Raw genomic sequence first — 57,671 nt, forward strand, 5'->3', positions numbered from 1 at the left:
GCCCCAGCCATCCTGGTCCAGGCCGACCAAGTAATCCGGCGACACCGTATCCGCCACTTCTTCCGCCAGTACAGGCAATCCCGGCGCCGGGTAATCGACTTCGAACAGGGCCTGCGGGAATCCGTAGAAATCGTGGATCGTGCGCGGGTTGGGCATCGCGGTGACTGCAAGGCCGTTGACATGCCAGTGCGCCGACACCGCCAGGATCGCCCGTGGTCGCGGCACCGACGCCCCGAACGCGCGCCAGGCGTCGGTAAAGCGGTTGCGTTCCAGCGCGTTCATCGGGCTGCCGTGGCCGAGGAAGGCGGCGGGCATCAGGGGCATGGCGGACATGGCGGGTACTCGCGAGCGGAGAAGTCCCTTTTACTCTGGGGTCGACGCGGCCGATATGCGACCGCGGCGGGTGGAACGGTACGGTGCAGCCCGCCTACGCCACCCTGCTGCACCGCAGGAGCGGCTTCAGCCGCGATCTTTGGACAACGCCGCGCGCGGCGGGTCGCGGCTGAAGCCGCTCCTACGGAAGGTGGTCGATACCACGCCTCACCGCGCCGGCAGCACCCGCGGGTTGCGCAGCACCAGCGCCGACACCAGCGAGACCAGCACGCCGACCGGGAAGATCTCGGCGAAGGTCATCGGCAGGCGGAACATCGGGTTCGCGTACTGGACCTTGAACGCCTCCATCTCCGCGGTGAGCTTCGCCAGCGCCGCCGCATCCACCCCCTTGGCTTTCTGCGCCGCGATCAGCGATTCGCCATAGCTGCCGGCGAAGTCGTCGACAATGGTGGCCTGCACCAATTCCCACGCCGCCACATAGAACAGCGCGGCGATGAACGAGATCGCCAGCCCCATCCCGAACGCCGGCCAGAACCGGATCACCCCGCCGCCGGCCAGATCGCGGTGATGCTTGATCCCCACGAACACGGCACTGAACGCCACCAGCATCGTGGCGTAGCCGATCGCCATGCCCAGCCAGCCGTGCGGCATCTCGCCGCCCGTGGCCGCGAAACTCACGATCATCGACAGCCCGACCACCAGCCCCGCAATCACCCCGTACTTCACGATGTCACGCCACATGTCGCCACCTCCGTTGATTGCACCAGCCCGGATTTCGGGCCAACGCGGGCGGTTCGTCCATCGCCCGGAAGGGTGATTTCGCCGGAATCACCCGCCGCGACGATCTCTAAGGCACCAATCCCAGCTCGCGCGCCTTGCGCAACGCATCGGTGCGCCGCCGGGCCTCCAGCTTCTCGAACAAGCGCGCCACGTGGGTCTTCACCGTGTTCGGCGACACATGCAGCCGCAATGCGATCTCCTTGTTGGAATGCCCCGCGGCGATCTCGCGCAGGACCTCCAGCTCGCGCGGACTGATGCCCAGCGCCTCGGCGGCGCGCGGGTTGCCTTCGATGCCGGTTTCGACCGGCGACGCGCGACGCGAAAGCAACCGCATCCCGAGCCACAGCCCCAAGGCCAGGAAGCCGGTCGCCAGCAAACCGTCGTAGATCGCGGACGGTGAACTGCGCACCAGGCGCTGGTAGTCCAGCCACTGCAAGGCAAACGTGCCCGCCGCAAGCAGGGCGGCGTACAGCGCGATGTGGGTCCAGGGAATGGCGGGGCGACTGCGGGGCATTGGCAGATGCTAACCCCGCAGGATCTTCTCCATCGCCCGGCCCTTGGCCAACTCGTCGACGAGCTTGTCCAACTGGCGAATCTTGCGCATCAACGGATGCTCGACTTCCTCCACCCGCACCCCGCAGACCACGCCGGTGACCAGCACTGCGTTCGGGTTGAACTTGGGCGCCTTGGCGAAGAAGGTTTCCAGATCGGCATCGGCCTCGTTCCGCTTGCGCAGCCCTGCCGGCGTGTAGCCGGTCAGCCAGCGGATGACCTGGTCGAGTTCCGCCTGCGTGCGGCCCTTGGCTTCCACCTTCTTGAGATACATCGGATAGAGCTTGGGCCATTGGATGGCGAACACTTTTTCGAGCTTCATCGCAACCTCACAGCTTTGAGAAGCGGATCGCTCAGTCCAGCGCCCGCACGTACAGCGCCTTGCCGCCGGTCGCCGCAGTCCCACGCTCTTCCACCTTGAAGTGGCGCGGATGCTGGCGCAGCAGGTCGCTGAGCTTTTTCTGCCCATACAACCGCGGGTCGAAATCGGGCCGGACCTTGTTGAGGTAACTGCCCATCGTGCCCAAGTGCGCCCAGCCCTCGTCGTCGGAGGCTTCCTCGATGGCCTGGCGGATCAGCTCCAGCGGCAACGGCAGCGGACCGGCGGGCTTCGGTGCAGGCACCGGCGGCGCTTGTACAACCTCGGGCTTGCCCTGCCCCTGCGCCGTCTTGGCGGCGGCTTTCTTCGCCGTTTTTTGCGCCGGCTTCGCGGGTGTCGATGCGGCTTCGTCGGCGCGCAACACTTCGGTGTAGACAAACTTGTCGCAGGCCTGCACGAAGGCATCCGGGGTCTTGCGCTCGCCGAAGCCGTAGACCGTCAGCCCCTCCTCGCGCAGCCGCTGTGCCAGGCGGGTGAAATCGCTGTCGCTGGTGACCAGGCACATGCCGTCGAAGCGGCCGGTGTACATCAGGTCCATCGCATCGATGATCAGCGAACTGTCGGTGGCGTTCTTGCCCACCGTGTAGGCGAACTGCTGCACCGGGCTGATCGAATGCTTGAGCAGCACCTTCTTCCACTGCCCCAGCTGCTGCGAGGTGAAGTCGCCATAGATGCGCTTCACGCTGGCCAGCCCGTACTTGGCCACCTCCGCCAGCAAGCCCTCGATCACCGAGGCCTGCGCGTTGTCCGCATCGATGAGCACCGCGAGGCGGCGCTGACCATCCTCATGCGATGGCTTGGGGCGGATGGTCATGGCGGGCTCCGAAGGCGTGGTGGCGTCAGGACTGATTGAACCACGGTCGCCCGCGAAGCCCGAGACCCTGATGCACGGCGCCCAGGGGTCGCTATCGGTGCAGTAATGGCGCGGCGAGGGCCTGCAAGGCCAGACGCAGCTGCGCATCGGGCGGCAAGTCAACCGGCAGCATCGTGACGTCTGCTTCGTCGACGGGCGCTTCCAGCGTGGCGAACTGGCTGTCCAGCAGCGACACCGGCATGTAATGGCCACGGCGCTGGCGCATGCGTTCGGCGATCAGCGGCGCTTCGCCCTGCAGGAACAGGAAGCGCAATGGCACGCCCGCCGCGCGCAATGCATCGCGATGCTGGCGGCGCAATCCGGAGAAGGCCAGGGTCACGCGCGCGCCGTCGGCCACGCCGCGTTGCAGCGCGTCGGCGATGCGCGCCACCCACGGCTGGCGCAGCGCGTCGGTCAGGGGCTGGCCGCTGGCCATCAACGCCCGGGCCTCGACGCTGTGGAAATCGTCGGCGTCGAGGAAGCTTGCGCCCCATGCGTCGGCCAGCGCGCTCGCCAGCGTGGTCTTGCCGCTGCCGGACACGCCCATCACCACGGCGACGCGCACGTCGCTCATGCCGGCCCCGCTTCGATCGGCAGCTCCACCCGCACCTGGTATCGACGCCCGGCCTCGACGCCGCTGAAGGCATCGCCTTCCAGCCATCGTGCATCGACCGAGACTCGCGTACCGGTGAGGCCGGCGATACGCTCGATCTCCACGTCGAACTCGGCGCCGCGGAACCGCCGCCATGCCCGCGCGCGCGGCCAATGCGACGGCAGTTGCGGGGCGATGCGCAATACGTCCCCATCGCCGCGCAGGCCGAACAGTTCTTCCACCAGGCAGCGATACAACCACGTCGCGGTGCCGGTATTGAACAGCTGGCTGGAGCGGCCGGCGGTGCGCGGGTGCAGCCGCCACGCGCCGCGATAGTAGTTGGGGACGAACACCGGCAACTGTCCGCGCTGCAGGCAATCCTCGATGTCGGGGCCGGGGAGCATCGCGCGCAGCACGCACCAGGCGCGATCCGCTTCGCCCACCTTGTAGAGGCTGTGCAGGTAGAAGGCCGCGGCGTGGTTGTAGACAGCGCCGTTCTCGGCCGATCCGGGGAATTTCTGGGCCAGCCGGCCGATGTCTTCGCGCATGCCCGTGTACGGCGGGTCGAGCATGGCCACGCCGTGCGGCGACACCAGCCGTGCGTCGATCGCCGCCAACAGCCGGGCGCGCCGCGGCGGGTCTGCCGCGCCGCTGAGCATGGCCCAGCTTTGCGGGTTGAGGTAGATGCTGCCTTCGGCGTCGGCGCGCACGCCGAACACCACGCCGTCGTCGGTGATGCCGCGGCCGTACCAGTCGCCGTCCCACAGGTGCGCGTTGACCGCGCTGTTGAGCGCGTCGGCGCCGGCCTCGAAGCGCATGGCCTGTGCGGCACGCCCGCGGCGCGTGCAGACCGCGGCCCACAGGCGCAGTGCATGCGCGCTGGCCAGCGACAGCCAGCCCGACACACCGCGGCCCTTCCAGCCAACCATGTTCATCGGATCGCACCAGTCGCCCTGGGCGATGTAACTCAGCCCGCGTGCGTCGCGCGCCTGCAGCAGCCAGTCCATCGCTGCGTCGATCCGTTCCGCGACGCTGCCCGCGCTGCCCTCGCGGTCCGTCACCAACACATCGAGGAGGGCGTCGTCGCCGGTTTCGTCCAGATAGGCCTGCAGGCACACCGGCAGCCAGACGCAATGGTCGGCGTGCGGCACCTGGTTGATGTATTTCAGCTCCGCGCCTTCGACCAGCAGGATACCGTCGGGCATCGCACCGCTGGGCTCCTGCTGCGACAACGCATGCAGGAACGCGGCGCGCGCGGTGTGCGGCCGCAGGTAGGCCATGCCCATGTGGTCCTGCAGGTAATTGCGGGTCTGCGGATCGGTACTCAGGCGGTTGCTGTCGCCGTGGTAGTACACCTGTCGCGGCAGCCAGTGGTTGGCGAAATCGTCCAGCCACGGATCGGGCGTTTCGATGCGCAGGCAGCCGCGACCCTCGTCCAGGTAACCCGCACACGCGTCCCCTGCCGCGGAAAATCCTTCCGCTGAAAGATGCCGCGCACGCAGTGTCGCAATCTCGCTATCGTCGCGGGCCGGGCCGAAAACGAAGCGGTAGGTTTCCTCGTCTTCCGCTGCCAAGGCGAGCCGATACTGCAGCACCGCGGTCGGTGTCTCGTACAGCGCATCACCGCCCGCGAGCCGCTCGCGCGCAACGATGGCGGCCGGCGCGTGCAATCCGCTCTCGCCTTCGAACCCGGCCTGGTTCGCTTCCCAGGCATCGGGCTGACGCTCGTGCAGCAGTACGGTCCGGTCCTTGAAGTCGCGCTGGCGGAAATGGTCGGCCACCTTCTGGTACGGGGTGACGCTGTCGCAGACGATCCCGCCCAGGTCCGCGCGATAGCCACCGGACTGGTTCATCCATGACATGTAGCCGACCGGGAAGTACGGGTACAGGCTGATCCGGCGCGCACGACCGGAGCGGTTGCGCACGCGCACGCTCCAGAGTTCGGCCACGTCCTCCAGCGGCAAGCGCACCGACATCTCCAGCTCGATACCGTCGCACTGCACCGTCCACGACACGTCGCCCAAGCCGACCGAAAACGCGAACACATCCGGCATGCGATTCACCGGCGCGTGCGGTGCGGAAAACAGCAGGCCGCTGTCTTCATCCTTGACGTAGCAGAAGCGGCCGGGGTGGTGCGCGTAGTACGGCTGCTCCGGCTGCATGAAGCTCTTGGCTTCCAATGTCGGGGCATGCGCGTACCTGGCCGGCTCGGGCTGCATGAACTGCGCGGTGGCGTAGCCGCGGCAGTTCAGCTGCAGCAGCATCCGCCGGTTCCAAAGGAAGGTGGAGGCCTGCGGCATCGCCGTGGGACTGGCCAGCACGAAACGTCGCCCCTGTTCCTGGAAGCCGTATGCAAAGCCATCGGGAAAAGCCGCATCGAACCCGCGACTCATGTCGCCTCCGCCCGCCGCGCCATCAGGTCCGCCTGGACCCGCGCCAGCGCCGCGTCATCCAGCGGATAGGCGCGCATCACCCAGACCGCCAGCAGCGCCACCACGCCGGGGATCACCGTCAGCAGCAGCACGATGCCCAGGCGCGACGCGTCGGACTGGGCCTGGTTGGCGACATACCCCATCGCCGCCAGCGTCCACGCGATCCCCGCCGCGGCCACCGCGCCGCCCAGCTTCTGCGAGAACGCCGCGGCGGCGAACGTCATCGCGGTCGCGCGCCGCCCGGTTTTCCATTCGGTGTAGTCGGCGCAGTCGGCATACATGGAGAACGCCAGCGGCGACTTCGGCCCGAGCAGTAATCCGGCCAACGTGTTGAGCGCGAACATCACCCAGATCTGTTCCTTCGGCACGAAGTACATCGCACAGCTGAGCACGCCGACGCCACCCATCAGCCACATCATCAGCCGGCGCTTGTCCACCAGGCGGGCCAGCAGCGGCGTCAGCGCGGCGCCGATGGCCAGCGCCACTGAATAACTGCCGAGGAACAAGCCGGTCAGCTCCGGCCGCTCCACGTAGTACTTGAGGTAGTACACCAGCGAGCCGCTGCGCATCACGATCGTCACCATGATCACCAGCGCCAGCACGAACAGCACCATCCAGGGCTTGTTGCCCAGCAGGTCGAGCAGGTCCTGGCGTACCGCACTGCGCTGCTGCGGCAGCGGCTGGATCCGTTCGCGGGTGCTGGCGAACACGGTCGCGAAGGTGGCGATCGCCACGACCCCATACAGCGCCATCGTCAGTTGCCAGCCGAGCTGTTCGTCGCCACGGCCGAGCCAGCGCACCAGGTCGAGGGTCAGCCAGTTGACCAGCGTGGTGCCGGCGAAGGCGGCGATGAAACGGAAACTGATCAGGGTGGTGCGTTGCCGGCTGTCGGCGGTCATCACGCCCGACAGCGCCGAATACGGCATGGCCAGCACGGTGTAGGCCAGCATCATCAGGCTGAAGGTGGCGTAGGCCCACAGCAGCCTGCCATCGCCATCCAGATCCGGCACGGTCCAGGTCAGCACGCCGGCAACGGCGAGCGGCAACGCACCGTACAGAAGATAGGGCCGGAAACGGCCCCAGCGCGTGCGGGTACGATCCGCGATCGCGCCCATCAGCGGATCGGTCACCGCATCGAACAATCGGGTTACCAGCATCATCGTGCCGACCGCACCAGCGGCCAGCCCCATCACGTCGGTGTAGAAGATCAGCAGGAAGGCCGAGATGTTGGCCCAGTAGAGGTTGAAGCCGAAGTCGCCGATCCCGTAGCCGATCTTCTCGCGCAGCGGCAGACGCGCGTCGACAACGGTCACGGTCGCGTGCTTGGCGCCGACTTGCGCGGCGTGCTGGTCTTGGGTCATGCCTTCGCCCTGGAAAACCGGCATGCCGGCGCACCTCGCGCGCATGCATCGGTTGCTTGACAGCGATTCAAGCTTGCGGCCATCGCGCCGTGCCGGCAAGCCGGCGGGCAGGGTGCCCGAAGGGCGGGAGAGGGGGGCTTTCCCCCACCCGTCAACTACATCTCCGGCGTACTCGCCTCGATGATCCGCGCCGCCTCATCCGGACGACGCCGACTCTCACGAATCTCCTCCGCCGTTGGCTGTCGATAATTCGGCATCCCAGCCGGACGATCCTTGATCGTCGTCCCCGTGTAGTGATCGACCCTCCAGGCAGAGAACCTTGCAACGTCTCGTGCGGTTCAAGCGCGCCCGCCCCTTGCCGGCTCATTCCATCCTGCACGGATCTGCTGCTCTTGCAGGCTGCTTCGACTGCACGTAAACAGATGCTTGGCCACGAGGATGCTTGACGCGTGATCGTCTACCAATCGACCCGACAGCGCTTCCTCGAAGACAACGACCTTCACGCAATCGAAGAACTCATCGCCAACCAATACTTGGCCAAGACGGGCCGCTATGCGCCCGAAGGCGAATATCGCGCCTGGCGGCAGTCGTTGATGCAAATGGCGGAAGTGCTCGCGGACGACGCGATGCCGACATCGATGGGCGTGGGCGTGGAACTCGGGATACCACAGACCGCCAAGCGCATCGATTTCGTACTCTCCGGCACGGCTGACGACGGCACCGCAAGGGTCGTCATTATCGAACTGAAGCAGTGGTCGAGTTCGCGCGTCTCGGATCACGATGGCCTGATCTACGCGAACCGGGGTGGGCGCGCAGAAATCGAAGGAGCACACCCCTGCTATCAAGCGTGGTCGTACGCGACGTTGCTGGAGGGCTTCAACGAAGCGGTGCACGGCGAGGGCATCAAGCTCAGCCCCTGCGCATACCTGCACAATTACCATCGCGATGGCGTCATCGACGCGCCTTGCTACACGCCTTACGTAGAGAAGGCGCCCTTGTTCCTTCGAGGCCCGAGCGAACGGGCCAAGCTTCGGGACTTCATCAAGCGGCACGTCCGCAAGGGCGATCATGCAGCGGCGCTTTACCGCATCGAGAACGGGCGCATCAGGCCTTCGAAGATGCTGGCGGACAGCCTGGTTGGGATGCTCAAGGGGAACCGTGAATTCGTGTTGATCGACGACCAGAAGGTCGTCTATGAAACCTGCCTCGCGAAGTCGCGCATCGCAACGCCTGAAAAGAAGCAGGTGGTGATCGTGCGTGGCGGACCAGGCACCGGAAAATCCGTCGTCGCCATCAACTTGATCGTGGCATTGACGAAGCAGGGCTTGTTGAGCAAATACATCTCGAAGAATGCCGCCCCGCGGGCGGTGTACGCACAGAAACTGCGTGGCCACAGAAGGAATGTCGAGATATCGGGAATGTTCGGCGGGTCCGGTGCGTTCTTGGACGCCGAAGCCAATGTCTTCGATGCACTCGTGGTGGACGAAGCGCACCGCCTGAACGAGAAGAGCGGTTTGTACGGCAATCTCGGCGAGAACCAGATCAAGGAACTGATCGCCTCGGCGAAATGCACGATCCTGTTCGCCGATGACGACCAGATGGTGACCTTGGCGGACATCGGCCATTCGACTGACCTCGAAAAGTGGGCAAGCCGCATGGGTGCCGATGTCACCCACCTCGAGTTGGCGTCCCAGTTCCGTTGTGCTGGCTCGGATGGCTACCTTGCCTGGCTGGACGATGTCCTTGGGGTCCGCGAGACCGCGAACCCGAGTCTTGATCCAGGCGGTTACGACTTCCGTGTCGTGGATAGCCCTGCCGAGTTGGACCGCCTCATCCGCGAGCGTAACGAGGACAACAAGTCCCGCCTGGTCGCGGGTTATTGCTGGGATTGGAAGAGCAAGCGCAATCCGGATGCTTATGACATCGTGCTTTCTGAATCGGGCTTCCGTAGGCAATGGAATCTGGGAAGCGATGGGAGTCTATGGATCACCGCTCCGAATTCGATCGAACAAGTTGGTTGCATCCATACCTGCCAGGGCCTCGAGCTTGACTATGTCGGCGTGATCATTGGGCCTGACTTCGCGATCACGAATGGCGCATTGACGACGAATCCGTCTGGCCGCTCGAAAATGGATCGTTCCATCCGCGGCTGGAAGACCCTGATGAAGCGCGATCCGGTCGGTACCAGCGAACGACTCGACCGCATCATACGCAACACCTATCGCACCCTGATGACGCGAGGAATGAAGGGTTGTTACGTCTATTGCACGGATCCTGCGGTCGCAGATTTCCTCAGGCAACGGATGAGAACCCTCGATCGATGAGCGGCCTCCGCTAGACTCCGCAAAACCTCGGGGGACGCATGTCCGGCCACAGCCAGTTCGACCTGCTCAAGCAGCGCCGCTTCCTGCCGTACTTCACGGTGCAGGCGCTGGGCGCGTTCAACGACAACGTGTTCCGGCAGGCGATCATCGGCCTGCTTGGGGTGATGGCGGCGGCCGGATTGCTGGACGAGACCACGCGCGGCACTTACACGCAGCTGGCGCCGGCGGTGTTCATCCTGCCGTACTTCCTGTTTTCCTCGATCGCCGGGCAGTTCGCGGAGCGCACCGAGAAATCGAAACTGATCCGCATCACCACCGCGATGGAGATCGCGATCATGTCGCTGGCGGCGGTGGGCTTCCTGCTGCAGAACATGGTGGTGCTGCTGGTCGCGCTGTTCGCCACCGGCGTGCAGTCCACGCTGTTCGGGCCGGTGAAATATTCCATCTTGCCCTCGGTGCTGAAGCCGGAGGAACTGACCGGCGGCAATGGCCTGGTGGAGATGGGCACCAGCATCGCGGTGTTGCTGGGCATGCTGTTCGGCGGGCTGATCTTCACCGTGGCGGGGCCAGAGCACGGGCCGATGGCGGCGGCGATCGCGGTGATCCTGCTGGCGATCGCCGGCAACCTGTTGAGCCGGGCGATCCCAGCAGTACCCGCGCCGGCACCTGACCTGAAGATCCAGTGGAACCCGATCCCGGAATCCATCGCGATCCTCAAGCTCGCGCGCAAGCAACTGGCGGTGCGCAATTCGATCCTGGGCGTGAGCTGGTTCTGGTTCACCGGCACCGTGCTGACCGGCAACCTGCCGGTGTATGCGGAGACCCACCTGGGCGGCACGCCGACCTTGTACGTATTCGCGCTGGCGGTGTTCTCGATCGGCGTGGGCGTGGGCTCGCTGCTGTGCGAAAAACTCTCCGCGCGCACGGTGGAGATCGGCCTGGTGCCGCTGGGCGCGATCGGCATGAGCGCCTGCATCGTGCACCTGGCGCTGGCACCGGCGATCGCGGCGAAGGGCCTGGACGTCAGCGGCTTCATCTCGCAGCCCGGCGCGTGGCGCGTCGTGCTGGACCTGGCCGGGATCGGCCTGTTCTCCGGATTCTTCGTGGTGCCGCTGTTCGCGCTGATCCAGAGCCGCAGCCCGCGCGAGGAACTGTCGCGCGTCATCGCCGGCATGAATATCCAGAACGCGGTGTTCATCGTCGCCGCGGCGTTGGGCGGCGTGGCGCTGCAGCAGTTCCTGGGCTGGAGCATCCCGCAGGTGTTCCTGGCGCTCGGCATCGCCAGCATCCTGGTAGCCGCGTGGATCTTCAGCATCGTCCCCGAGTTCCTGATGCGCTTCCTCAGCTGGCTGCTGGTGCGCGGCCTGTACCGTCTCAAGCTGCATGGCATCGAGAAGAACGTGCCCGACGAAGGCGCAGCGCTGCTGGTCTGCAACCACGTGAGTTTCATGGACGCGCTGGTGCTGGCGGCGAGCATCCCGCGGCCGGTGCGCTTCGTCATGTACTACAAGATCTTCAACATTCCGGTGATGCGCTGGATCTTCAAGACCGCGAAGGCGATCCCGATCGCCGGTGCGCGCGAGAACCCGGAGCTGATGCAGCGCGCGTTCGACGAGGTCGATGCCGTGCTGGCCGAGGGCGAACTGGTCTGCATCTTTCCCGAGGGCGCGCTGACCAAGGACGGCAACATCGCGCCGTTCAAGTCCGGTGTGGAACGTATCCTCCAGCGCGCCGCCGCACGCGGCCAGGTCGTCCAGGTGGTGCCGATGGCCCTGCGCAACATGTGGGGCAGCATGTGGAGCCGCCGCGCCAACGCGAAGAAAGGCAGCGCGCTGGATCGCATGCGGGTGCCGCGGCGCTTGCGTGCGCATGTCGATGTCGTGGCCGGCGAGCCGGTGGATGGCGGCATCGCCACGGCGGAATTGCTGGAGGCGAAGGTGCGCGAATTGCGCGGGGATGCGGCCTAGCTCACCCAGCCCGCCACCACGAACAGCGCGATCACCGCCAGCCACAGCACCAGCACGCGCCAGGCGAGGTTCATTGCGTCGCGCAGTTCCGGCAGTTCGCCGAAGACTTCGGCGAGTGCGGTTGAAGGCGAGATGCCGGACTCGGCGTAGTCGGCGACTTCATCGGCGATCTCGCTGCGCACGCTGGCGCGGGCCGCATTCGGCAGCAGGCGGCTGTCCAGGCCGAAGGCGTTTTCCTCGCGCCATGCCGAGAGCACGCTGTCGAAATTGCCGACCAGCGCCAGCGCCAGGGCGATCAACTGGGTGACCGGCCACTCCAGCAGCGACAACCACAGGCGTGCGCCTTGCAGCGTGTCCTGCGGTAGTGCGTCCGCGTCCTGTTCGGCGGCGAGCACGCTCAGGCGATACAGCAGCGCGCCGAACGGACCCAGCACGCAGAACCAGAACAGCACGCCGAACCAGCGACGCTGCGCATTGCGGAACACGGCCTCGACCAACGATGCACCATCGAGCGATGCGTCGACGCCGGGCGGATACAGGCGTGCCGCGGCAGCGCGGCGCGATGCGGCATCGGGTGCGTCGAGAATCGCGGCGACATCGAGATCGAGATCGCGCGGCCCCCAGCACCAGAACAACACCACGATATCGAACAACAGGCCGACGAAGCCCCATAGCGGCTGGTCCAGCGCAACCTGCAGCAGGCCGGCAACCAGCAACGGCACCACCAGCGCCAGCGCGATGCCCCAGCGACTGCGCCACACGCTGTCTTCAGGGAATTGCGCGTTGAGCCATTGCAGCCAGCTGCGATACCAGCCGAACTGACGCAGGCCATTGGCGATGCCGGGTGCGAGGTGGCCGATGGCCAGCGCGATGATGACGGCGAGCAGCGTGGCGGACATCGCCCGATTCTACTGCGCGTCTATTGCGCGCCGCGCGCATCGTGCTCCGCCAGCCACGCACGGATCACATGACGCGCGATCGAGATCGGCGACGACAAGACGATGCCCTCGCCTTCCGCATCGGCGGTCGCCCAGTCGTTGGCCAGACCGGCGCGGATCTCGTCGGCATCGAACCAGCGTGCGGCTTCGAGTTCCTCGGTGGCGATCGGCGCATCGGGCTCGGCATCGGCGATGAAGCCCAGCATCAGCGAACTCGGGAACGGCCACGGTTGCGATGCGACGTAGCGCGCGGTATGTGCATGCACGCGCACGCCGGTTTCCTCGCGCACTTCACGCACCACGGTCTGCTCCAGGGTCTCGCCCGGCTCGACGAAGCCGGCGACCACCGACCAGCGCCGTGGCGGCCAGCTCGCCTGGCGACCCAGCAGCAAGCGCTCGCCATCGGTGACAGCAACGATCACCGCCTGGTCGGTGCGCGGGTAGTGCTCGCTCTTGCAGGCATCGCACACACCGAGCCAGCCCGCGCGCACGAACCGCAGGGTGCCGCCGCAGGCACTGCAGTGGCAATGCCGCTGGTGCCAGTGCTGCAGCGCCCGTGCTTGCGCGAACAACGTGGCCTGCCAGGCCGGCCAATGCGCGGCGGCGCGGCGCAGGTCGATGCGTTCCGGCGCGGATGCATCGAGTGTTGCCGCGCCGGCGAAGAACCAGGCTTGGCCTTCGCGCAAGCCGAGGAAGGTCATCGTGCCGGGGCCATTGCCGACCGTGGCGGCATCCAGCGCCAACAAGCGACGCTCGGCATCGGCGAAGGCGCGACCATCGGCATCAAGGGCGATGATCCGCGCGTTCGGCCACAACGCATGCAGCGCGTCGGGATCGCCGCGCAGGTGGTCGGCGCGATCAAGCGCGCCATCGACGAAGGAAAATGAAGAAAAGGCAGTCAGAGTCACTTTTCCTGCCCACGGGACCGGCACGCGGAGATCGCGTGGGAAAAATGACTCTGGCCCCCCTTTCTTCTCACACCGTGAAGCTGCTGCCGCAGCCGCAGGTCGTCTTCGCGTTCGGGTTGCGGATCACGAACTGCGCACCGGTCAGCGACTCGGTGTAATCGACGGTGGCGTCCATCAGGTATTGCAGGCTGAGCGGATCGACCAGCAGGGTCACGCCGTCGGTGACGATCGGCAGGTCGTCCTCGTTCTGGCCTTCGTCGAACTCGAAACCGTACTGGAAGCCGGAACAACCGCCGCCCTGGATGTAGACCCGCAGCTTGAGCGCGGCGTTGCCCTCTTCGGCAATCAGTTCGCGCACCTTGGCCGCAGCGGCTGCGGTGAACTGCAACGGCACGGGTGGCGGGGCCAGGTCGGCGATCGTGGGCAAGGCGTGGGTCTGTTCCATCCGCTCAGGATGGGGCGCGATGACGCGCGATTCAACCGTGGGGTTCAGTCGCCGACCGGCTTGGTGGCAGCGGCCGGTGCGGTCGCATCGCTCCAGGTCAGGCTCTGCTCCACCGGCGGCCCCGACGCCGGCACCAGCCGCACGATCAGGCGCACCGGCTTGACCCCGACCGGCAGCACGATGTCGCCCTCGACCTGCTGGAAATACTTGAACGAATAGGCCACGCCCGGCGCGTCCTGCTGCTGGCGCAGTTCGCTCCATGGCAGCTTGCGCATGCGCCCGTCTTCGCTGGCTTCCACCGACAGCTGCAGGCGACCGGTGTTGACCGCGCCGCGGTTCAGGTTCTGGGTCAGGGTGGCGACGAAATGCCAGAGTTGGGGATCGCGCTGCGGCTCGAGCACCAGTTCGTGCAGGCTCAACCCGTGGCGCTGGGCGGTGGCGCCGACGAAGCGTTCGTAGAAGGCGATATCCGCACGCAGGCTGGCGATCTCTTCATCGCGCTCGGCCAGGGTGCCCTGCAGGTCGGCATTGGCCTGCCGGCTGATCTGGTCGGATCGCCCCAAGGTGGCGACCTGCTGTTCGAGCGCCTCGATGCGGTCGCCTTGGTCGCGCAGGCGCTCGCCGGCATTGGCGGGCTGCGGACCGAAGCTGCGCCATGCGCCCCAACCACCGAACGCCACAGCGGCCAGCACCAGCAACAGCAGGGCCATGCGCGGATGGCCGTTATCGCGCTGGTGATGCGGGGCGTGAGGGGTCGACATCCACTCGGTATCGCACCGCCACGGAGCCTGCGTCAAGCCGCAGCGCCGTATAGACTGCGGAGGAAGGCGCCACCGGGCGTCGCATGGATCGCGGGATGGAGCTGGAACAATCGCACCTGTTCGCCATCGGCGTGCTGCTGGCCTGGCTGGCGGGCGTGCGCGTGTACCTGACCGTGTTCGGCGTGGGCCTGGCCGGCATGCTCGGCTGGCTGCAATTGCCGGATGCGCTGCAGGCCACGCAGTCGGCATGGGTGCTGGGGACGGCGGGCTCGTTGGCCGTCGCAGAATTCTTTGCCGACAAGATCCCCGGCGTGGATTCGATCTGGGACCTGCTGCATACCGTGCTGCGGGTGCCGGTGGGGGCGTTCCTGGCGGCCGCGGCGATGTCGCCCGATGGCGAACTCGGGGCCGGCATGCTGGCCACCGGTGCCGGCGTGGCGCTGACCAGCCACGTCATCAAGGCCGGCTCGCGCGCACTGCTCAACACATCGCCCGAACCGGTCAGCAACTGGACTGCGTCGGTGACCGAGGACGCAGCGGTCGTTGGCGGCCTCGCCTTGGCCTTCACGCATCCGTGGCTGGCCTTGGCGCTCGTGGTCGCCATCAGCCTGCTGTTCGCGTTCTCCGTGTGGTGGTTGTGGCGCCGGCTGTTCCGCCGCGCACCGCGCCCGCAGGCCGCTTGAGCACTCGCATGATGGCCTGCAACCACTGTCTTTCACGTCAGAATCGTTCGATGGACGCCGCTTGCAACGGTGTCTCCAGGGGGAATCCATGACCATGTCCGCCGAACCGGCGACCACCGATACCGACAAGACCGATCCCTACCGGGTCGTGATCGTCGAGGATGACCGCAGCCAGGCGCTGTTCGCGGAAGCGATCCTGCGCGGTGCCGGCATGCTGGCCGAGGTCGTCTCGGCTCCCGAACGGCTGATGGCCACGATGGAGCAGTTCGCGCCCGACCTGGTACTGATGGACCTGCACATGCCGGGCACCAGCGGCACCACTCTGACCGTGCAGATCCGCGAACATCCACGCTTCGAACAGATCCCGGTGGTCTTCCTGACCGGCGACCAGGATCCGGAGCGCCAGTTGGAAGTGCTTGAGCTCGGTGCCGACGATTTCATCCTCAAGCCGGTGCGGCCGCGCCATCTCATCGCCGCGGTGCAGAGCCGCGTGCGCCGCTCGCGCGCCGCGCAGACCCGGCAGGTCCCGTCCGAGCCCGAACACCATCCGGTCACCGGCCTGTTCACCCGTCCGGTGTTGATGCAGAAACTCGGCGCCAGCATCCCGTCCACCACCGGCGGTGCGCTGCTGGTCGAGATGGGCAATGCCATTGCCTTGCGCAACCGCTACGGCTACGCCGGCTTCGAATCGCTGATGAACGATGCCGGCCGCCTGCTGGGCACCATCGCCAAGGGCCAGTCCGCCGCGCGCCTGAGCGACAACGCCTTCCTGGTGCTGGCACCCGGCCTGCAAGCCAGCCAGCTCGATGCCTACGCGCGCACCCTGCGCGACGGCATCGGTTACCACGATTTCCATGTCGAGCAGGAACCGCTGCGGCTGCGTTGCGCGATCGGCCACGCCGCGTTGTCGCATGGTTTTGCCGATGCCGGCGCGGTCCTGGCCGCGGCCGAGGACGCGGTGCGCAATGCACGCGAGCAGGTGATCGGCATCGCTGCCTACGTGCCACCGCCGGACCTCGCTCCGCCCACTGGCGGGATCGCCGATGCCCTGCGCGCCTCGCTGTCCGGCGAGGCCGAACTGATCCACCTGGCTTTCCAGCCGGTCGTCGCAGTCGCCGGCGGCGAAGACGCGCAGTTCCAGGTACTGGTGCGGATGCGCGATGCCCAGGGCGTGGAACAGATGGCACGCGATTTCCTGCCAGTGGCGGAAGCGTCCGGGCTGCTGCCCGCGCTGGATCGCTGGGTGATGGAGCGCTCGCTGGTGCTGCTGCAGAAGCGTCGCGCCGAGAGCAAGCCGATGCGCCTGTTCGTCTCGCAGTCGCCGCGCACGCTGGCGCAGGACGCCTACTCCGGCTGGCTGGTGCATGCGCTGGAGCAGGCGAGCGTGGAGGGTACGTCGCTGGTGTTGGATATCCGCCTGGACGACGCGCTGGTGCATTCGATGCTGCTGCGCCAGTTCTGCGAACGGATGGTGCCCGCCGGCGTGCAGTTCTGCCTGAGCCAGTACCGCCACAGTGCCGACGCCGACATGCTCCTGCAGCAATTGCCGCTGGGTTACCTGCGCCTGGCCGCCGATTTCGCCCGTCAGCCACTGCCGCCGGAACTGCGCGACGAGATGCGCGAAGTCATCGACCGCGCCCACCGATTGGGCCTGCAGGTGATCGGCCAGGCGGTGGAAGATCCGCAAGCGGCCGCCGCGCTATGGATGGGCGGCATCGATTTCATCCAGGGCAATCTGGTACAACGGGCTGAGCAGGCCCTCGACTTCGACTTCCAGCACGCAACCTTGTGACTTCCGGCGACGAACGCGGCTTCAACCTCCTCACCGCCCGCTGGCTGGCCTTGGGCGCGGCTGCAGGTGCCACCCTGTCGTTGCTGGCTGCCCAGTTGGGCGTGCAGGGTCCGTGGCAGGGCACCGGCCTGGTGCTGGCGTTCCTGGCCCTGTTCGGCAGCACCGCGATGGCGTTCGCCGAACATCGCCGCGAGCGCCAACTCAACGACCAGACCGATCTCAACCGCCGCGGTGCGGCCGAGATCAGCGCGCTGCAGCTGGAAATCGACCGCCACACCCTGCTCGAGGACGAGCTGACCAAGGCCAAGCAGGCGGCGGAGTCGGCGGTGATGGCCAAGGGCGAATTCCTCGCCACCATGAGCCACGAGATCCGCACGCCGCTCAACGGCATCGTGCCGATGCTGGACCTGTTGTCGCATTCGCGGCTGGCCCCGGACCAGCACGAGCTGCTGCGCACCGCCACCGCCTCAGCGCAGCAACTGCTGCGGATCGTCGACGACATCCTCGATTACTCCAAGCTGGAAGCCGACCGTCTGGATCTGGAAACCACCGGCTTCAACCTGCGCGAACTGATGCAGAGCGTGCTGACCCTGATGGAGCGTACCGCCGAGGCCAAGGGCCTGCGGCTGGTGCTCAACATCGATCCCTCGGTGCGCCTGCCGGTCCGCGGCGACCCGGTCCGGCTACGGCAGATCCTCAGCAACCTGATCAGCAATGCGGTCAAGTTCACCGAGCGCGGCAGCATCACCCTGCATGTCAAGCGCCTGCGCGAAACCGCCGCCCAGCACCAGTTGCGCTTCGAAGTGCAGGACACCGGCATCGGCATCGAGCCCGCCGCCCAGGAGAAGCTGTTCCGCGCCTTCACCCAGGCGGATGCCTCCACCACCCGCCTGTACGGCGGTACCGGCCTGGGCCTGGCGATCTGCCGGCGCATCGTGACCCTGATGGGTGGCCGCATCGGCCTGGAATCCGAAGTCGGTCATGGCTCGACCTTCTGGTTCGAGATCCCGCTGCTCAAGGTGCAGGGCGACATGCCCTCGCAGCCGGAGGAACTGCACGGCGGCCGCGTGTTGCTGATCACCACCGACCAGCGCGTGCGCATGCGCCTGACCCTGCTGCTGCCCAACTGGGGACTGCGGGTGACGGCGGTGGAGAACACCCACGACGCGCTGGAGCGCTTGCGCCAGGCGTCCTCGCAGGGCGAGCCGTGGTCGTATTCGGTGGTGTTGGCCGACCTCGGCAGTATCCGCAGCACCGCTGTGTCGCTGTCACGCAACATGGAGCGCAAGAACCAGTACGGCGACGCGCGCCTGGTCTATCTTCGTGGCGATGACGCCACCTCGCTTGACCTGCCGGTCTCGGCGATCGTGATCCCACGCAATGCCGAAGATGCCGACCTGCGTTCGGTGCTGTCGGCCTCCGGCGTGTCCTGGGCGCGCCACGACCAGCACCCGGCCCCCGCGGTCAAGGTGCCCGCACCAGATCCGGAACGCAAGGCGCGAATCCTGCTGGTCGAGGACAACCCGGTGAACCTGATGGTCGCGCAGCGCCTGCTGCAGGTTCTTGGTGCCGAATGCGACACCGCAGGCAACGGTCAGGTGGCGCTGGAAAAACTGGAAATCGGCGGTTTCGACATGGTGCTCATGGACTGCCAGATGCCGGTGCTGGATGGCTACAGCGCGACCCGTCGCTGGCGCGAGCTGGAACAGCAGCGCAACGCCGACCACCGGGTGCCGATCGTGGCGATGACCGCCAATGCGATGGCCGGCGACCGCCAGAAGTGCCTCGACGCCGGCATGGACGACTACCTGGCCAAGCCGGTCACCCGCAACGACCTGGAGCGCTGCATCGAACGCTGGCGCGGCGTCAGCCTGGCGGTGCCTGCCACCTTGCCGCCGATCGAACAGATCTCCGCCCGCTCTCCGTCGGTGATCAATGCCTCCGTGCTCGACGAATTGCGCGAAGTCCTCGGCGGCGAAGTCGACAAGATCGTTGCGGTCTACCTGGAAGACGCGCCACGCCTGATCGCCCAGCTGGAACGGGCTGCGGTCGGCAACGATCCGATCGCGCTGCGGGTGGCGGCGCACACGCTCAAGTCGTCCAGCGCGAATGTCGGCGCAACCACCCTGTCCGATGCCGCGCGCGATCTGGAACACGGCGCGCGCGACGGCACCCTGAGCCAGCCAGCCACCGCGGTGGCACGCATCGTCGGCGAATTCGCCCAGGTCCGCGCCGCGCTGCAATCGCAGCTCGACAAGGCCTGACGCGCCGCGCAATCAGCTCTTGTCGAGTTGCTGCGCCAGATAGTTGGCTTCGCCAATGCGCTCGATCAGCGACAACTGGGTCTCGATCCAGTCGACGTGCTCTTCCTCGGACACCAGGATGTCGGCGAACAGCTTGCGGCTGCCGTAGTCGTTGACGGTTTCGCAATGCGCAATCGCCTCGCGCAGCAACGGGATCGCCTCGAGTTCCAGGGCCAGATCGGCGCGCAGGACTTCCAGCGGGTTCTCGCCGATGCGCAGGCGGCCCAGCGCCTGGAAGTTCGGCAGGCCGTCGAGGAACAGAATGCGCTCGGACAGCGTGTCCGCGTGCTTCATCTCGTCGATCGACTCGTGGTACTCGTGTTCGGCCAGTTCCTTCAGCCCCCAGTTCTTCAGCATCTTGGCGTGCAGGAAGTACTGGTTGATGGCGGTCAGCTCGTTGTAGAGCGCCTTGTTGAGGAATTCGATGACCTTGGCGTCGCCCTTCATGGCTGCAATCCGTCTGCGTGGAGTGCGCGCAATTTAGCGCTTGCAGGCAGTCGATGACGGAACGCGAATCGTCCGCATCATGCCTCCCGTTGTTGCGGATCGGGTTGCCGCGGATACGGTCTTCTTGGATCCGTTGCTGCCGCACAACGCGCGGCGCAAGATTCGATCAGGCGGCCTGCGCCAGCATCGGCAGCGGCAAGGCGCGACGCGTGCGGTGTTCGTCGAGCAGATCGGTCGCCAGGCCGATGCAGGAGCCGCAGTTGGCACCGGCACCGGTGCGCATGGTCAATTCGGCGACCGAGGCACAGCCGGCATCCGCGGCATCGCGGACCTGCTGTTCGGTGACACCGTTGCAGATGCAGACGTACATCGCACCACTCGCAAGATCGATGACGCGATTTGATCTCAAACGCGAATGATTGTCAATCGTCGGAGCGGCGGGTATTCAGGCCGGGCCGCGGTAACGACAACCGGACGTGCAGGTCTCGTGCACCACGACCTCCGACAGCAAGGGCACCACCGGCTTCAGCCGCTCCCAGATCCACGTGGCCAGGCGCTCGCTGGTGGGTTGGACAGGCCATCGATATCGTTGAGGTAATGATGGTCCAGCTGGTCGTAGAACGGCTGGAACGCGGTCTTCAGCTCGGAAAAATCCATGATCCAGCCGAAGTGCGGGTCCGGCTCGCCGGAAACATGCAGCTCGATGCGGAACGAATGCCCGTGCACGCGCGCGCATTTGTGGCCTTCGGGCACATTGGGCAGCCGGTGCGCGGCCTCGATGGTAAAGACCTTGAAGATGTCCATGCCGGCATCCCACGTGGAAACGAAAAACCCCGCCAGGAGCGGGGTTGCGTGCTGCGCCGATGGTATGGGTGCTCCCGAATACCACCCGGAACATCCTGATTCAAAAGGATTTTTCCGAATTAGAACTTCGAGTTACCGCCAGACCTACCGTCAGCGCAACGAACCTTGACCGCTTGGCGGACGAGTGATTGTCGCATTTCAAACTCTTCGACGCGACGGGCTCGCATTGCCCTCCACACGAGCCGAGCGGCTCACTACTCATCTTGGTCAGCGATCCACTAACGATTCTTTCCGGCGACCGCTCCCCAAAAGCACGCCGAACGTTTCCCGCACGTATGTCTGGATACCAGGATTCCGGCCCTCGCTTGACCCGGCGACGTTGAGCACTTGGATGTGACGCTGTTGTAAGGTCCCCTCGAGGACCTCTGCAGCGCGCGTCGGCGTGTACTGGCTCGTGTCGATCACAAGGCACGGCTTACCCAACCGCTCGCACTGGGCGAAAGTCAGAGCGCTGCCTCCGACAGGCTCCCCAGGACTGAAGATCACCGTCCCATCGCTGTCTTGGATGTTCCGAATGGTTCGCTTGCGATACCCGGCACCAGGCAACGCCTCCACGGGGTACCGCGGGTCGATGGGCCCGTCCTCCGCCTTCCGACCATCCGGACACCAGCCGCCACAAGGAAAGCCTGCTTCGAGCGCAGCATCCAAAGCGCCGCGATCTGCCCCCGTTTGCCCGCCGCTGATGATCCTTTGGAGCGTCATAAGTCCCGAACTGCTTCGTATCCGTGCCGCCCGCGTGTCCGAGCGCGCATCGTGCGGCGTTGACGATCACCAAGCGTCCGCTTTCGGCCGCGGACTCAACGAAAGCGCTGTTCACAGCCAGCGGAGAGAGGCTCGACTGGTCCAATGTACCTTGGCCTGGCTCTGATCAACTGCGCACAAGATGAGCAACGCCAATTAATTCATTCATCCAAGGCTGGTGTAGTCAGCACAGCCGCGAATCCTCCGTACTGGGTACGCATGTTGGTTGTCTGGCCCTGGTAAAGCCTGGCAGCGAACAACAGCGCCCCCGATTCCGCTGCAAAGCAGCGTACGTCTGCCTTGAGCGATGAACCCCCATGCACGATTCGCACCCCGGGTGGTGCGAAGGCCTGAGCTACGTATGGCGTCGAAACCATCGTGTCCCAGACTCTTCGGGTCAGCTTGGAGCCACGGTAGCTTCCGCGGCTGCCAAACCCGGCTGCCGGTTTGAAGAAATATCCATCGCGGTCATCCCACAGCACGTCCCGGTTTTCGGAGGTGACCTCGACAGTGGTCGGAATCACTTGTGCGAGCCGCTGCGCCAACGCGGGGTCAACTCCCCAACTACCCAGCATATGAGCGTCGCCAAGCAGGATCAGGTTGCGCTTGTCTGCGAGTAGGGCGTGCGCCCTGGGGTGCGGAGTGAGCGCGATCGCGCGTGCCAGATAAGCGTGACGCAGTGGCTCAACCACTGGCTCGGCGAGCGCAAAGTCGGTCAGTCGGTTGTAGACGGCGTCGATCCGTCCATCCGCGTCTTCCAGTCCATTCGGCCCGAACATGAGGGCGTTGGGTGCGCGAATAACGCTGTCGACGCCCCGATCCTTGAATGCCGCGGCATAGAGCTCGAACTCCGGATACAGGAATTGTTCCTTGGGGCGATATCCACGATAGCCACGCGTGTCGGCATCCGCCCCAACTGCGTACGGGCATCGTCCAGCCACGCCGCCACCGAGGCGTCACGCGCCCGTGCTCCGCTTGTCCAAGGCGCCCAGGCCGTCGGCGCGCAGGACTGAACGGCATCAACCAAGAGCGTATTGAGCAAGAGCCCGCCCGGATTGGTGTTGATTTCGATCAGCCGCGGGCCGGCAACGGTGAGATGGAAGTCCAGCCCCAGCACCCCACCACTTGAGCCGGGGTCATGCAGGGCAATGCTGGGTGCCCAGCGCAGGACGTGTTCGGCGTACTTCCGATTGCGCGCGATCTCGAACACGGCTTGCGCAACTGCACCCATGAGGTCCAGTGAAGTCCGATGCACAAACAGCGCATAGGGCGAGAACAGGTGCGCATGCAACCCCGGGTCCTGGGTTGTGGCCCCGGGAGCACTGATGCCTAATGATTCACGGACGTGGCCAACGTCCACCAAGGCACACGCGCAAAGCCGGTTCAGTTCCTCGGGATCCTTGGTATTGCAGATGACATCACAGGAGTCCGCTCCTTCCACCATTGGAGTCCCCCGTTGCATTCAAGGGCGAGCCGAGGCCCTGGGTGCTAGAAATGTTAGCGGCGGCGGGCGCGCCGGCAAGACCTTTCGAGCCTGTCCCACTCTAACGCTTCATTCACCAAGCAGGACGGCGCCGTGTCGTACCCTGTCACCATGCCGCGCACTGCCCTACGCCTGCTTTTGGCCTTTTGTCTGATCCTCAATGGGATCGGCAACGCCATGGCCGCAGTGGCAATGCCAGCCATGCTGGATGCGCCCGCGCATGTTGCCATGTCGATGGCTGAAGCTTCTCCGCAGCTCGCCAGCGCGTGCGACCACGCCACAGACAACGGAGCAAGTCGCTCGGCACCGGTAGAGCTCCCCCCATCGGCAACCCAGCACCCTGCCGACTGTGACAGAGACTGCTGCGCGCAAGGCTCATGCACTTGCCCGTGCATGCAGATAGGGCAAGCGGCCCTTCTCGACTTGTCAGTGTTAACCGCAGTGCCGGGCCGCGCCGCAATGGCTACTACCTTGCCCGTCGGCCATGCCACACCTGCGCTGCTCAACTTCATTCGACCTCCCATCGGCTAAGTGACCTCAGGCGCTGCGGCGCCGTTTGCCTTGCATGAGCCTTTTTGCCATGCCGGAGCTGCCTTGTACTCAAGGCCGTCACTGAACCATGTGGAGTAGTCATGTCATTCAAATATCCCGGCGTGTCGCCGGGCATCGCCATGCCGTCGCGGCGGCGCTTCGTCCAGGGCTTGGCCGCGGGAGGTGCTGTCGCCGGCTTGGGCCTATGGCCACAGACGGGCTGGGCACAGCAGTCGCGGAAGATGCCGGTGCTGCGAGGAACCGAGCTCGACCTCAGCGTCGGCGAGACCCTGGTCAACTACACCGGGCAAACCCGCCCTGCCGTGACCATCAACGGCACGCTGCCCGGTCCGCTGCTGCGCTGGAAGGAAGGCACCACGGTTACCTTGCGCGTGCGCAACGACCTGCCGCGCGGATCCATCCATGGCCCGGACACGTCGATCCACTGGCATGGCCTCGTGCTGCCCGCGAACATGGACGGCGTGCCGGGGATGAGCTTCGATGGCATCCGCCCGGACGAGAGCTACCTCTACCGCTTTGACGTCAAACAGGCCGGCACCTACTGGTACCACAGCCACTCCGGTTTCCAGGAACAGGGCGGCATGTACGGGCCGCTCGTGATCGACCCGGCCGGGCCGGACCCCATCGCCAGCGACCGAGATTTCGTGGTGATGCTGTCCGACTGGACCGACATGGATCCGGCGAAGTTGTTCGCGCGGCTCAAGAAGATGGCCAGCCACGACAACGTCTACCAGCGCACCGTCGGCGATTTCATGCGCGATGCCGAGCGCAAGGGCCTTCCTGCCACCGTGGCCGACCGCAAGATGTGGGGGCAGATGCGCATGACCCCCACGGACCTGTCCGACGTCAACGGGCAGACCTACACATACCTGCTCAACGGGACCACATCGCTAGGCAATTGGACCGGCGTGTTCGTCCCCGGTGACAAGGTGCGCCTGCGCTTGATCAATGGCTCGGCGATGACCTATTTCGATGTGCGCATCCCCGGACTGAAACTGACCGTGGTCGCCGCCGACGGCCAGCCGGTGCATCCGGTCACGGTGGATGAGCTTCGGATTGGTGCCGCAGAAACGTACGACGTCATCGTGCAGCCCGGCGGACAGGACGCCTACACCGTCTTCGCCCAGGACAGCGCGCGCACGGGATATGTCAGCGGCACCCTCGCTGTGCGCGAGGGTCTGCGCGCACCGATCCCCCCTCTGGATCCCCGCCCGATCATGAGCATGGCCGACATGGGCCATGGCGACATGCATGCGGGCCACGACATGGATGCGATGGCGTCCTCGCAACCCGCTGCCGCCGCGGCTCCGCATGCGGGTCACGCGATGCCGGGCACTCCGCCGCCGTCATCCCCCTCCGCAGATCCCCACGCAGGCCACGCCATGGCCACAGGCGCAGGCGCAGGCGCGATGGTCGGCATGGACCATGGCGCCGGTGGCATGCAAACGCACCCGGCAAGCGAGACCAACAACCCGCTGGTGGACATGCAGACCATGTCGCCCACGCCGAAGCTGGATGATCCCGGGATCGGCCTGCGCGACAACGGCCGTCGCGTGCTGACCTACGCAGACCTCAGGAGCACCTTCGCAGACCCGGACGGCCGCGAGCCGGGCCGCACGGTTGAGCTGCACCTGACCGGGCACATGGAGAAGTTCGCGTGGTCGTTCGACGGGCTCAAGTTCGCCCAGGCAGAACCACTGCGCATGACCTATGGCGAGCGCCTGCGCATCGTGCTGGTCAACGACACCATGATGAGCCACCCCATCCACCTGCACGGGATGTGGAGCGACGTGGAAGACGCCGACGGCAATTTCCAGGTGCGCAAGCACACCGTGGACATGCCGCCGGGAAGCAAGCGAAGTTATCGCGTGCGCGCCGATGCGCTGGGGCGCTGGGCCTACCACTGCCATCTGTTCTTCCACATGGAATCCGGCATGTTCCGGGAAGTGCGGGTGGAGGAATGAACGCCATGCGCCTGATTCTTCCGATTGGGATTGTCTTCGCGATCGCTGCGCCGTCACCGGCTCGCGCCCAGCACGAGGGGCATGCGATGACGCCCACGAAGCCAGCTGCCACGACCACCGAACAGAAGCCGCCTCCCGCGAAGCCTGCTGAAACACCGAGGCCACCTGCGGCCAAGGCCCCTGCCAAAGCAACGCAACCCGTTCGCAAGACCGCGACGCCGGAGGCAGCGCCTGCCGCAGTGGATCATTCCACGATGGACCATTCGAAAATGGAAGGAATGGATCACTCGAAGATGGAGTCCCCCGTGATGACGGGCATGGACCATTCCAAGATGGAGGACATGGATCACTCGAAGATGGAGGACATGGATCACTCGAAGATGGAGGGCATGGACCACTCGAACATGGAAGGCATGGACCATTCGAAGATAGATCACGCGCCTTCCACGTCCGTCACGCCAATTCCGCTCGTAACCCAAGCCGACCGCGAGGCCGCTTTCCCCGCGGTGCACACGCACCACGAACACGGCACCAGCACCAACAGCTACTGGCTGCTGGACCGTCTGGAGGTTTCCGACGCCGATGACGGCACCGCGCTGGGATGGGAAGCATTGGGCTGGATCGGTGGCGACATCCAGCGTGTCTGGCTGCGCAGCGAGGGCGAGTCCGTCGATGGCCGCATCGAACACGGCGATGTTGAAGTGCTGTATGGCCGCAGCGTGCGGGCGTGGTGGGACGTGTTGGCCGGGGTGCGTCAGGAAGTGGGCGAAGGCCCTTCGCGCACCTGGGCAGCGTTCGGTGTGCAGGGGCTGGCGCCTTACAAGTTCGAGGTGGCGGCCACCGCCTACATCGGCCAGGGCGGTCGCACGGCGCTGCGTGCGGAAGCCGAGTACGACACCTTGCTGACCAACCGCCTGATCCTGCAGTGGCGGGCGGAGGCAAATGCTCATGGCAAGGCAGATCCACTGGCGGGTATTGGCGCCGGTCTCTCGACAGTCGAGTTTGGTGCCCGACTGCGGTTCGAGGTCACACGTCAGTTCGCGCCCTACATCGGCCTCGAGCACGACCGCGCCTTTGGCGACACCGCCGACTTTCGTCGCAACGCGGGGCACGGCGCAGCGGACACCCGCGTGGTGGCCGGCGTGCGCGTGTGGTTCTGACCCGCTCCCACGCTGCCTGCACCTCACACAACTTCATCAAACCCGAGGAACGTCACATGCGCTTCGAGTCCCGATCAATTCCGTTCAACGTGCTGTTGGCTGTCGGCTGCACACTGATGGCGACGTCCTGCCAAGCCGACCCTGGGGGCATCGCTTCGGCGCCCGACCAGAACAAGCCCATCTCCACGCATGCGCCGACGACAAAGAAATTGTCCGCAACGCCCGCGACATCCACGCCCACGGCAGCCTTGGCCGCTGCCGACGTGCTCCCCCCCGTGCTGGTGCACAAGAGTGCGAGCTGTGGTTGCTGCGGCGCCTGGGTCGATCACCTGCGCGGGGCCGGCTTTACCGTTCGCGTCAACGAGACCGAAGACCTGAACCCCATCAAGGAGCGGCTCGGCGTGCCCGATGGAAAGGGCTCGTGCCATACCGCGGAGGTCGGGGGCTACATGGTGGAAGGCCACGTGCCTGCGGACGACATCAAGCGCCTGCTCGTCGAACGTCCGAAGGGGAAGGGCTTGGTGCTGCCAGGGATGCCGATCGGGTCGCCTGGCATGGAGGTTCCGGATGGCACGGTGCAGCCCTACACGGTGGAGCTGGTGGCACCGGACGGCCGAAGCCATCCATTTGCTCGGCACGGTCGCTGACGCTTGACTCTGGACCTTGGTGAAGGGTGCACAGTCCCACTCACCGGCACATTTCACAGGTGAACCCATGAAGATCGGCGAACTGGCAAAGCGGGCCGATGTCCCCATCGACACGGTGCGCTACTACGAGCGCGAGGGCTTGATTCCACCGCCGATCCGGCGGGCTTCCGGCTACCGGGACTACGTGGACGCGGACGTGGATCGGCTGCGTTTCATGCGTCGCGCCAAGGGCCTCGGGTTCACCTTGCACGAGATCCGCGACCTGCTGAGCCTGACTGCCATGTCCGGGGACGATATGGCCGCACTGAATGCACAGACCCAGGCGAAGCTGCGAGACGTGGAGGAAAGAATCCACTCACTCACCCGCATCCGTGAGGCCCTGAAAAGCCTGGTCACTGCCTGTCCCGGGCACGGCGCACTGGACCGCTGCCCGATCCTTGCAGCCCTGTCGGAGGACCGCACATGAGCACTCATGACCACGCTGCTGGCAATCCGACGCGCGATCCCGTCTGCGGCATGACCGTAGACCCGGTGACTGCAAAGGGTGGTTCCGCAATCCATGCTGGCAACTCATACCACTTCTGCAGCACCGGCTGCCGCGAGAAATTCATCGCCAACCCGCTGCACTACCTCGACCGGACAGCCGCGACGAATGGCGAGGCCTCGGCTCCTGTCGCGCACGTGGCTGCCCCGGCAATCGATGCCACCTACACCTGCCCGATGCATCCCGAGATCCGCCAGCAGGGGCCGGGCACCTGCCCGATCTGCGGAATGGCACTTGAGCCGGAGATGCCCAGCCTGGACGAGGAGGAGAACCCGGAACTGCGCGATTTCAGTCGTCGCTTCTGGTGGACCCTTCCGCTGAGCGTGGTGGTCCTGCTTCTCGCAATGTTCGGCCATTCCCTGCCCGCATTGCCCACCGCCACACGCACGTGGATCGAGTTAGCCCTGACCACGCCCGTGGTGCTGTGGGCGGGCTGGCCGTTCTTCGTTCGCTGCCTGCAATCCATCCGCAACCGCAGCCCGAACATGTGGACGCTGATCGGCATCGGCGTGGCGGCGGCGTTCGGCTATAGCGTGGTCGCCACTTTGGCGCCAGGTCTGTTTCCCGATTCCTTCCGTGACCACGGACGCGTGGGCGTGTACTTCGAGGCCGCCGCGGTGATCGTCTCGCTGACCTTGCTCGGCCAGTTGCTTGAATTGCGTGCCCGCTCGAAGACCAGTGCCGCGATCAAGGCGCTGCTGGGACTGGCACCCAAGACTGCGCGACGGGTCAACGATGACGGAACGGAGGAGGACATCCCACTGGACCACGTGCACGTGGGCCACTTGCTGCGAGTGCGGCCCGGCGAAAAAGTGCCGGTCGATGGCAGCGTGGTCGAGGGCCGTTCGAGCGTCGACGAATCCATGCTGACCGGTGAAGCAATGCCGGTCGGCAAGGGCGTGGGCGATACCGTCATTGGCGCCACCCAGAACGGCACCGGCGCCCTGCTGATCCGTGCCGACCAGGTGGGTTCGTCCACCGTGCTCTCGCGCATCGTGCAACTGGTGGCGCAAGCGCAGCGCTCGCGCGCGCCAATGCAGCGCATGGCCGACAAGGTCGCCTATTGGTTCGTGCTGGCAGTGCTCGCCTCCGCGGTCGCGACCTTCTTCGCCTGGGGCCTGTGGGGGCCGCAACCCTCCTGGACCTGGGCGGTGCTCAATGCAGTGTCGGTGTTGATCATCGCCTGCCCGTGCGCACTGGGGCTGGCTACGCCGATGTCGATCATGGTCGCCACTGGTCGCGCCGCGCAGGCTGGCGTGCTGTTCCGCGATGCCGAAGCAATCGAACGCTTCCGCACGCTGGATACGCTGGTGGTGGACAAGACCGGGACCCTGACCGAGGGCAAACCGAGCTTCCGCACGGTGATCGGCGCGGCCGGAAACGATCCCGCTGAAGTCCTGCGTTTGGGCGCGAGCCTGGACCAGGGCAGCGAACATCCGCTAGCCGAAACCATCGTCGCCGAAGCCCGCCAACGCGCAATTGGTCTGTCGACGGTGCAGGACTTCGATTCGGTCACCGGGTCGGGCGTCCGCGGCACGGTCGACGGGCGTGCGCTGTTGCTCGGCAACCGTGCATTGATGGACGTCAACAACATCGACGTGGCCTCGCTCACCGCAGAAGCCGAAGGCCTGCGCGCCGATGGCGCCAGCGTGATGTTCCTCGCCGGCGATGGCCAGTTGTTGGGGCTGCTGGCGGTGGCCGATCCGATCAAGGTTTCGGCAAAACCCACAATCGCCGCGCTGCAGGCCAGCGGACTGCGCGTGGTGATGGCGACCGGCGACGGCGCGACCACCGCGCAAGCCGTGGCGCGCGCGCTTGGCATCGAAGAAGTCCACGGTGAGGTGAAGCCGGAAGACAAGGCCGCGCTGGTCAAGCGCTTGCAGTCGGAGGGCCACAAGGTCGCGATGGCCGGGGATGGCATCAACGATGCGCCTGCGCTGGCGAGCGCCGATGTCGGTATCGCCATGGGAACCGGCACCGACGTGGCCATGTCCAGCGCCCAGGTAACGCTGGTGAAGGGCGACCTGCGCGGCATCCTGCGTGCCCGCGCACTGTCCGAGGCCACTGTGCGCAACATGCGCCAGAACCTCGTCTTCGCCTTCCTCTACAACGCCATTGGCGTCCCCATCGCAGCCGGCCTGCTATACCCGGTGTTCGGCCTGCTGCTCAGCCCGATGATCGCCGCCCTGGCGATGAGCCTGAGTTCGGTATCAGTCGTCGGCAATGCCCTGCGACTGGCCAAGACACGCCTTCCAGAAGACGCCTCCCCCGAGAGCCCGGGCCCAGCGCCAACCCCCCACAGGCTCGCTCCACAGGAGTTCCAACATGAACGTTAAAACTTCGATCGCCCTCGCCGCGACCCTGCTGCTGGCATCCAACGCCCACGCCGGTCCTCAAACCGCGTCTAAGCCGATGGACCACAGCAAGATGAAAATGGACCACGCGTCCATGCAGATGCCGGCGACGCCCGAGGCGCGGGCCAAGATGGCAAACACGATGTTCGACAAGATCGACACCAACAAGAACGGCAGCCTCAGCCGCGCCGAGTTTGTCGAGCACCACCGAACAATGTCGATGGAGCATGGCGGCATGCACATGGATCACGGCAAAAACGCCATGAAGCACGATGGCAAAGAGCATCACGCCATGGATCACGCCGGGCACGCGCCGTCCGCAGCGAGCACTACCTACCAGAAACTGGATAGCAACAAGGACGGCAAGCTGTCCAAGGCGGAGATGGCCAAGCATCCGATGGCGGCGCACTTCGCCATGCTCGATGCCGACAAGAATGGCTATCTAAGCTCCAAGGAAGCGGCGGCCCACGGTCTGTAACGCCTGAACTCAGCGGGCGGTGCCAAACACCGTCCGCCCCATGCAAAGTGGGCCTATGGAATAGCACACCTCGAAGGGACATAAGCCCCCTAGGACGGTGTGGAAGACTTGCCCTCATAAGCGGCTAAGGGTGCCATTAGTTTGGGCGAGGATGATCGCCCTCCGCGGCTTACCCTTTCGAAGCGCCTCTATGTCCGCTTTGGGTCGAAAGCGGACACCCCGGTTGACGCGCGTCGGACGTCGCAGCAGTTTTGTAGGATTCCCGCAACACAACTGCTGACTACGCAGAGGCGGAAGGTAGCTACACCTGCCCAGCCCGTTCCAATAGCGACTCGATCGTCCACATGCCATAGCCGCTGAAGATCACGTATTCGAACTCCGCATCGCCTGAAACATGTTCATGCTGCCCACGCGCAGCATCGTGCTGTCGAAGTCGAAGCCGTGGAACGTATCATGGTTGAAACGTTTCGCCGATTTCTTGTCAGCGTAGATTTCCTGCTGGTGGTGCGTATTGAGGTATTCGCTGGCGGCGACCAGGAAGCCCGCCGTGCCACAGGCTGGATCGCAGATGGTGTCTGACGGCTTTGGCGCCATCATGTCGACCATCAGCTTGATGATGTGGCGAGGAGTCCGGAACTGGCCATTGCGTCCGGCTGAGGCGATCTTGCCCAGCATGTACTCGTACAGGTCGCCCTTGGTGTCGCGGTCCTCCATCTGGATCGCGTCGAGCATGTCCACCACTTTGGCCAGCAGCGCCGGATTCGGAATGGTGAAGCGCGCATCTTTCATGTGGGTTGCGTAGGTCGAATCTTCCGCACCGAGGTTCTTGATGAAGGGGAACACCTTATTGGCCACAACGTCGTACATGGTGGCCGCGTCACCCATCTGCTTGAACACCGACCAGCGCAGCTTCTGCTGCTTGCTGTTAAAGATCGGATCCTCGACCTCGCGCTTCAAGCGGTTGGCTTTCTTTTCCTTGACGGTTTCGAGTTCGTCCAGCCGCTTGATGAAGAGTACGTAGGTCATCTGTTCGATGACTTCTAGGGGATTCGAGATGCCGCCTGCCGCGAAGGCGTTCCAGATGGCGTCGACTTGGCTCTTTATGGTGCCGGTGATCACGTGATTTCGGTCTCTTGGTTCATTGGGTTACTGGCCACCAGCAACCCGGGCTTAAACAAGGCTGGCAAACTCGCTGGCGGTGACTTCTTGAGTACCGGCAAGCATGTCCGAAGATAATTGGCGCTTGGTAGTCAGCAGGGTAGCGAGCCGTTGCTCGAATGACTCGAATCCGCTGCCGACCACGGTGGGGCAGTCGACATACACATCCCGGACTTGGCCAATTCGGTAGGCCCGGTCGGTGGCTTGGTCTTCCTTGGCCGGATTCCATGGACGGGTGAAGTGGATGACATGGTTAGCCGCCTGGATGTTCACCCCGAAGCCAACCGCTGTCGTCGACAGAATGATCACCCCAAAACCCGGTGCCTGCTGGAAGCGGTCGATCAGACGTTGCCTCGAGGTGTCACTGCCCGCGCGGACCTCGGTACTTCCGTTGATGACCTGCGCGTGGTAACCAAACCGCTGCGCGATCGACTTTTGCACAATCCGCTGGATATCGCGGAACTCCGTAAACACGATGGCCTTTTCACCAGCCGACTGGATGTGAGCAAGCCGCTCGAGCAGCCATCGTAGCTTGGGCGACGCTTGCAGGTGCTCGGTGATCGGCCGGCTTTCATGGTCCGCGTGCGCGACTGCCATTGGATTGGCACAGATCATCCGGAGGCGATGCAACAGTTGAAGAATGGCGTTGCCAGCGGAACGAGGGTCCGCCTCCTTGACCCGGTGGTACTCCTGGACCGCGCTTGCGTACAGGCGCGATTGCAAAGGGGACATGGCCAGCGCATTGCCGGAGGGCTCCGCTCCCTGCTCAATCTTCCGTGGCAGGTCTCTGCTGACATCCGCCTTCATTCGGCGGAGAACCCATGGCTGGATTGCCTGCCGCAACGTAGCGACTAGCGCCTGCCTGTCGGCCTCCTCACCTTCAATGCCCGTACGGAAGGTTTTTGTGAAGTCGTTGAGGGAACGCAGGTAGCCTGGTTGGAAGAAGTCGAATAGGCACCACAGATCCGCCAGCGAGTTCTCCACTGGCGTGCCGGTGCAGGCAATCCGGAAGTCCGCCCGAAGCGCCTTCGCAGCCTGGGTGACGAATGCAGCGGGATTCTTGATTTTTTGTGCTTCGTCGCAGACCACGATGCCCCAGCCAACGCGCGCCAGCGAGAACTCGTAGTCACGCAGGGTTTCGTAGGTCGTCAGCACAACCTTTCGGCCACGCTCAAAGCCCGGGCGCAACAACTTTCGTACGCCGAGCTCGACGAGCTCGGGGTCCAGTGAAGACGCGGTCAAGCGGCACGCGGATAGCTCAGGCCCGTAGAGACTGAGAACGTCTCCATCTGTCCAATCGAGGAACTTGCGGATCTCCTCCTTCCAGTTTTCCAGGAGCGACACCGGCGCGACGACAAGGCACGGTGCGGCATCCTCAGATCGCTCGACGTGCCATGCAATGAGGCAAAGGGATTGCAGCGTCTTGCCCAGACCCATGTCGTCAGCCAGAAGGCAGCCTGAAACACCTGAAGCGCGCGCACCATACCGATTCTGCAGCCAGGCAACGCCTTCATCCTGGTGCGGTAGCAGCGACACGCCAGGGCGGACGGCATTCGCTCGCACCAAGTCGCCCACGGCATCACCGCTCCACTCGACTGCCCCCTTCTCATAGTCGAGCTGTTCGATGTTGTGGAATATCTCAAGCGTCGCGTGCTTGTTCCGAGTCTGCGCATCACTCGTCTGGCCTGGGTGCCTACCGGCGCCAATGGCGATATCAGCCCGCGTGAAGGCGTCGATCACACTGCGGGCTTGCTCGATCGGGAGCGGCAGCCCAAGGCCGGGGACAACGACTTCCTCGTTGCCTTCACGCTCCGCGGCAGCAACGGCCTCTTCTAATCCCCGAAGATTTTCGGGAGAGAGATCCTGCGTGCTAACCGCCCCCGTATGGGGATCCACCGTCACAAGTCCGTGAGTGACGTTGTCAGGTAGCCAACCGCCGCTCTGATCTCTCCTTCTAACTGTGGGGACGACCTGCACTTTCGCTTCGGCGATCCCAATCACGCGACGGCTGTACGCACTCAAGTCCAGTAATTCAGCCAGGGTAATCGTGCCCGCAGGGACGGCAGCGGTTGCAAGCCACTTGGCAATTTCGGCCAGTGCAACATCGGTCGTCGGGCTTAGTTCGATTTCGAAACCGTCCCAATTGAAGAGCGGCAGCGCCTTGGCACGCGACAGACCAGAGGCCTGCAGCAGCGACTGTGCTGTCTCAATGTCCAAAGGCTCGGTAACTGTGGCTTCGTCCGGGTGCAGCGAGATGAGTTCGATGTGCGGAGGAGAGCCGGGATGCAAGACGCAGCGTAGGCGATACGGCAGCAACCCTGTGTCCTGCCTTGCCTGCGTCAACGCCTCTTCATCCAAGGCCGCATGGGCGTCCTCGCCAAGGACTGCATAGGGATTGTGGACAAACATGCGCGCATCGGCCGACGCCAATCGTCTGCCAGGCCACTTCTTGACCGCGGACAAGACTGCGGTGACCGCAGGGGTAGGAACGACCTGGACAAGGCTGCCGTCGGGTTCGGTGATGTCATACCGTGGTCTGACCGAGTCATAGCGGTCGAAAGCCGCCAGAAAACCCTCGGGTGCACCGCGAGGAGTGGGGATGGCCTCGATCACCGGGATATCACCAACATCCACTCGCATGAGTTCGATACCGACCTTTTCACTCGTGACAACGCGCGTTCTCTCAAGGAAATCATCGAGCCTTCCATCGGCGCGGCGGGCCATCTTCTGGATACGCCCCAACACAGCAAGACGGCCGCTCGGGCCGAGCGTTGAGCCTTCGCGCCGCAGCGTATCGATTTCTTGAATAAGCGCCCAAGTTGGCGCGGAGACGAGCCAGACCTCATCAGGCGTCTGAATGGCTGCACCGACTCTCTGCAATGTTCGTTGCCCAGACATCGCGGTCCACCAAGCGGTGATGAAGACCGCGAAATCCTCTTCTGAGGGCGTGCCCAAGCTCTCAAGACACGGCACCCACTTGCCGACGGCAGGCAACTGCAGCAGGGCCACACTTGATGCGTGACTCTCTTCTTCCAAGAGCTGGTAGACCGCGTCCCACGAAACGGCAATGACTTCGCCCGTCTCGCTTGCGAAACCTTCACTTATAAGCTGCTCGAGGTAAGCCGCCCTTGCCTGATCGATGGCGGAAAGGTTGCCCGGCTCTGTCCACCAATTCGGCTGGTCGCCTGAAGACCGATACTGGACACCTGAAGAGGTAAGCAAGGGCTGGATGCCAGTCTCAGGCTTGGACCAAGTTAGCTTCATGGCAAGTAGTACCCGTTCTTGATGGCTTTGTAGCGAAGCCCTAGCGCCAAGAGTTCTGTGTGTAGCAATGCGCGAACCCTGGGATAAACCCAAAGCGCGCCCCCTTTATCCCGATGGTCAACAATCTCCACATTCATATCGCGAAGTGAGCGCATCAAAAATTCCTCGCGGGCATTCCGAAGAATCTCGTCTGGCGACCCAACTGCTGCTTGTGGTGTCCTCGCGTCAAAATTGGTTTGCGACGCAACTCGTGTGACTGACCCTGTCTGCGTTGGGGATGGCAGCGGCGGCGCGACAGGCTGTGCAGGCGCGCCAGATTGCGTAGCCGTTGCTTGTTGTCGGCTCGCTGGGCGGCTCGCCTGACTATCAGGAAAGACGCCCTTAGCTCGAAGCTCAGCTAGGAACTTTTCTTCCCATGACAAGTGTCCGTCCATGTGCGTCAACCAGCTCGAAGCCGTCACCCTTTGCTTCAAGTCAAGAATCGAATAGTCACGGCGGCCCAAATTGATGTTGGCCCCTGACACTGGATAGCCATAGCAGGCGTTGCCTGTCTCTGAGAACTCTACGAATACCCAGCCACCGATCTGCATCAGAATTGCATTGTTCGATGCGGGGCCCGACGTAAGGTTTCCAATACGGTCCTTCTTCTTTGCAATGAAGTCCCTTACATCCGTATTACGGCTGTAGCGAATCTCCCCTCCCAGCAAAATCTGGGTGTAGTCCATCTGTCCCGTGAAGCGGAGCCAGAATTTCAGTCGTCGTTGATCGACCTGGGCGTGCCCCCGGCAGACCTGATAGAAATCTTCCAGATCCTCCTGTGCAAGCCAGCCGCACACCATTTGCTTGGCAGCAGTGCCAGCCAACTCCCAGAGATTGTTTGTACGGAGTTGCGGGCTCCGCCATGACTCCAAGGCGAACTGGAGGAGCTCAGGATGTCGTGAATGGTTCTCGCACTGTGCGTAGCGGGCAAGCACGGCGGCGAGGATGTCGTTCAGTGACCCTGGAATACGGCCAGGCAAACGCAAGAGGTAAGGGATCTTGGAACGAAAGGCCGTGTCGGTCAGGCCTTCCAGACCCGCTCTCATTGTTTTGACCAGCTCCGTCCAGAACCAACTTCCTGGAGGCACATCGGTGTTGGCACGAAGGTCATCTAGTAGCTCTGTCCCCTCGTCGATCATTTCTTCCATGTAGGCACGGCAGGGCGAGGTTCCCAATAGGGATTCGTGCCTGCCTAACGCTTCCCACCAAAGGGGTGGCCTTAGCCAAGACTCTGCAAGCGACTTAGCGGCTTGGGACAAGAGGCGACGCAGTCGTTCTGCGCCCGGACCTGGCGCAGCTTGCAGGAACGAGCGGAACAAGCCCCTCCAGTGCATGGGAGACATACGCCCATCTTGGGCTTGAGCCTCCCACCGCCCTAACAAGGCCGCTCCTGGAACAGAGTCGAGAACCGAGAGCCCCCCCAATGCGCGAGTAGGGCGAGAAAATCCATGGGCAAGGAAAAGGAGCTGTCGTTTGGATGGTGTCCGGCCACGACTGAGGGCAACCACTGCTGCCTCTAGCCGGTCTGGAGTCGCAATTCCTGCCTTGCCACCGCCATATCGCTCCCGAACAGCTTGGACCACTCGGCGCAGCTCACGGGGCTCCGCAATTTGGCACGTACCCGTTGCAAGCTCCTGCAATTGTCGGGACAGCGCACTTTCGATGCCTTGTGCAAAACTCATTGCAGCATGCACCGATCTTCAGTCGGTGAACGGAATTTTGGTCGGTCATTACCCAGACCACCAGGTTCATCCAAGCCGTAGAACTGAAGTCTCAGTTCGACCCGTCGACTTTCATCCTTGTTTTCCTTGGCGTTGTTGAAGGAAACACCTCCCGCCAGGAAAAGGTCTCGCACGCGCTGCAGTTGTTGAGGCGAAAGATCAAGTTGCATGTTCTTCGTTGGGTCGAGCAGCATGCACATGACCCACTCCGATCGACGGAGGCTCAGGTCGAGGTTGTAAAGATAGGAGCCATCGGTATCGGTGAAGCCCTCGATGATGATCTGCTTGAGCCACTTTCGGCCCAACTCGCCGTCGGCCGACTTCAGCACCACTGGCACCAGATCAGCCAATGACGCGCCAACCTCCGGGGGCAGGTGGTAGTCGTTGTGTGCGAAACGCCCTGCTTCGCCGAAGCTGATTCGGTTGTCGGCACAGTCCACGCGGATATGCGGATGTGTGTTGAAGGCCTCTCCAAGCTCTTTGCACATCTCCCGAATCTCTTCGGCGCGAACCACTTCTTTCGCCTTCTCCTGCTGCACGTCGCGCGTTATCGCCACCATGGTGACAGCCATTGCCGCCAGGAACAGCGTCATCATTGCGGTCATGAGGTCGGCATAGGAGATCCAGAATGGCTTTTCGCCATCCGATTTCCCTCGCGATCGCTTCCGGTTGATGGTCCCGAGCATAATCAGTCGTCGTCCGTATCGAGAACCGATTCAGCTAGCTGCTCTATCGCATCTTTCAGCATTCCGACGGCGTCGGCCAGTTGCTTCTGATAGTCCGACAAATGCTGTGACAGCACCTTTGCCACGCTTCCGCCGAACACCTCAACATTCTTGACAAGGTGCTCTCCCACATCCTCGCTGAGTGAGGCCAACTGGAGACCCACATTGCGGGACTGCTCAGCCATGGCATTCAGGTCGAGCAGAAGCTTTCCTCGTGCGTCAGCCTCGACCATCGCGGAGTGCGCAACTGCTTCCAACCTTGTGGCCGCGGTGCCCATTGCCGTGGTGGTTGTATTCAATGCCTGACTGGCAGAACCCAGGACATTGACACTGGTGGTCATTTGCTCAGAAGACGAAATAAACGCCGACTGCATCTCGCCGAAGCGCTGGGCAAGCTGACCTAATTGCTGCGTTGCCTGCTGCACAGATGCAACTGCAGTTGCAACAGTCGCCGCGCCGGCCGTTAGCTTTTCAATCGTCTGATCAGAAGCTGTCCCCAGAGCTGCAATCGTCTGAGCAGCGCTTGCGTGCGTTTGCTCGTTGGCAGCGGCCAAGGCATTGACCCGCTCGCTCATCGCCGACACCACCGACGAGACGCTTGCTTCGGTACGTTGTCCCATCTCTTCTTGGCGACTTGCCAACTTCTGGACGGTATTCTCCACGCGCTGCAGCAGGTCGTCCGTGCTCCCTTGTATCGCCACTGACTGCTCACGCTGGTGCTCCGCCATGGCAGCAATCAAGCCTTGAACAGTGGTCTGCATCCCCGACGTTGACTCACTGCTGGTACGGCGCATGTCCTCGATCAGGGAGCGCATCGAAGCTTCGACCGCACTCATTGATGTCGCGGTTTGCTGCATGAGCGTACTGAGGTCCCCCATCTGACCGCCAACCGACTCTTTCATTTGCGCCATGAAAGCCGCCATCAGGTTCTCGAGAACGTGGCTTGCTGCTGTAGCTTGCTGACCACTTGCCTGCCGCACGGTTTCAGCCAGACTGGACAATGGCTCTTTCAGGCCTCCAACGATGTGCTGGCCAATTTCCTGCGACATTCTCTGAGAAGCATCGATCTGCCGCTCAGTCAAATTGGTCAAAAGGACCTTGAGGTCCTCAATCATGCTTTCTTTGAGCTGCCTGGTTTGGGTTGCATTGTCTTGCGAAGCTCGGAGCAGATCCGAAAGGTACTCCTCCCCCACGCCAGACTTGAACAAACTATCGAGCCCAACCGTAATCTCTCCGACCCACTTGGCACAGGACGAGTAGAGCCATTTTTCTACCAGGGTCACGAGCATCGCCAAGCTGATCGCGGCCGCGGAGAAATAGAACGCTCCCTCGACGTGCTTGAACAAATCGCCCAAGCCGACTTTCAGGGCATCTACTTCCACATTTGGCTTGAATCCGACCAGACCAGCGATTAGCCCACTGAACGTCCCAATGATCCCCAAACCGGTGAAAAGCCCTGGCAGGTGTTTGAAGTATTCGGCGCCAATACGGGGATCAACTGTCGACTCGAGGTTGATGAATGCATCGGCCGAAACCGTGGCCCGAATGGCATTCAATCGGCGTTCGCCGTTCACGACGTCAAACTGTTCGTGCAACGTGTCGTTGTATTCAATCCACGCATGCGCAACCTGGCTTCCCTTGAAGAGGGAGCTGAGCTTGGATCGGAGTTGATCGTGTGATTGCCCCGAAAGGGAGCTGACCTGCTGCGCGAGACCTTTGAGCTCTCTGCGCAGGCGAACGCCACGTATGACGTATTGCCACAGGAAGTGAACGATCAGAAGAACTGAAATGGAACTGAGTGCCGCAATAAATGCGGTTCCCGTCAAGTGAGACCAAAACCCCAGCATGTAAGACTCCCCCTAGAATCCTTGGTGCCGTTTTCCCCATCTACCGCCTTAGCGGTAGATGGGGACAAACTTCGATTCTAGGGGGTTGCGGGTCGGTCCGGGACATCGGCCATGAGATCGCTCGCTTGGATCCATTGGACGTGATAGACCCCATCGAGGACTTTGCATACTAAGTTCGATGCAGCTCGTCGTGAAAAGAGCAAATGCAATATTTCAGCAGCGACTTCTGCTCTTCGTATGCCTGTTTGAAGCAATTGGTAATGTAGCGACAGCCGTTAGCTAGTGTTTCCATCCCCCCTCAAGGTATCTAGATAGTCGGCCCACGCTTGCATCATTTCTCGGCGCTTGGGTAAATACTCGGCCATGTTGTAAACGCCTTCCGTGCCGCCAACCTTATGCGACAACTGCGCTTCAACTGCTTCACGTGGCCAACCCAACTCTCGCAACCGCGTCGACGCCATGTGGCGGAAGCCATGCCCGACCATTTCGTCCTTGAATCCGATGCGCGCCAACGCAGCATTGATGGCGCCGTCGCTCATATGCCGCTTCTGATCTCGGGCCCCGGGAAAAAGGAATCGGTCTCGCCCAGTCAATACGTGTAGCTCTCTCAGAATAGCGATGGCTTGGCTGGACAGAGGAATCACGTGCGGCGCCGTGTCTGGATGCTCCTTCTCTCTCTTGCGTAACTTCCGGATTGCTGGGGGCACCCTGTAAGCCGGGTTCTCGCCGTCAAGGTCGAATTGCGCCCACTCAGCCATACGGATCTCGCCAGGTCGGCAGAACCACAGAGGGGCTAGTTTCAGGGCACAGGCAACCGGAAAGGTGCCACCGAATCCGTCGATCGCCCGCAGCAGGTCACCGACCCGCTTTGGATCCGTGATCGTGGGATACCTCTGCTTCACCATATCGCGGCGAGACGGCAGCGCCTCGCTTAGGTCCGCAGCCGGGTCACGCTCTGCTCTGGCAGTCGCAACCGCGAACTTAAACACACGACTCAATTGAAACCGGAGTCGATGTGCCTGCTCCAGATGACCGGCCTTGGACAGACGCTCGATGAGGGGCGGATGTCGGCGACCCCCAATGCCGCCACCGGCCTCCCTCCGATGAATGGGAAGGCGTGATTTTCCAGCCTGCCCTGCTCTTTCTCGAAGTTCTTGTCTGTCCAGCCCGGCTTGCGCACCGCGAGCCATTCTCTGGCGAGCACTTCGAAGCTGTTGGCCGCCCGCTCCAGACCTGCGGCCTTCTCAGCCTTGCGGTTCTCGCCCGGATCAATGCCGGTTGCGATCTGCTTGCGGGCTGCGTCACGCCTTGCCCGAGCGTCTGCCAAGCCGGTGTCGGGGTAGGTCCCCAAGCTCAGCGTGTTCCGCTTGCCGGTGACAGGCCGCCGGTAGTCGAACCGCCACCATTTGCCCCCGTCAGGCCTCAGGAGCAGGTAGAGACCGCCCCCGTCCGCCAGCTTGGCTGGCTTTGCGCAAGGCTTTGCCTTGCGGATGGCAACATCGCTAAGCGCCATGCCGAACCCCTCTGACGGTAACTGGAATCGAGCGACTCCCCTTACCGTCAACGTTACCGTCAAAGCTGACGGTATTCCAGTGGGCGGCCTTGGTCTCCATCGGACGTCGGGCAAAGAAAAACCCCTGATTTCTCAGGGGTTTTTGGACTTTCTTGGCTCTGCGCGGACTGGTTTATGGTGGCTATGGGTGGACTCGAACCACCGACCCCAGCATTATGAGTGCTGTGCTCTAACCGGCTGAGCTACATAGCCGGCGCAGAACCCGGAATTATTCATGCCCCGGGGCAGCACGTCAATCCGCACCGCATTGCTTGCCCACTGCCTGCCGCGCTGGCAGAGTCGAAACATCAGGGCATTGCCCCGGCTTCTCGGAGTCCGATCGTGATCGATCCGGACGGGTTTCGCCCCAACGTGGGCATCGTGCTGATGCACGAGGATGGACGGCTGTTCTGGGCACGCCGCGTGCACCGGGATGGCTGGCAATTCCCGCAGGGCGGGATGAATACCGACGAGACCCCGCTGGAGGCGATGTATCGCGAACTGCGCGAGGAAACCGGCCTGCTCCCCGAGCACGTCGACGTGCTCGGGGTGACGCCTGGCTGGTTGCGTTATCGCTTGCCGGCACGGGCGGTGCGCCGCCAGGACCGGCTGGTCTGCATCGGCCAGAAACAGGTGTGGTTCCTGCTGCGGTTCCGCGGCGGCGACGGCGACCTCAGGCTCGACCTCACCGACAAGCCCGAATTCGACAGCTGGCGCTGGGTCGATTTCTGGTACCCGATGGCGCACGTGGTGACGTTCAAGCGCAGCGTGTATGCGCGCGCGCTCAGCCACCTGGCACCGTTCGCGCGCGCGGTGGCCGGTCTGGATGCGGTGCCGCATCCGGCCGCGGATCTCGCACCGACGACGATGCCCGGCCGACCCGTCCTGCTGGGCAACAGGCGCGGCAGTACCGGCTGAGCCGCGCCGCACGCCACTGCTGCCGCGAAGATGAACCGCAGATTGCCGTCTGTCGGCTCGATGTTGCACCGCAACATCATCAGCGATATGGTGCACCGCACAAACCGGCAATCCCTGCCGGCGTGACCAAGCAGGAATCCGCCATGTATCAGTTCAACGACCAGTTCTCCAAGGCGACCAGCCAGTTCGCCGACGTTGCCGCCAATGCCAACCGTCTCGCGTTCGCCAATGCCGAAAAGGCGTTCGGCCTGCAGATGGCGTCGTTCGAAGAGAACGCCAGCGCCGCGTTCGCTTTCTGGAACGAGCTCATCGAAGTCCGTGACGTCGAAGGCTTCAAGTCGGTGATGCCGAAGGGCGTGCAGATCGCCCGCGCCGCGACCGAGCGCAGCTTGGGCACCGCGCAGGAAGTGTTCGCGAACACCGTGAAGACCAACGAAGCCATCGGCGCGCTGGCCAAGGGCCAGTTCGAGAAGGCCACGGCGCAGGCCACGGCCGAAGTCGAGAAGGTCACCAAGGCCGCCTCGAAGAAGTAATCGCGTCACCGCGTTAGATCGCAGGGCACGCTCCCTCCCTCGGGCCCTGCGACCCCCCACCCGGCAGCTCGTCTGCCGGGTTTTTTATTGCCTCGGAGAATATCCGCCGCGGGCGATCATTTCGGCTCCTGCCGCAGCAGCGAGCCGAAGCTGAGGTACCAGGAATCGGCACCGGTCTGGTTGCGGCCATAGCCCAGGAAGATCGGGCCCAGCGGGGTGTCGAAGCCGGTGAACAGGCTGCCGCCAGCGATCAGCGAACCGAAATCCACCGCATCGCGGCGATCCCAGACGTTGCCGGCCTCCAGGCTGCCGCCGACGAACATCGGCATGGCGAAGATGCGGGTGGTGTCGCCGACCCGCCGGTACAGCACCGCGCGCGCCAGCGCCGCCTGGTTGCCGACCAGCGAACGTTCGCCGAAGCCGGACAGATTGAGGAAGCCGCCCAGGAACGTCTGCGCCTGGAAAAAACCGTCGTCCTGCAACGCGCTGGCCAGCCGCGTGCCCAGCAGCAGGTGGTAGCGATCCCAGGAGTGCGCCCAGTCCAGCGACATCCTCGCGACCTCGCCATCCAGCGTGGTGCCGCCCCACGGATGCAGGGACACCAGCTCGGCCGTGGCGCGCAGTCCCTTGGCCGGGAAGCTGACGCTGTCCAGCGAATCCCACGTTGCATTGATTCGCGCGCCAGCGAAACTCTCGGAACCGCCCGCGAAGGTGGTTGAGTCGCCGACGATCCGTCGTGCGCGATCCCTGCCGCCGATCGCCGCCACGCCGACCCGCCAGTGCGGCGACGGCGAATAGCCCGCCTCGAGATCCAGTTGCCGGCGCACCAGCCGGTACTCGGCGACTTGTTCGCCGTCCACCGACAACGGCAGCGAATCCGCGCGGATTTCCAGCGCCGGCTTGAGGTAGAACGCGCCGGCCTCGCCGAATGGCTGCACGAATTCCGAGCGCAGCCCGGTCACCCGCCCGAGTTGCAGCAGGTTGCGCCACTTGCCGCCGATGCGGTTGGCGTCGTTGAAGGTGAGTTCCGCCGACAGCAAGTAGTTGTTGCGGCCGTTGAAGTTGTCGTCCAGTTGCAGGCCGATGCGACCGAAGGCAGTCCATGGCTTCTGCGTGGGGATCACTTCCAGCCCGGCCTGTCCGTCGCGTTCGACCAGGCGATAGCCGATCTGTTCGAAGCGCCCATCGCCGTACGCGCGGCTGACCGCATGTTCGACCTTGTCCACGTCGAATGGCTTGCCGACCAGCCCCTCGGTGGCCCAGGCCACGTGGCGCGTGGCCGATGGCGTGTGCCCCGGCTCTACATCTAGGAAGGCGAGCAGGCCAGGGTCGAAACCGCGCCGGTGCTGGCCCGCGCGCAACGCCGCGTAGCGCTCCGCCGACACCGCAAAGCGGCGCAGTTGCGGCAGCAGTGCCTCGGCGGCGCGCTCACCGACCGCGACCGCTTCGGTGGTGCGGTTGAATTGCCCGGAGGTGATGTCGCCCAGGTCGGGGCGGATCAGCACGTCATCGGCATCCAGCGTGGCCAGGCTGCGTTCGGTCTTCTCGGTCATCAGCGCGGTGATCATCTGGTCGAGGATCACCGCCGGGTTGGTCAGTGCTTCCTGCCCGAGCAGCTTCGAGCCGACATCGACCACGACCATCCGCTGCACGCCCATCGCGCGCATCTCGTCGATCGGCACGTTCTCGGCCATGCCGCCATCGACCAGCAACTGGTCGCCGACCTTGACCGGTGCGAACGCGCCCGGCACCGACATGCTAGCGCGGATCGCCAGCGCCAGGTCGCCGTCGTCGAAGACCACCTTCCTGCCGGTGACGATGTCGGCGGAGACCGCGCGGAACGGGATCGGCAGCGCGTCGAAATCCTCGGCGCGCCAGGTCGACAGGGTCAGCCTGCGCAGCAGCAGCATGAGCTTCTGCCCGCGCACCAGGCCCACCGGGAAACCCAGGCGTCCGTCGCGATAGCCGATCTCGAGGTCGAGCAGATGGCGGAATTCCTCGTCCTTGCGATCCATCGGCAGTTCCGGGCGCGGCGGGTCGTCGACGAACATGCCGGCCCAATCGATGCTGCCGACGATCTTCTCCAGTTCCGCGGCGTCGTAGCCGGTGGCGTACAGGCCGCCGACGATCGCGCCCATGCTGGTGCCGCTGAGCGCGCAGACCGGGATGCGTTCGCGCTCCAGCACTTTCAGCACGCCGATATGGGCGATGCCGCGCGCGCCGCCGCCGCCCAACACAACACCCACGCAGTCCGGTTGCAGTTGCACGGGTGGAGCCGCGTTGACGCCATTGGACATCGCGCCCATGCCGGCCATCGCAATCGCCAGCGCCAGCCGATTGCCTGCGTCTCGCCATGTGCGACGCCGCTGTGTCCCCATTCCGCCTGCTCCCATGCTGCCCCTGCTTCGCACTCTATCCATCGCCCGGTGGATGTCGAAAACGGCGATCGCCATGCGTCACTACCACGCATGCAAACGCAACCATGCCGTCGGTCACGATTGCGCCCTACTCATCTCCCGGGCACAATATTGCACTGAACAGTTCAATATCGCCACGATCAAGGCCTCCCCCATGTCCAAGACACCCGCCAAGCGCAAACCCAACCCCACCCTTCGCTGGGTCCTGATGCTGGTCGGTGTGGCCGTGGTGTTCGGCGGCGTGTTCGCGATCAAGGCGATCTTCGCCAAGCAGACGAACGATTTCTTCGACAACATGCCGCAGCCGGCCGTCGCGGTGAGTTCCTACATCGCCAAGACCCAGCGCTGGACCGATAACGGCGAGGCGGTGGGTACCTTCGTCGCGATCAACGGCACCGACATCACCACCGAGGCCGGGGGCGTGATCCGCGCGATCGAGTTCGAACCGGGACAGCGTGTCTCCGCCGGCACCGTGCTGTTCCGCCTGAACACCGCCAACGAGGAAGCCACGCTCAACGCACTGGAAACCTCCGCCAAGCTCGCCAGCGTGCAGGCGCAGCGCTGGCAGCAGCTGGGCAAGGACAAGCTGGTCTCGCTGGATGACGTGCAGCAGCGCGTTGCCGCCGCCGCCAGCGCGCGTGCGCAGGTCGAGGCACAGCGCGCGCTGATCGCGCAGAAGACCATCCGCGCACCGTTCTCCGGCGTGCTGGGCCTGCGCAAGGTCAACCTGGGCCAGTACGTCGCCCCGGGCGCGGCGATGGTCAGCCTGCAGCAGCTGGATCCGATCTTCCTGGACTTCAGCCTGCCGGAGCAGCAGATCGGCAAGATGATCGAAGGCACCGCGGTGCGCGCCAGCGTGGATGCCCTGCCCGGACAGGCGTTCGAGGGCCGGGTGACCGCGGTTGAGCCGCTGGTCGATGCGAGCACGCGCAACTTCAAGGCGCAGGCGACCTTTGCGAACCCGGACGGCGCGCTGCGCCCGGGCAGCTTCGCCAAGATCACGTTTGCGATGGGTGGCGAGCGCGACGTACTGGTGATCCCGCAGACCGCGGTCAGCTTCAACCCGTACGGCAATGCGGTGTTCGTGATCAGCAAGACCGCGCGCAAACCGGGCGAGAAGGACATGCAGGGCAAGGACCTGACCGGCGACAAGCTGATCGTCACCCAGCGCTTCATCAAGACCGGCGCGACCCAGGGCGACCTGATCGTGGTCACCGAGGGCCTGAAGGCCGGCGAGCAGATCGTCACCAGCGGCCTGCTGAAGCTGCGCAACGATGCCGAAGTCACCATCAACGACACCATCCAGCCGTCGGCCGATGCCAGTCCGACGCCTGAAAACCGTTGATGCGCCAGCGCTGATCGCACCGCCTGAATCGTCGAACGCCCGGTGGATCACCGGGCGTCCCACCGACCCTCGCCGCACGCGGCCGAGCGGGAGAACAAAAGCATGAAATTCACCGATCTCTTCATCCGGAAACCGGTGCTGGCGCTGGTCGTCAGCCTGTTCATCCTGCTGTTCGGCCTGCGCGCCTTCAGCGAATTGAACGTGCGCCAGTACCCGGAGATGCGCAACGCGGTGGTCAACATCAGCACCACGTACTTCGGTGCCGACGCCGACCTGATCCAGGGCTTCATCACCACCCCGCTGGAGCGCGAGATCGCCAGCGCGGAGGGCATCGACTACCTGACCTCGACCAGTTCCGCCGGCATCAGCAGCATCCAGGCCTACATCCAGCTGGATCGCGATCCGAACGAGGCGCTCACCCAGATCTCGGCCAAGGTCAACAAGATGCGCGGCCAGTTGCCGGCCGAATCCGAAGCACCGGTGATCGACTTGCAGCAGGGCCAGCAGATCGCGGCGATGTATGTGTCGTTCGCCAGCGAGACGCTGGACAACAACCAGATCACCGACTACCTCAATCGCGTCATCCAGCCGAAGCTGGTGACCATCGACGGCGTGCAGCGCGCGGACATCCTGGGCGCCGGCACCTTCGCCATGCGCATCTGGCTGAAGCCGGATCGGATGACCGCGTACAAGGTCACCGCCAGCGATGTGTCGACCGCGCTGTCGTCGAACAACGTGCTGGCGGCGGTCGGTTCGACCAAGGGCCAGATGGTCGCGATCGACATGACCGCGCGCACCGACCTGCGCAACGCCGAGGAATTCCGCAAGCTGGTGGTGCGCGAACAGGACGGCGCGATCGTCCGCCTGGGCGACATCGCCGACGTGGTATTGGGATCCGAGAGCTACGGCACCTCGGTGCGCATCAACGGCGAGTCGGCGACCTTCATGGGCATCTTCGTCGCCCCCGATGCCAACTCGCTGGACGTGATCAAGGAAGTCCGCAAGGCCTGGGACAACGAGATCGTCCCGCAGTTGCCGCAGGGCATCAAGGCGACCATCCCGTACGACAGCACCGAGGCGATCCAGGACGCGATCAACGAGGTCATCAGCACGATCGTGGAAGCCATGATCATCGTGATCGTGGTGATCTTCCTGTTCTTGGGGTCGCTGCGCAGTGTGCTGATTCCGGCGGTGACCATCCCGCTGTCGCTGATCGGCGCGCTGTTCCTGATGCTGCTGATGGGCTTCACCATCAACCTGCTCACATTGCTGGCGATGGTGCTGGCGATCGGGATCGTCGTGGATGACGCGATCATCGTGCTGGAGAACATCCACCGACATATCGAGGAGGGAATGACGCCGCTCGACGCCTCGATCCGCGGCGCGCGCGAACTGGCTTGGCCGGTGGTGGCGATGACGACAACGCTGATCGCGGTGTACCTGCCGATCGGCTTCCAGGGCGGCCTGACCGGCGTGCTGTTCACCGAGTTCGCGTTCACCCTGGCCGGCGCGGTGCTGCTGTCCGGCGTGATCGCGCTGACCCTGACCCCGATGTTGAGCTCGCGCATTTTGAAGGCGCACGATCCCGAGCACCCCAAGGGCAAGCTGGAAGCGTGGCTCGACGAGAAGTTCGAGAAACTGCGCCTGGGCTACCAGCGCAAGCTGCACACCGCGCTGGACACCAGGGCGGTGATCGCGGCGTTCGGTGCCATCGTGCTGGTGAGCTGCGGCTTCCTGTACACGAGCGCGCCCAAGGAACAAGCGCCGCTGGAGGACGAGGGCTTCATCTTCTCGATCGCCAGCGCCGACCCCACCGCCACGCTCGACTACGTGGAGCGCTACACCGATGAGATCGCCAGGATGCTGAAGACCGTCCCCGAAGTGCAGGACTACTTCCTGTTCAACGGCGGCTTCGGCGGCAGCGGCGGTGGTGCCAGTCCCAGCGCGATGGCCGGCTTCGTGCTGAAGCCCTGGAGCGAGCGCACGCGTTCGACCAACCAGGTGCTGCAGCAGGACCTGCAACCGAAGTTGTCGCAGGTCACCGGCCTCAACGTGTTCGCGCTGGTGCCACCTTCGCTGCCCAGCGCGGGCGGGGGTGCCGGCGGCGGCGAGTTCATCATCGGCGGCGTCGGCGACCTGAGCCAGCTGGCCGATGTCGCCGACCAGATCCTGGCGAAGGCGATGGCGAGCAAGCGCTTCATCTTCCTGGACAAGGATCTGAAGATCGACAAGCCGCAGATCCAGGTCAACGTGGATCGCGACAAGGCGGCCACGCTCGGCATCGACATGCGCACGCTGGCCGCGGACATGGCGGCGATGCTGTCGGGCGGCTATTCCAACCGCTTCGCGATGCAGAACCGTTCGTACCTGGTGATCCCGCAGGTGCAGCGCAGCGACCGCCTCAACGCCAGCGCGCTGGACAATTACTACACGCGCACCCGCAGCGGCGAGCTGATTCCGTTGTCGACCATCGTCACCCTGACCGAAAGCACGCAGCCGCAATCGCTGAAGCGCTTCCAGCAGCTCAACGCGGTGTCGCTCACCTTTGCCCCGCGTCCGGGCGTCAGCAAGGGCGAGGCACTAGCGATCCTCGACCAGGCCGCCAAGGAAGTCCTGCCGCAGGGCTACTCGGTGGACTACGCCGGCGAGTCGCGGCAGTTCAAGCAGGAGGGCTCGGCGATGCTGATGACCCTGGCGCTTGCATTGATCGTGATCTTCCTGGTGCTGTCCGCGCAGTTCGAGAGCTTCCGCGATGCGCTGATCATGCTGCTCACCGTGCCGATGGCGATCTGCGGTGCGCTGCTCGCACTCAATGTGCTGGCCCTGCTGGCCAACGTGTTGCAGATCGCCGGCATCGAAGCCTTCCCGGGGATGAGCATCAACATCTACACCCAGGTCGGCCTGGTGACCCTGGTCGGCGTGATCTCCAAGCACGGCATCCTGATCGTGGAGTTCGCCAACAAGCTGCAGGAACAGGGCATGTCCAAGCGCGAGGCGATCGAGGAAGCCACCGGCATCCGCCTGCGCCCGGTGCTGATGACCACCGCGGCACTGGTGTTCGCGATGGTGCCGCTGTTGATCGCCAAGGGCCCGGGTGCGGCCTCGCGCTTCTCGATGGGCGTGGTGATCGTGTCCGGCATGACCATCGGCACGCTGTTCACCCTGTTCGTGCTGCCTGCGTTCTATCTGTACCTGGCACGCGACCATGCGCACGACCGCGACCACGAGAAGGTGATCGATGGCGAAACCGGAACCTTGCCGCCGCCGGAACCGCAGCAGGGTTGATCGCGCCGCAACGTCTCGACGAAAACGCCCGGGAAACCGGGCGTTTTTCATTTTCAGCCTCACCGATGCGTGGGCATTCTTGCCTTGGCGGGTAGCGTTCGAGCGCGCCATGGATGGCGCGCGGCCGCGCATCGGAGCCGGATGCGGAGCCTAAGCGGCGAACGCTACCCCGCCAAGGCAAGACTGCTGCGCGTCATTCCGCCAGCATCGGAATCCGCAACTGCGACGCAAGCTGCGCCGGATCCGCATCGGGCACATGCGGCAACACGCCCCAGCAGGGCGCGGGCATCCGCGCGCGCAGCATGCCGATGTTGTCGTCCACGCGATCCATGTCCGGATCCACGTGCGAGGCGATCCAACCGGCAAGATGTGCGCCATCCGCGGCAATCGCCTGCGCGCTCAAAAGCGCATGGTTGAGGCAGCCCAGCCGCAAGCCGACCACCAGCAGCACCGGCACGCGCAACGCACGCACCAGGTCCGCCTGCATCAGCGATGCCGACAGCGGTGCGGCCCAGCCGCCCACGCCTTCGACGATCAAGGCATCCGCGTGTTCCGCCAGGCGCGCATGCGCAGCGAGAATCGGCGGCAATGCGACTTCGATGCCAGCGTCGCGTGCGGCCAACTCCGGTGCAAGGGGGTGTTCCAGCGCGAACGGATTGATGTCCGCGTAGGCGATGCCTGATTCACCCGCATGCTGAAGCGCCAACGCATCCTCGTTTTTCCATTCGCCATCGATGCGCGCGCAACCGCTGGCGACCGGTTTCATTCCGGCCACGCGCAGGCCATGACCACGCAATGCATGCAGCAAGGTGCAACTGGCGAGTGTCTTGCCGATGCCGGTATCGGTGCCGCTGACGTAGACCGAGAACATCAGCCTGCGTCGCGCTGGTCGGCCAGCGCCTGGATACGCCGGCCATGGCGGATGGCGAGCACCGGCATCGCGATGCCCAGAAGGCCATACATCGCGCCCGGCAGGGCCTGCATCCAGCCGATGTGCGGCGGGATCAGCAGCGCCACCGCGACCGAGGCCGTCGCACAGGCGATCAGCACCACGTTCAATATCACCTCGGATGTCGCCGCAAGGCGCTCGGCGGCATCCAGTTGCAACACATCCGCCTTGCGCAAGGCATGCAGGTTCATCCACGCGATGATTGCCGCGAGGATCGCAAAACCCACACCGTAGATCACGAAGATCAGGCGGAATTCCAGGAAGCTCTGTACCTTGAACTCACTCGGCGCCCAGCCACCGGTGAAGAAGCCCATCGCCGCCGACATCACCATCCGCAGCGGGTACACGTAGAACAGCGTGGCCGCCACCAGCAGCATGCTGGCGAAGACGATCGTGCTGTCTTCCAGCCCGAAGCGGCGGCTGAAGCGATGGTGCGCCTGCCAGAACATGCCGAGGATCGCGAACCCGGCGAGGAATGCGGGCAGCCGCCGCAAGGCGTCGTAGAGCTCGGCGAAGCTGTCCGGCATCGCATCGAACGACACCACCAGCAAGGTCATCGCGAACGCGAACGCGGCGTCGACGAAGGTTTCCAGCCGGGTGACCTGCTCGCCACGCTGGCGCACGCCGCCTTCGACAGGAAGTTTGGACAGATCCATCGTGTGTTCCCGTGGTTTCGGGGTCGATGTTAATCCGCCACGACGCGGTTGCTACACTGCGGCCATGAGTTTCTCGACGATCACCCTCACCGGCAGCACGCCGGAGCAGTACGCCCAGTTGCTGGAGCAGGCACGCGCGCTCCTGCATGGCGAACGCGACCGCATCGCCAATGCTGCCAACCTGTCGGCGCTGGTCTACCACGCGCTGCCCGGGCTGAACTGGGTCGGCTTCTATTTCTACGACGGCAATGAACTCGTCGTCGGTCCGTTCCAGGGCCTGCCGGCCTGCGTGCGCATCCCGCTGGACAAGGGCGTGTGCGGCGCGGCCGCGAGCACCCGCGAAACCCAGCGGATCGAGGACGTGCATGCGTTCCCGGGCCACATCGCCTGCGATTCGGCAAGCAATTCTGAGCTGGTGGTGCCGTTGGTCAGCGCGGAGGGTGAGTTGATCGGCGTGTTCGATCTGGACAGTCCGTTGCACGCGCGTTTTTCCGTTGAAGACCAGCAAGGCCTGGAGGCAATCGCCAAGGCGTTCCTGGAGTCGTTGCAGTGAGTACATCCGCGCCCAAGCTGCGCAATATCGGCCCGAAATCCGCTGCCTGGCTGCGCCAGGTCGGCCTGCGTTCGCTGGAAGACGTGGCCGCGATCGGTGCCGTCGATGCCTTCATGAAAGTGCGCCGCGCCGGCTTCAAGCCCAGCCTCAACCTGCTGTATTCGCTGGAAGGCGCGTTGCAGGACTGCCACTGGCAGGAAGTACCCGAATCGCGCCGCACCGAGCTGGTGCAGGCAGCCGAAGCGGCCATCGCCCTGCTGCCGCCGCCCCGCGGGCGCCCCGCGGCCGGACCGGTGACCACCACCCAGCACGAAGACACCAGCATGCCCGCGTTCGGTCTGTTCGATGACGACCGTGGTGGGCCGAACGTTTCCGAGTAAAGCCCGCGGGCGCTGGTTGCTTCCCAGATTTCCTTTGCGCATCCGGCACCGCGCTGCGTACACTGCGCGCGCTTCAAGGTGATCCAACGGCTTTCGCCCGCGGATTGAAACGGGAAGCCGGTGACGACGCGCTCTGCGCATCCAGTCCGGCGCTGCCCCCGCAACGGTAAGCGAGACAACCCTGGCATCGGCCACTGTGCGTGCATCGTCCTGATGCGGCATGGGAAGGCGTCAGGCGGGAACGACGGCCACGCTGGTCATCGTTCCGCTCGCCAGCCCGGAGACCGGCCTTGAAGTCTGTTGGTTGCGATGCGGCGGGCATTGCGCGACGTCGCGCATGTCGTTTTCCTGCATCGCCCGTCTCCGTTCCCGTGTGTGTCGCAGCCGCCCTTCCTGTTGGGCGCGCGGGCGTGCGCGCCGGAGAACCGTCATGAAATCCTGCAACACCTCGCTTCGTTTCAGCGCACTCGCGCTGGCCTTGTCCCTGCCGTCGCTCGCCTTTGCGCAGCGCGATGACGCGAAGGACCTCGACAACCTGGTGGTCACCGCCACCCGCACCGCGACCACCGCCGATGCCGCGCTGGCCGCGGTCGAAGTGATCGATCGCGAACAACTCGATGCCAGCAGCGCGCGGTCGCTGCCGGAACTGCTGCGCGGTCGCGCCGGCATCACCATCGTCAACCAGGGCGGCATGGGCAAGCTCAGCACGCTGTTCCTGCGCGGCACCGAATCCGACCACACCCTGTTCCTGGTCGACGGCATCCGCGTGGGTTCGTCCACCTCGGGCCTGACCTCGCTGCAGGACATCCCGCTCTCGCAGATCGAGCGCATCGAGATCGTGCGCGGGCCGCGTTCGTCGCTGTATGGCGCGGATGCGATCGGCGGCGTGATCCAGGTGTTCACCCGTCGCGGTGCGGGCGGCGAAGGCGTGCACGGGCGCGGGCGCATCGCGGCCGGCAGCCATGGCCTGCGCGAGGCCTCGGCCGGCGTCGACCTGCGCAGCGCACGCGGCGGCGTGGGCGTGGACGTGGCGCATCAATCCACCGACGGCATCAATGCCTGCACCGGGACCTACGACCCGGATACTTGGCAAGGTGCCGGTTGCTTCATCGTCCCGGGCACGCATCTGGACCGCGACGGCTATCGCAACAACAGCGCCACCGTGCGTGCGGACTTCGCACCGAACGAGTCATGGCAGTTCGATGCCCGCGCATTCCGCACCGAAGGCCACAACGACTACGACGGCGACTATCAGGACAACTCCGACATCGTCCAGCAAGTGGTCGGCGGCAGCGTGCGCTGGTCGCCGTCCGATGCGCTGGCGCTCAAGCTCACCGCCGGCCGCAACACCGACGACTCCGAGAACTACAGCGGCAGCACGTTCGCCAATCGCTACAACACCACGCGCGACAGCGCGAACCTGCAGGGCGATTTCACCGTCGCGGCCGGGCACGTGGTGACCGCCGGCTTCGACTGGTTGCGCGACCGTGCGAACGTGGTCGATCCGTGGTCGCCGTTCGCGGAATCGCGTGGCAATCGCGCATTGTTCGCGCAGTATCAGGGCACGTTCGGCGTGCACGAGTTGCAACTCAGCGCGCGCCGCGACGACAACGACCAGTTCGGCGGTCACAGCACCGGCGGCATCGCCTGGGGCATGGGCTTCGGCGACGGCTGGCGCGTGACCGCGAGCCATGCCACCGCGTTCAAGGCCCCGAGTTTCAACGAGCTGTACTACCCCGGTTCCAGCAACCCGAACCTGGATCCGGAATCCTCGCGCAGCAGCGAACTGTCGCTGGCGCGCAGCGGCGATGGCTGGCATGTGCAGGCCAACGCCTACCAGACCAACGTGGACGACCTGATCGCCTGGAGCTCCACGGACTTCATGCCCGTCAACATCGAGGAAGCACGCATCCGCGGCGTCGAACTGGTCGCGACCACGCAACTGGCCGGCTGGGACGTGCGTGGCCAGATCGGCACGCTCGACGCACGCAACCTCAGCCCCGGTACCAACCACGGCAAGCGGCTGGCACGACGTCCACAACGCAGTGCGCGCCTCGACCTGGATCGCGACATCGGCGACTGGGGCTTCGGCCTCAGCGGCATCGCCGAAGCCGCGCGCTGGGACGACGTGGCGAACGGCTTGCGCGTCGGTGGCTACGGCACCGTGGATGCGCGCGTGTCCTGGCGCTTCGCGTCCGACTGGACGTTGCAGGCCAATCTGGTCAATGCCTTCGACCGCGACTACCAGACCAGCGCGTGGTACGCGCAGCCCGGCCGCGAGTTCGCCCTCAGCCTGCGCTGGCAGCCGGACTGAGCCATTCGCTTGCGGAGCGGTTGCGCAAGGACGCAGGGGGCCGGCATGGATGTCGGGCCCTGCTTGTTTGCATCGCGAAACGAACCGCTCAACCCGGGCCGGAAGCATCGGCCTTGCGGATGCCGCGCTGCGCCTCCTGGTTCGCTTCCAGGCGAAGCGCGCGATCGCGCGCGCGTTGTGCTGCCGCGTTGTCGCCCAGGGCCTGGTAGGCCTCGGCCAGGCTGCGATGGAACCGCGGTTCGTCCGGCAGCATGCGGATGGCACGGCGATAGTGGGCAACGGCGTCGGCCGGCACGCCCGCCTGCGCGCGCGATTGCCCGATCAGGAATTGCGAGAACGGATCGAAGGCCTGCGCGCGCGCCAGGCGCTTTTCGTACATGGCGACCTGCGCAGCGTCGCCTTGCGCGCGATGGAAACCGACCAGGTTGGTCAGCGCACCCACGTGGTTGCGCTGCAGGGTGAGCGCACGCAGGTAGGCGCGCTTCGCCTCCTGGCGACGGCCGGCGCGCGCATGCACCACGCCGGCATTGCTCCAGATCGTCGCGCTGGATGCGTCGAGCGCCAATCCCGCGGCAATCGCCTCGCTGGCGGCGGCGGACTCGCCCTGCAGCAGTCGCTCGACCGCGTGGTTGTTGTGCAACAGGGCGATCATGCGTGCATCGGAGATGCGCAGCGGCTTGCGCCCGACCGCAACCCCACGCCAGCCGACATCGACCGAATGGCGCGCGCCATCGATCAGCACGCCGACATTGACATGGGTGGCGCGGAACAGCGTGCCATCCTGCATGCGCATCGACAGCGCGTCGTCCGAGGCCTGCGCGAACGCCTTGATGCCCGATGCGCGCGCCATCGCGATGAACATCATGGTGAACGACAGGCAGTTGACCCGGCGCAGCGCGAAGCTCTCGGCGATGCCATGGGTCGGCTGCTCCTGGTAACGCAAGGCCAGGCCGTCGTCGGCGATCATGAAATCGACCAGTGCCTGCACGCGGATCGCGTCGTCGATCCGGTGATCGACCACGTCGGCCGGCAACATGCGGTGCAGCTCGTCCGGCAAGGCCATCGCCGCTTCGACGGGGTTCGCGCGCCCAGTGGTTGCAAGGGCATCGGGGCCGCTCACGCAGCCAAGCAAGAACAGCAACAAGCAGAAGGCCCGCAGCATCGTTCCTCCTCCCGGCACGCGCGCGATCCAGCAACGGGGAGCGGGCCCAGTATGCGCCCGCCAGACGGCCGATTTAGAGGAACGACCCTAATGATCTGTGCGAGGTTTCAGGCGCGGGCCACGCGGCCTGCGACAGGGGCGACACATCCAGACAAGCAGGGGCCACAGGGTGCCCTCGCCTTCAACGCATACCGGGGAACAGACCAATGACGATGGTGATCTGCAAGGAATGCAAGGCCCAAATCAGCACGCTGGCGGTTGCCTGCCTCCACTGCGGCGCGACCAGGCGCAAGACGCCGAGCTACACGTTCATCGCGGCCGCGTTCGTCGGCCTCACCCTGCTCGCGAACACGTGGATGCTGTGGCGGCTGTACGAGGTCGAATCGCGCGCCAACGCCCGCGATATCGTGCAGGGCGTGCACGGCAGCCAGTGACGTCACGCATCGCGAGACGCTGAGCGGGTGGTCGATCGCGCGGGCGCGCGGCCCGCGCAAGACTTATTCCACCGTGACCGACTTCGCCAGGTTGCGCGGCTTGTCGACGTCGGTACCGCGGGCCAATGCGGTGTGATACGCCAGCAACTGCACGGGAATGGTGTGCACGATCGGCGACAGCACGCCGACGTGGCGCGGGGTGCGGATCACGTGCACGGCCTCCGATTCGCCGAAATGGCTGTCGGCGTCGGCGAACACGAACATCTCGCCGCCGCGCGCGCGCACTTCCTGGATGTTGGATTTCACTTTTTCCAGCAACGCATCGTTCGGGGCGATCACCACCACCGGCATGTCTTCATCGACCAATGCCAGCGGACCATGCTTGAGCTCGCCTGCCGGATAGGCCTCGGCGTGGATGTAGGAGATTTCCTTGAGCTTCAAGGCACCTTCCAGCGCGATCGGATAATGCCGGCCGCGGCCGAGGAACAAGGCGTGCTGCTTCGGACTGAACTTGTCCGCCCAGACCGCGACCTGCGGCTCCAGGTTCAGCGCGTGCTGCACGCTGCCGGGCAGGTGGCGCAGGTCATCGACATATGCCGCTTCCTGCGCGTCATCGATGCTGCCGCGCAGTTTCGCCAGCACGCCGGTCAGCGCGAACAGCGCCACCAGTTGAGTGGTGAACGCCTTGGTCGAGGCCACGCCGATCTCCGCGCCGGCGCGGGTGTAGAACACCAGTTTGCTGGCGCGCGGGATCGCGCTTTCCGGCACGTTGCAGATCGACAGGGTGCGGTCCTGGCCCAATGACTTGGCGTATTTCAGCGCTTCCATCGTGTCCAGGGTTTCCCCGGATTGGGAGATGGTGACGATCAGCTGCTTCGGATTGGCCACCACCTTGCGATAGCGATACTCGCTGGCGATGTCGACCGCGCATGGAATGCGGGCGATGTCTTCCAGCCAGTAACGCGCGGTCAGGCCGGCGTAATAGCTGGTGCCGCAGGCGAGGATCTGCACGGATTCGATATCGCCCAGCACCTCGGCGGCGTTGGTGCCGAACAGCGTGGGATCGAAGCCGCCGGCATCCACGATGCCCTCCAGGGTGTCGCTGATCGCGCGCGGCTGTTCGTGGATTTCCTTCTGCATGAAGTGGCGGTACGGGCCCAGTTCCAGCGAGGCCAGTGATACGTCGGAGAGATGCACGTCGCGTGCGGTCTCGACGTCGTCGGCGTCGAACACGCGCACGCCGCCGAGGGTGAGTTCGGCGGTGTCGCCTTCTTCCAGGAAGATCACCTTGCGCGTCGCCGAGAGGATCGCGGACACATCGGATGCGACGAAGTTCTCGCCCTCGCCCAGACCGACCAGCAAGGGGCAACCCATCCGCGCGGCGACCAGCGTGGACGGGTCGCGGCGATCGATCACCGCGAGTGCGTACGCGCCCTCGAGTTCCTTGACGGCCTTCTGCAGCGCCTGCAACAGGCCCAGGCCCTGCGCGCGGTAATGGTGGATCAGGTGGGCGACCACTTCGGTGTCGGTCTGCGAAGTGAACTCGTAGCCGAGCGCGCGCAGGCGTTCGCGCTGCGCCTCGTGGTTCTCGATGATGCCGTTGTGGACCAGCGCGAGGTCGCCGTGGCTGATGTGGGGATGCGCATTGCCTTCGGTGACCCCGCCATGCGTGGCCCAGCGGGTATGGCCGATGCCGAGCGTCGCGTCGAAGCCTTCGGCGAGCGCGGCGGCTTCCATCTCGGTCACGCGGCCGGTGCGGCGCACGCGGCGCACCGCATCGCC

49 protein-coding genes, 1 tRNA gene, 1 pseudogene and 1 riboswitch (2 of these 52 only partly in view) are annotated in these 57,671 nt (G+C 64.6%); of the genes and pseudogenes, 20 read left to right on the top strand and 31 right to left on the bottom strand.

Features of this window, described 5'->3' with window-relative positions; all coding sequences use genetic code 11:
• The 8 genes from ygiD to H9L16_RS02970 all read right to left on the bottom strand — a co-directional run.
• Positions 1 to 333, bottom strand: partial view of a 4,5-DOPA-extradiol-dioxygenase gene (gene ygiD / locus H9L16_RS02935; protein WP_187553110.1) — the start only. It extends 534 nt beyond the left edge of the window; the window shows 333 of its 867 coding nt (coding positions 1-333); its start codon is at positions 331 to 333; its stop codon lies off the left edge, out of view.
• A gap of 207 nt (positions 334 to 540) precedes the next feature.
• The gene (locus H9L16_RS02940) at positions 541 to 1,074 is read right to left on the bottom strand and encodes a DUF4199 domain-containing protein (protein ID WP_187553111.1); all 534 of its coding nucleotides are present in this window, start codon (positions 1,072 to 1,074) and stop codon (positions 541 to 543) included.
• Positions 1,075 to 1,180: 106 nt separating this feature from the next.
• Complete coding sequence (locus H9L16_RS16360; RefSeq protein ID WP_187553112.1) at positions 1,181 to 1,627, bottom strand: response regulator transcription factor; 447 nt, start codon at positions 1,625 to 1,627, stop codon at positions 1,181 to 1,183.
• A gap of 9 nt (positions 1,628 to 1,636) precedes the next feature.
• A complete protein-coding gene (locus H9L16_RS02950) occupies positions 1,637 to 1,987 on the bottom strand; it encodes a DUF2200 domain-containing protein (protein ID WP_187553113.1) in 351 nt (116 codons plus the stop codon).
• 31 nt (positions 1,988 to 2,018) lie between these two features.
• Complete coding sequence (locus H9L16_RS02955) at positions 2,019 to 2,858, bottom strand: NYN domain-containing protein (RefSeq protein WP_223158165.1); 840 nt, start codon at positions 2,856 to 2,858, stop codon at positions 2,019 to 2,021.
• 91 nt (positions 2,859 to 2,949) lie between these two features.
• Positions 2,950 to 3,471 (bottom strand): gluconokinase, encoded by a 522-nt coding sequence (locus H9L16_RS02960; RefSeq protein ID WP_187553114.1) that lies wholly within the window; start codon positions 3,469 to 3,471, stop codon positions 2,950 to 2,952.
• Positions 3,468 to 5,882, bottom strand: a complete 2,415-nt coding sequence (locus H9L16_RS02965) for a GH36-type glycosyl hydrolase domain-containing protein (protein ID WP_187553115.1) — start codon at positions 5,880 to 5,882, stop codon at positions 3,468 to 3,470. The genes H9L16_RS02960 and H9L16_RS02965 overlap by 4 nt, the downstream gene beginning before the upstream one ends.
• On the bottom strand, positions 5,879 to 7,306 hold the full coding sequence (locus H9L16_RS02970; protein ID WP_425507220.1) for an MFS transporter: 1,428 nt from the start codon (positions 7,304 to 7,306) through the stop codon (positions 5,879 to 5,881). Before H9L16_RS02970 ends, H9L16_RS02965 begins: the two co-directional genes overlap by 4 nt.
• Positions 7,307 to 7,731: 425 nt before the next feature.
• Between H9L16_RS02970 and H9L16_RS02975 the strand changes: the two genes are divergently transcribed.
• Positions 7,732 to 9,606, top strand: coding sequence for a DUF2075 domain-containing protein (locus tag H9L16_RS02975; protein WP_187553116.1), 1,875 nt, complete (start codon positions 7,732 to 7,734; stop codon positions 9,604 to 9,606).
• 38 nt (positions 9,607 to 9,644) lie between these two features.
• A complete protein-coding gene (locus H9L16_RS02980; protein ID WP_187553117.1) occupies positions 9,645 to 11,573 on the top strand; it encodes an MFS transporter in 1,929 nt (642 codons plus the stop codon).
• Here the strand turns inward: H9L16_RS02980 and H9L16_RS02985 are convergent.
• The 4 genes from H9L16_RS02985 to H9L16_RS03000 form a co-directional block, all read right to left on the bottom strand.
• On the bottom strand, positions 11,570 to 12,472 hold the full coding sequence (locus H9L16_RS02985; protein WP_187553118.1) for a cobalamin biosynthesis protein: 903 nt from the start codon (positions 12,470 to 12,472) through the stop codon (positions 11,570 to 11,572). The genes H9L16_RS02980 and H9L16_RS02985 overlap by 4 nt on opposite strands.
• A gap of 20 nt (positions 12,473 to 12,492) precedes the next feature.
• The gene (gene nudC / locus H9L16_RS02990) at positions 12,493 to 13,419 is read right to left on the bottom strand and encodes an NAD(+) diphosphatase (RefSeq protein ID WP_187553119.1); all 927 of its coding nucleotides are present in this window, start codon (positions 13,417 to 13,419) and stop codon (positions 12,493 to 12,495) included.
• Between the two features lie 67 nt (positions 13,420 to 13,486).
• Complete coding sequence (gene erpA / locus H9L16_RS02995) at positions 13,487 to 13,864, bottom strand: iron-sulfur cluster insertion protein ErpA (protein ID WP_187553120.1); 378 nt, start codon at positions 13,862 to 13,864, stop codon at positions 13,487 to 13,489.
• Positions 13,865 to 13,908: 44 nt separating this feature from the next.
• Positions 13,909 to 14,625: a DUF6776 family protein gene (locus H9L16_RS03000; RefSeq protein WP_229796523.1), complete on the bottom strand. Its 717-nt coding sequence runs from the start codon at positions 14,623 to 14,625 to the stop codon at positions 13,909 to 13,911.
• Between the two features lie 101 nt (positions 14,626 to 14,726).
• Here H9L16_RS03000 and H9L16_RS03005 point away from each other — a divergent pair, with 101 nt between their 5' ends.
• From H9L16_RS03005 to H9L16_RS03015, 3 genes are all read left to right on the top strand, one after another.
• Positions 14,727 to 15,308, top strand: coding sequence for a DUF4126 domain-containing protein (locus H9L16_RS03005; RefSeq protein WP_187554020.1), 582 nt, complete (start codon positions 14,727 to 14,729; stop codon positions 15,306 to 15,308).
• An 88-nt stretch (positions 15,309 to 15,396) separates the two neighbouring features.
• Positions 15,397 to 17,100 (top strand): EAL domain-containing protein, encoded by a 1,704-nt coding sequence (locus H9L16_RS03010; protein ID WP_187553121.1) that lies wholly within the window; start codon positions 15,397 to 15,399, stop codon positions 17,098 to 17,100.
• A 50-nt stretch (positions 17,101 to 17,150) separates the two neighbouring features.
• Positions 17,151 to 19,364: an ATP-binding protein gene (locus H9L16_RS03015; RefSeq protein ID WP_425507250.1), complete on the top strand. Its 2,214-nt coding sequence runs from the start codon at positions 17,151 to 17,153 to the stop codon at positions 19,362 to 19,364.
• A 12-nt stretch (positions 19,365 to 19,376) separates the two neighbouring features.
• On the opposite strand, the gene bfr is transcribed toward H9L16_RS03015, so the two are convergent.
• From bfr to H9L16_RS16085, 6 genes and pseudogenes are all read right to left on the bottom strand, one after another.
• On the bottom strand, positions 19,377 to 19,850 hold the full coding sequence (gene bfr / locus H9L16_RS03020; RefSeq protein ID WP_187553122.1) for a bacterioferritin: 474 nt from the start codon (positions 19,848 to 19,850) through the stop codon (positions 19,377 to 19,379).
• A gap of 166 nt (positions 19,851 to 20,016) precedes the next feature.
• Complete coding sequence (locus tag H9L16_RS03025; RefSeq protein ID WP_187553123.1) at positions 20,017 to 20,220, bottom strand: (2Fe-2S)-binding protein; 204 nt, start codon at positions 20,218 to 20,220, stop codon at positions 20,017 to 20,019.
• A 75-nt stretch (positions 20,221 to 20,295) separates the two neighbouring features.
• Positions 20,296 to 20,654: pseudogene (gene queD / locus H9L16_RS03030) on the bottom strand (6-carboxytetrahydropterin synthase QueD).
• A 267-nt stretch (positions 20,655 to 20,921) separates the two neighbouring features.
• Complete coding sequence (locus H9L16_RS16475; protein WP_187553124.1) at positions 20,922 to 21,416, bottom strand: putative molybdenum carrier protein; 495 nt, start codon at positions 21,414 to 21,416, stop codon at positions 20,922 to 20,924.
• Between the two features lie 200 nt (positions 21,417 to 21,616).
• On the bottom strand, positions 21,617 to 22,234 hold the full coding sequence (locus H9L16_RS16080) for a hypothetical protein (RefSeq protein ID WP_233449404.1): 618 nt from the start codon (positions 22,232 to 22,234) through the stop codon (positions 21,617 to 21,619).
• The gene (locus H9L16_RS16085) at positions 22,171 to 22,746 is read right to left on the bottom strand and encodes a hypothetical protein (RefSeq protein ID WP_233449405.1); all 576 of its coding nucleotides are present in this window, start codon (positions 22,744 to 22,746) and stop codon (positions 22,171 to 22,173) included. Before H9L16_RS16085 ends, H9L16_RS16080 begins: the two co-directional genes overlap by 64 nt.
• A gap of 369 nt (positions 22,747 to 23,115) precedes the next feature.
• Between H9L16_RS16085 and H9L16_RS16480 the strand changes: the two genes are divergently transcribed.
• From H9L16_RS16480 to H9L16_RS03075, 7 genes are all read left to right on the top strand, one after another.
• A complete protein-coding gene (locus H9L16_RS16480) occupies positions 23,116 to 23,469 on the top strand; it encodes a CopL family metal-binding regulatory protein (RefSeq protein ID WP_425507251.1) in 354 nt (117 codons plus the stop codon).
• Between the two features lie 101 nt (positions 23,470 to 23,570).
• The gene (locus H9L16_RS03050) at positions 23,571 to 25,454 is read left to right on the top strand and encodes a copper resistance system multicopper oxidase (RefSeq protein ID WP_223158166.1); all 1,884 of its coding nucleotides are present in this window, start codon (positions 23,571 to 23,573) and stop codon (positions 25,452 to 25,454) included.
• The gene (locus H9L16_RS03055; RefSeq protein WP_187553126.1) at positions 25,451 to 26,614 is read left to right on the top strand and encodes a copper resistance protein B; all 1,164 of its coding nucleotides are present in this window, start codon (positions 25,451 to 25,453) and stop codon (positions 26,612 to 26,614) included. The genes H9L16_RS03050 and H9L16_RS03055 overlap by 4 nt, the downstream gene beginning before the upstream one ends.
• 56 nt (positions 26,615 to 26,670) lie before the next feature.
• Positions 26,671 to 27,261, top strand: a complete 591-nt coding sequence (locus tag H9L16_RS03060) for a DUF411 domain-containing protein (RefSeq protein ID WP_229796526.1) — start codon at positions 26,671 to 26,673, stop codon at positions 27,259 to 27,261.
• Positions 27,262 to 27,328: 67 nt separating this feature from the next.
• On the top strand, positions 27,329 to 27,727 hold the full coding sequence (locus H9L16_RS03065) for a heavy metal-responsive transcriptional regulator (RefSeq protein WP_187553127.1): 399 nt from the start codon (positions 27,329 to 27,331) through the stop codon (positions 27,725 to 27,727).
• Positions 27,724 to 30,141, top strand: a complete 2,418-nt coding sequence (locus H9L16_RS03070) for a heavy metal translocating P-type ATPase (protein WP_187553128.1) — start codon at positions 27,724 to 27,726, stop codon at positions 30,139 to 30,141. Before H9L16_RS03065 ends, H9L16_RS03070 begins: the two co-directional genes overlap by 4 nt.
• Positions 30,131 to 30,637 (top strand): EF-hand domain-containing protein, encoded by a 507-nt coding sequence (locus H9L16_RS03075; protein WP_187553129.1) that lies wholly within the window; start codon positions 30,131 to 30,133, stop codon positions 30,635 to 30,637. Before H9L16_RS03070 ends, H9L16_RS03075 begins: the two co-directional genes overlap by 11 nt.
• A gap of 363 nt (positions 30,638 to 31,000) precedes the next feature.
• Here H9L16_RS03075 and H9L16_RS03080 read toward each other — a convergent pair whose 3' ends face one another.
• The 8 genes from H9L16_RS03080 to H9L16_RS03110 all read right to left on the bottom strand — a co-directional run bounded on the left by H9L16_RS03080 (position 31,001) and on the right by H9L16_RS03110 (position 41,156).
• Complete coding sequence (locus H9L16_RS03080) at positions 31,001 to 31,756, bottom strand: type I restriction-modification system subunit M (RefSeq protein WP_229796527.1); 756 nt, start codon at positions 31,754 to 31,756, stop codon at positions 31,001 to 31,003.
• A 51-nt stretch (positions 31,757 to 31,807) separates the two neighbouring features.
• The gene (locus H9L16_RS03085; protein WP_187553130.1) at positions 31,808 to 35,059 is read right to left on the bottom strand and encodes a DEAD/DEAH box helicase; all 3,252 of its coding nucleotides are present in this window, start codon (positions 35,057 to 35,059) and stop codon (positions 31,808 to 31,810) included.
• Positions 35,056 to 36,780: an EH signature domain-containing protein gene (locus H9L16_RS03090; RefSeq protein ID WP_187553131.1), complete on the bottom strand. Its 1,725-nt coding sequence runs from the start codon at positions 36,778 to 36,780 to the stop codon at positions 35,056 to 35,058. The genes H9L16_RS03085 and H9L16_RS03090 overlap by 4 nt, the downstream gene beginning before the upstream one ends.
• Positions 36,777 to 37,505: a flagellar motor protein MotB gene (locus tag H9L16_RS03095; protein ID WP_187553132.1), complete on the bottom strand. Its 729-nt coding sequence runs from the start codon at positions 37,503 to 37,505 to the stop codon at positions 36,777 to 36,779. The genes H9L16_RS03090 and H9L16_RS03095 overlap by 4 nt, the downstream gene beginning before the upstream one ends.
• Before the next feature lie 2 nt (positions 37,506 to 37,507).
• Positions 37,508 to 39,391, bottom strand: coding sequence for an anti-phage ZorAB system protein ZorA (gene zorA / locus H9L16_RS03100; RefSeq protein WP_187553133.1), 1,884 nt, complete (start codon positions 39,389 to 39,391; stop codon positions 37,508 to 37,510).
• A gap of 275 nt (positions 39,392 to 39,666) precedes the next feature.
• On the bottom strand, positions 39,667 to 40,389 hold the full coding sequence (locus H9L16_RS16365; RefSeq protein ID WP_425507224.1) for a tyrosine-type recombinase/integrase: 723 nt from the start codon (positions 40,387 to 40,389) through the stop codon (positions 39,667 to 39,669).
• Entirely contained in the window at positions 40,386 to 40,904 is a 519-nt protein-coding gene (locus tag H9L16_RS16370) for a tyrosine-type recombinase/integrase (protein ID WP_325065071.1), read from the bottom strand. Before H9L16_RS16370 ends, H9L16_RS16365 begins: the two co-directional genes overlap by 4 nt.
• Positions 40,905 to 41,079: 175 nt before the next feature.
• Positions 41,080 to 41,156: transfer RNA gene (locus H9L16_RS03110), tRNA-Met, on the bottom strand.
• Positions 41,157 to 41,285: 129 nt separating this feature from the next.
• On the opposite strand from H9L16_RS03110, the gene H9L16_RS03115 reads away from it, so the two are divergent.
• Positions 41,286 to 41,861: an RNA pyrophosphohydrolase gene (locus H9L16_RS03115; protein WP_187553134.1), complete on the top strand. Its 576-nt coding sequence runs from the start codon at positions 41,286 to 41,288 to the stop codon at positions 41,859 to 41,861.
• 143 nt (positions 41,862 to 42,004) lie between these two features.
• Entirely contained in the window at positions 42,005 to 42,394 is a 390-nt protein-coding gene (locus H9L16_RS03120) for a phasin family protein (protein ID WP_187553135.1), read from the top strand.
• A gap of 116 nt (positions 42,395 to 42,510) precedes the next feature.
• Here H9L16_RS03120 and H9L16_RS03125 read toward each other — a convergent pair whose 3' ends face one another.
• Entirely contained in the window at positions 42,511 to 44,772 is a 2,262-nt protein-coding gene (locus H9L16_RS03125; RefSeq protein WP_187553136.1) for a patatin-like phospholipase family protein, read from the bottom strand.
• A gap of 193 nt (positions 44,773 to 44,965) precedes the next feature.
• On the opposite strand from H9L16_RS03125, the gene H9L16_RS03130 reads away from it, so the two are divergent.
• Entirely contained in the window at positions 44,966 to 46,156 is a 1,191-nt protein-coding gene (locus H9L16_RS03130) for an efflux RND transporter periplasmic adaptor subunit (RefSeq protein ID WP_187553137.1), read from the top strand.
• Between the two features lie 102 nt (positions 46,157 to 46,258).
• Complete coding sequence (locus H9L16_RS03135) at positions 46,259 to 49,441, top strand: efflux RND transporter permease subunit (RefSeq protein ID WP_187553138.1); 3,183 nt, start codon at positions 46,259 to 46,261, stop codon at positions 49,439 to 49,441.
• Positions 49,442 to 49,634: 193 nt separating this feature from the next.
• On the opposite strand, the gene bioD is transcribed toward H9L16_RS03135, so the two are convergent.
• Positions 49,635 to 50,312 (bottom strand): dethiobiotin synthase, encoded by a 678-nt coding sequence (gene bioD, locus H9L16_RS03140; RefSeq protein ID WP_187553139.1) that lies wholly within the window; start codon positions 50,310 to 50,312, stop codon positions 49,635 to 49,637.
• Positions 50,312 to 51,046: a TMEM175 family protein gene (locus H9L16_RS03145; protein ID WP_187553140.1), complete on the bottom strand. Its 735-nt coding sequence runs from the start codon at positions 51,044 to 51,046 to the stop codon at positions 50,312 to 50,314. Before H9L16_RS03145 ends, bioD begins: the two co-directional genes overlap by 1 nt.
• A gap of 64 nt (positions 51,047 to 51,110) precedes the next feature.
• Between H9L16_RS03145 and H9L16_RS03150 the strand changes: the two genes are divergently transcribed.
• The 3 genes from H9L16_RS03150 (at position 51,111) to H9L16_RS03160 (ending at position 54,293) form a co-directional block, all read left to right on the top strand.
• Positions 51,111 to 51,599, top strand: a complete 489-nt coding sequence (locus H9L16_RS03150; protein ID WP_187553141.1) for a GAF domain-containing protein — start codon at positions 51,111 to 51,113, stop codon at positions 51,597 to 51,599.
• A complete protein-coding gene (locus tag H9L16_RS03155) occupies positions 51,596 to 51,979 on the top strand; it encodes a TfoX/Sxy family protein (RefSeq protein ID WP_187553142.1) in 384 nt (127 codons plus the stop codon). Before H9L16_RS03150 ends, H9L16_RS03155 begins: the two co-directional genes overlap by 4 nt.
• A gap of 59 nt (positions 51,980 to 52,038) precedes the next feature.
• Positions 52,039 to 52,286: riboswitch (cobalamin riboswitch) on the top strand.
• A 123-nt stretch (positions 52,287 to 52,409) separates the two neighbouring features.
• A complete protein-coding gene (locus H9L16_RS03160; protein ID WP_187553143.1) occupies positions 52,410 to 54,293 on the top strand; it encodes a TonB-dependent receptor domain-containing protein in 1,884 nt (627 codons plus the stop codon).
• Between the two features lie 88 nt (positions 54,294 to 54,381).
• On the opposite strand, the gene H9L16_RS03165 is transcribed toward H9L16_RS03160, so the two are convergent.
• Positions 54,382 to 55,455 carry a tetratricopeptide repeat protein gene (locus H9L16_RS03165; protein WP_187553144.1) on the bottom strand — a complete coding sequence of 358 codons (1,074 nt, stop codon included), beginning with the start codon at positions 55,453 to 55,455 and terminating at the stop codon, positions 54,382 to 54,384.
• Between the two features lie 206 nt (positions 55,456 to 55,661).
• Between H9L16_RS03165 and H9L16_RS03170 the strand changes: the two genes are divergently transcribed.
• Positions 55,662 to 55,889 carry a hypothetical protein gene (locus H9L16_RS03170; protein WP_187553145.1) on the top strand — a complete coding sequence of 76 codons (228 nt, stop codon included), beginning with the start codon at positions 55,662 to 55,664 and terminating at the stop codon, positions 55,887 to 55,889.
• A gap of 63 nt (positions 55,890 to 55,952) precedes the next feature.
• On the opposite strand, the gene glmS is transcribed toward H9L16_RS03170, so the two are convergent.
• Positions 55,953 to 57,671: the 3' portion of a glutamine--fructose-6-phosphate transaminase (isomerizing) gene (gene glmS / locus H9L16_RS03175; RefSeq protein ID WP_187553146.1), read on the bottom strand. It continues 114 nt past the right edge of the window; the window shows 1,719 of its 1,833 coding nt (coding positions 115-1,833); its start codon lies off the right edge, out of view — the gene reads right to left on this strand; it ends in the stop codon at positions 55,953 to 55,955.

This window comes from Thermomonas carbonis (assembly GCF_014396975.1).
Classification (GTDB): Bacteria; Pseudomonadota; Gammaproteobacteria; order Xanthomonadales; family Xanthomonadaceae; genus Thermomonas; species Thermomonas carbonis.

Coding starts and splice junctions, on each gene's coding strand:
- H9L16_RS02955 (WP_223158165.1), bottom strand. CDS start 2,858: ATGACCATCCGCCCCAAGCCATCGCATGAGGATGGTCAGCGCCGCCTC.
- H9L16_RS16480 (WP_425507251.1), top strand. CDS start 23,116: ATGGCCGCAGTGGCAATGCCAGCCATGCTGGATGCGCCCGCGCATGTT.
- H9L16_RS03025 (WP_187553123.1), bottom strand. CDS start 20,220: ATGTACGTCTGCATCTGCAACGGTGTCACCGAACAGCAGGTCCGCGAT.
- H9L16_RS02980 (WP_187553117.1), top strand. CDS start 9,645: ATGTCCGGCCACAGCCAGTTCGACCTGCTCAAGCAGCGCCGCTTCCTG.
- H9L16_RS03010 (WP_187553121.1), top strand. CDS start 15,397: ATGACCATGTCCGCCGAACCGGCGACCACCGATACCGACAAGACCGAT.
- H9L16_RS03090 (WP_187553131.1), bottom strand. CDS start 36,780: ATGAGTTTTGCACAAGGCATCGAAAGTGCGCTGTCCCGACAATTGCAG.
- H9L16_RS03055 (WP_187553126.1), top strand. CDS start 25,451: ATGAACGCCATGCGCCTGATTCTTCCGATTGGGATTGTCTTCGCGATC.
- H9L16_RS03065 (WP_187553127.1), top strand. CDS start 27,329: ATGAAGATCGGCGAACTGGCAAAGCGGGCCGATGTCCCCATCGACACG.
- zorA (WP_187553133.1), bottom strand. CDS start 39,391: ATGCTGGGGTTTTGGTCTCACTTGACGGGAACCGCATTTATTGCGGCA.
- erpA (WP_187553120.1), bottom strand. CDS start 13,864: ATGGAACAGACCCACGCCTTGCCCACGATCGCCGACCTGGCCCCGCCA.
- H9L16_RS03165 (WP_187553144.1), bottom strand. CDS start 55,455: ATGCTGCGGGCCTTCTGCTTGTTGCTGTTCTTGCTTGGCTGCGTGAGC.
- H9L16_RS03000 (WP_229796523.1), bottom strand. CDS start 14,625: ATGTCGACCCCTCACGCCCCGCATCACCAGCGCGATAACGGCCATCCG.
- H9L16_RS03150 (WP_187553141.1), top strand. CDS start 51,111: ATGAGTTTCTCGACGATCACCCTCACCGGCAGCACGCCGGAGCAGTAC.
- H9L16_RS02970 (WP_425507220.1), bottom strand. CDS start 7,306: ATGCCGGTTTTCCAGGGCGAAGGCATGACCCAAGACCAGCACGCCGCG.
- H9L16_RS02940 (WP_187553111.1), bottom strand. CDS start 1,074: ATGTGGCGTGACATCGTGAAGTACGGGGTGATTGCGGGGCTGGTGGTC.
- H9L16_RS03125 (WP_187553136.1), bottom strand. CDS start 44,772: ATGGGGACACAGCGGCGTCGCACATGGCGAGACGCAGGCAATCGGCTG.
- H9L16_RS16370 (WP_325065071.1), bottom strand. CDS start 40,904: ATGGCGCTTAGCGATGTTGCCATCCGCAAGGCAAAGCCTTGCGCAAAG.
- H9L16_RS03095 (WP_187553132.1), bottom strand. CDS start 37,505: ATGCTCGGGACCATCAACCGGAAGCGATCGCGAGGGAAATCGGATGGC.
- H9L16_RS03145 (WP_187553140.1), bottom strand. CDS start 51,046: ATGGATCTGTCCAAACTTCCTGTCGAAGGCGGCGTGCGCCAGCGTGGC.
- H9L16_RS03075 (WP_187553129.1), top strand. CDS start 30,131: ATGAACGTTAAAACTTCGATCGCCCTCGCCGCGACCCTGCTGCTGGCA.
- H9L16_RS03085 (WP_187553130.1), bottom strand. CDS start 35,059: ATGAAGCTAACTTGGTCCAAGCCTGAGACTGGCATCCAGCCCTTGCTT.
- H9L16_RS03060 (WP_229796526.1), top strand. CDS start 26,671: ATGCGCTTCGAGTCCCGATCAATTCCGTTCAACGTGCTGTTGGCTGTC.
- bfr (WP_187553122.1), bottom strand. CDS start 19,850: ATGAAGGGCGACGCCAAGGTCATCGAATTCCTCAACAAGGCGCTCTAC.
- H9L16_RS02960 (WP_187553114.1), bottom strand. CDS start 3,471: ATGAGCGACGTGCGCGTCGCCGTGGTGATGGGCGTGTCCGGCAGCGGC.
- H9L16_RS03120 (WP_187553135.1), top strand. CDS start 42,005: ATGTATCAGTTCAACGACCAGTTCTCCAAGGCGACCAGCCAGTTCGCC.
- H9L16_RS02965 (WP_187553115.1), bottom strand. CDS start 5,882: ATGAGTCGCGGGTTCGATGCGGCTTTTCCCGATGGCTTTGCATACGGC.
- bioD (WP_187553139.1), bottom strand. CDS start 50,312: ATGTTCTCGGTCTACGTCAGCGGCACCGATACCGGCATCGGCAAGACA.
- H9L16_RS03170 (WP_187553145.1), top strand. CDS start 55,662: ATGACGATGGTGATCTGCAAGGAATGCAAGGCCCAAATCAGCACGCTG.
- H9L16_RS02950 (WP_187553113.1), bottom strand. CDS start 1,987: ATGAAGCTCGAAAAAGTGTTCGCCATCCAATGGCCCAAGCTCTATCCG.
- H9L16_RS16080 (WP_233449404.1), bottom strand. CDS start 22,234: ATGTTCGGGCCGAATGGACTGGAAGACGCGGATGGACGGATCGACGCC.
- H9L16_RS02985 (WP_187553118.1), bottom strand. CDS start 12,472: ATGTCCGCCACGCTGCTCGCCGTCATCATCGCGCTGGCCATCGGCCAC.
- H9L16_RS03050 (WP_223158166.1), top strand. CDS start 23,571: ATGTCATTCAAATATCCCGGCGTGTCGCCGGGCATCGCCATGCCGTCG.
- H9L16_RS03160 (WP_187553143.1), top strand. CDS start 52,410: ATGAAATCCTGCAACACCTCGCTTCGTTTCAGCGCACTCGCGCTGGCC.
- H9L16_RS03135 (WP_187553138.1), top strand. CDS start 46,259: ATGAAATTCACCGATCTCTTCATCCGGAAACCGGTGCTGGCGCTGGTC.
- H9L16_RS03070 (WP_187553128.1), top strand. CDS start 27,724: ATGAGCACTCATGACCACGCTGCTGGCAATCCGACGCGCGATCCCGTC.
- H9L16_RS03130 (WP_187553137.1), top strand. CDS start 44,966: ATGTCCAAGACACCCGCCAAGCGCAAACCCAACCCCACCCTTCGCTGG.
- H9L16_RS16360 (WP_187553112.1), bottom strand. CDS start 1,627: ATGCCCCGCAGTCGCCCCGCCATTCCCTGGACCCACATCGCGCTGTAC.
- H9L16_RS16475 (WP_187553124.1), bottom strand. CDS start 21,416: ATGACGCTCCAAAGGATCATCAGCGGCGGGCAAACGGGGGCAGATCGC.